This is a genomic window from Nocardioides convexus (genome assembly GCF_011090295.1).
The window spans coordinates 4696471-4741198 of record NZ_JAAMYA010000001.1 but is presented as its reverse complement, the minus strand read 5'-3'; the positions used below and the strand labels follow the sequence as shown (position 1 = coordinate 4741198).

60 protein-coding genes, 1 tRNA gene and 5 pseudogenes (1 of these 66 cut by a window edge) are annotated in these 44728 nt (G+C 72.4%); 18 read left to right on the top strand and 48 right to left on the bottom strand.

What is annotated here, in order from left to right:
- Nucleotides 1-303 precede the first annotated feature (303 nt).
- Nucleotides 304-1578, bottom strand: a pseudogene (gene tyrS, locus G5V59_RS35030) (tyrosine--tRNA ligase).
- A gap of 130 nt (nucleotides 1579-1708) precedes the next feature.
- Between tyrS and G5V59_RS35025 the strand changes: the two are divergent.
- The 3 genes from G5V59_RS35025 to G5V59_RS35015 are packed head-to-tail and all read left to right on the top strand — an operon-like array spanning nucleotide 1709 to nucleotide 3983.
- A complete protein-coding gene (locus G5V59_RS35025; protein ID WP_278260388.1) occupies nucleotides 1709-2197 on the top strand; it encodes a hypothetical protein in 489 nt (162 codons plus the stop codon).
- Entirely contained in the window at nucleotides 2194-3531 is a 1338-nt protein-coding gene (locus G5V59_RS35020) for a protein kinase (protein WP_278260252.1), read from the top strand. Before G5V59_RS35025 ends, G5V59_RS35020 begins: the two co-directional genes overlap by 4 nt.
- Complete coding sequence (locus tag G5V59_RS35015; RefSeq protein ID WP_278259532.1) at nucleotides 3465-3983, top strand: hypothetical protein; 519 nt, start codon at nucleotides 3465-3467, stop codon at nucleotides 3981-3983. The genes G5V59_RS35020 and G5V59_RS35015 overlap by 67 nt, the downstream gene beginning before the upstream one ends.
- Here the strand turns inward: G5V59_RS35015 and G5V59_RS35010 are convergent.
- Nucleotides 3952-4860: a DNA adenine methylase gene (locus G5V59_RS35010; protein WP_278259531.1), complete on the bottom strand. Its 909-nt coding sequence runs from the start codon at nucleotides 4858-4860 to the stop codon at nucleotides 3952-3954. The genes G5V59_RS35015 and G5V59_RS35010 overlap by 32 nt on opposite strands.
- Nucleotides 4861-5141: 281 nt before the next feature.
- Here G5V59_RS35010 and G5V59_RS35005 point away from each other — a divergent pair, with 281 nt between their 5' ends.
- From G5V59_RS35005 to G5V59_RS34985, 5 genes are all read left to right on the top strand, one after another.
- Nucleotides 5142-5345: a hypothetical protein gene (locus G5V59_RS35005; protein WP_278259530.1), complete on the top strand. Its 204-nt coding sequence runs from the start codon at nucleotides 5142-5144 to the stop codon at nucleotides 5343-5345.
- A 44-nt stretch (nucleotides 5346-5389) separates the two neighbouring features.
- Nucleotides 5390-5821, top strand: a complete 432-nt coding sequence (locus G5V59_RS35000) for a hypothetical protein (protein ID WP_278259529.1) — start codon at nucleotides 5390-5392, stop codon at nucleotides 5819-5821.
- Nucleotides 5822-6106: 285 nt separating this feature from the next.
- The gene (locus G5V59_RS34995) at nucleotides 6107-6721 is read left to right on the top strand and encodes a DUF72 domain-containing protein (RefSeq protein WP_278259528.1); all 615 of its coding nucleotides are present in this window, start codon (nucleotides 6107-6109) and stop codon (nucleotides 6719-6721) included.
- 41 nt (nucleotides 6722-6762) lie between these two features.
- Complete coding sequence (locus tag G5V59_RS34990; protein WP_278259527.1) at nucleotides 6763-7716, top strand: PIG-L deacetylase family protein; 954 nt, start codon at nucleotides 6763-6765, stop codon at nucleotides 7714-7716.
- 36 nt (nucleotides 7717-7752) lie between these two features.
- Nucleotides 7753-8046, top strand: coding sequence for a hypothetical protein (locus G5V59_RS34985; protein ID WP_278259526.1), 294 nt, complete (start codon nucleotides 7753-7755; stop codon nucleotides 8044-8046).
- Here G5V59_RS34985 and G5V59_RS34980 read toward each other — a convergent pair.
- Both G5V59_RS34980 and G5V59_RS34975 read right to left on the bottom strand, forming a co-directional pair.
- Nucleotides 8044-8117, bottom strand: a tRNA-Met gene (locus G5V59_RS34980). The two genes, G5V59_RS34985 and G5V59_RS34980, sit on opposite strands and share 3 nt — an antisense overlap.
- 30 nt (nucleotides 8118-8147) lie before the next feature.
- Nucleotides 8148-8351: a hypothetical protein gene (locus G5V59_RS34975; protein ID WP_278259525.1), complete on the bottom strand. Its 204-nt coding sequence runs from the start codon at nucleotides 8349-8351 to the stop codon at nucleotides 8148-8150.
- A 234-nt stretch (nucleotides 8352-8585) separates the two neighbouring features.
- On the opposite strand from G5V59_RS34975, the gene G5V59_RS34970 reads away from it, so the two are divergent.
- The 4 genes and pseudogenes from G5V59_RS34970 (at nucleotide 8586) to G5V59_RS34955 (ending at nucleotide 10442) form a co-directional block, all read left to right on the top strand.
- Nucleotides 8586-9014: a metalloregulator ArsR/SmtB family transcription factor gene (locus tag G5V59_RS34970; protein ID WP_341351103.1), complete on the top strand. Its 429-nt coding sequence runs from the start codon at nucleotides 8586-8588 to the stop codon at nucleotides 9012-9014.
- A 49-nt stretch (nucleotides 9015-9063) separates the two neighbouring features.
- Nucleotides 9064-9396, top strand: a pseudogene (locus tag G5V59_RS34965) (aquaporin); the annotation flags it as partial.
- Between the two features lie 280 nt (nucleotides 9397-9676).
- Entirely contained in the window at nucleotides 9677-10081 is a 405-nt protein-coding gene (locus G5V59_RS34960; protein ID WP_278260250.1) for an arsenate reductase ArsC, read from the top strand.
- A 25-nt stretch (nucleotides 10082-10106) separates the two neighbouring features.
- Entirely contained in the window at nucleotides 10107-10442 is a 336-nt protein-coding gene (locus G5V59_RS34955) for a YnfA family protein (RefSeq protein WP_278259524.1), read from the top strand.
- On the opposite strand, the gene G5V59_RS34950 is transcribed toward G5V59_RS34955, so the two are convergent.
- From G5V59_RS34950 to G5V59_RS34870, 17 genes and pseudogenes are all read right to left on the bottom strand, one after another.
- Complete coding sequence (locus tag G5V59_RS34950) at nucleotides 10417-10677, bottom strand: hypothetical protein (protein WP_278259523.1); 261 nt, start codon at nucleotides 10675-10677, stop codon at nucleotides 10417-10419. The two genes, G5V59_RS34955 and G5V59_RS34950, sit on opposite strands and share 26 nt — an antisense overlap.
- Entirely contained in the window at nucleotides 10674-11003 is a 330-nt protein-coding gene (locus G5V59_RS34945) for a phosphotransferase (RefSeq protein WP_278259522.1), read from the bottom strand. Before G5V59_RS34945 ends, G5V59_RS34950 begins: the two co-directional genes overlap by 4 nt.
- A 2-nt stretch (nucleotides 11004-11005) precedes the next feature.
- The gene (locus tag G5V59_RS34940) at nucleotides 11006-11410 is read right to left on the bottom strand and encodes a hypothetical protein (RefSeq protein ID WP_278259521.1); all 405 of its coding nucleotides are present in this window, start codon (nucleotides 11408-11410) and stop codon (nucleotides 11006-11008) included.
- Between the two features lie 52 nt (nucleotides 11411-11462).
- The gene (locus G5V59_RS34935; protein ID WP_278259520.1) at nucleotides 11463-11777 is read right to left on the bottom strand and encodes a hypothetical protein; all 315 of its coding nucleotides are present in this window, start codon (nucleotides 11775-11777) and stop codon (nucleotides 11463-11465) included.
- 36 nt (nucleotides 11778-11813) lie between these two features.
- Nucleotides 11814-13175 (bottom strand): HlyD family efflux transporter periplasmic adaptor subunit, encoded by a 1362-nt coding sequence (locus G5V59_RS34930; protein WP_278259519.1) that lies wholly within the window; start codon nucleotides 13173-13175, stop codon nucleotides 11814-11816.
- On the bottom strand, nucleotides 13163-13972 hold the full coding sequence (locus G5V59_RS34925) for a DUF5666 domain-containing protein (protein ID WP_278260249.1): 810 nt from the start codon (nucleotides 13970-13972) through the stop codon (nucleotides 13163-13165). The genes G5V59_RS34930 and G5V59_RS34925 overlap by 13 nt, the downstream gene beginning before the upstream one ends.
- A 20-nt stretch (nucleotides 13973-13992) precedes the next feature.
- Entirely contained in the window at nucleotides 13993-14664 is a 672-nt protein-coding gene (locus tag G5V59_RS34920) for an FtsX-like permease family protein (protein ID WP_341351366.1), read from the bottom strand.
- Nucleotides 14665-14782: 118 nt separating this feature from the next.
- A pseudogene (locus G5V59_RS34915) lies at nucleotides 14783-15118 on the bottom strand (ABC transporter permease); the annotation flags it as partial.
- 99 nt (nucleotides 15119-15217) lie between these two features.
- Nucleotides 15218-15904 (bottom strand): annotated as a pseudogene (locus G5V59_RS34910) (ABC transporter ATP-binding protein).
- A 15-nt stretch (nucleotides 15905-15919) separates the two neighbouring features.
- Nucleotides 15920-16699 carry an HlyD family efflux transporter periplasmic adaptor subunit gene (locus G5V59_RS34905; protein WP_278259518.1) on the bottom strand — a complete coding sequence of 260 codons (780 nt, stop codon included), beginning with the start codon at nucleotides 16697-16699 and terminating at the stop codon, nucleotides 15920-15922.
- Nucleotides 16700-16861: 162 nt separating this feature from the next.
- Complete coding sequence (locus G5V59_RS34900) at nucleotides 16862-17086, bottom strand: hypothetical protein (protein ID WP_278259517.1); 225 nt, start codon at nucleotides 17084-17086, stop codon at nucleotides 16862-16864.
- A 116-nt stretch (nucleotides 17087-17202) separates the two neighbouring features.
- A complete protein-coding gene (locus tag G5V59_RS34895; RefSeq protein WP_278259516.1) occupies nucleotides 17203-17493 on the bottom strand; it encodes an ATP-binding protein in 291 nt (96 codons plus the stop codon).
- Nucleotides 17494-17514: 21 nt separating this feature from the next.
- A complete protein-coding gene (locus tag G5V59_RS34890) occupies nucleotides 17515-18639 on the bottom strand; it encodes a hypothetical protein (protein WP_278259515.1) in 1125 nt (374 codons plus the stop codon).
- Nucleotides 18639-19358: pseudogene (locus G5V59_RS34885) on the bottom strand (response regulator transcription factor). The gene G5V59_RS34890 and the pseudogene G5V59_RS34885 overlap by 1 nt, the downstream one beginning before the upstream one ends.
- A gap of 512 nt (nucleotides 19359-19870) precedes the next feature.
- Entirely contained in the window at nucleotides 19871-20500 is a 630-nt protein-coding gene (locus tag G5V59_RS34880; RefSeq protein WP_278259514.1) for a sulfatase/phosphatase domain-containing protein, read from the bottom strand.
- Complete coding sequence (locus tag G5V59_RS34875; RefSeq protein ID WP_278259513.1) at nucleotides 20487-20801, bottom strand: hypothetical protein; 315 nt, start codon at nucleotides 20799-20801, stop codon at nucleotides 20487-20489. Before G5V59_RS34875 ends, G5V59_RS34880 begins: the two co-directional genes overlap by 14 nt.
- A 2-nt stretch (nucleotides 20802-20803) precedes the next feature.
- Complete coding sequence (locus tag G5V59_RS34870; protein WP_278259512.1) at nucleotides 20804-21583, bottom strand: hypothetical protein; 780 nt, start codon at nucleotides 21581-21583, stop codon at nucleotides 20804-20806.
- A gap of 213 nt (nucleotides 21584-21796) precedes the next feature.
- Between G5V59_RS34870 and G5V59_RS34865 the strand changes: the two genes are divergently transcribed.
- The 4 genes from G5V59_RS34865 to G5V59_RS34850 all read left to right on the top strand — a co-directional run bounded on the left by G5V59_RS34865 (nucleotide 21797) and on the right by G5V59_RS34850 (nucleotide 23879).
- The gene (locus G5V59_RS34865) at nucleotides 21797-22021 is read left to right on the top strand and encodes a hypothetical protein (protein WP_278259511.1); all 225 of its coding nucleotides are present in this window, start codon (nucleotides 21797-21799) and stop codon (nucleotides 22019-22021) included.
- Between the two features lie 109 nt (nucleotides 22022-22130).
- Nucleotides 22131-22535, top strand: coding sequence for a hypothetical protein (locus tag G5V59_RS34860; protein WP_278259510.1), 405 nt, complete (start codon nucleotides 22131-22133; stop codon nucleotides 22533-22535).
- Nucleotides 22532-22735: a hypothetical protein gene (locus G5V59_RS34855; RefSeq protein WP_278259509.1), complete on the top strand. Its 204-nt coding sequence runs from the start codon at nucleotides 22532-22534 to the stop codon at nucleotides 22733-22735. The genes G5V59_RS34860 and G5V59_RS34855 overlap by 4 nt, the downstream gene beginning before the upstream one ends.
- 256 nt (nucleotides 22736-22991) lie before the next feature.
- Nucleotides 22992-23879 carry a hypothetical protein gene (locus tag G5V59_RS34850; RefSeq protein WP_278259508.1) on the top strand — a complete coding sequence of 296 codons (888 nt, stop codon included), beginning with the start codon at nucleotides 22992-22994 and terminating at the stop codon, nucleotides 23877-23879.
- On the opposite strand, the gene G5V59_RS34845 is transcribed toward G5V59_RS34850, so the two are convergent.
- The 5 genes from G5V59_RS34845 to G5V59_RS34825 all read right to left on the bottom strand — a co-directional run bounded on the left by G5V59_RS34845 (nucleotide 23819) and on the right by G5V59_RS34825 (nucleotide 26786).
- Nucleotides 23819-24043: a hypothetical protein gene (locus tag G5V59_RS34845; RefSeq protein WP_278259507.1), complete on the bottom strand. Its 225-nt coding sequence runs from the start codon at nucleotides 24041-24043 to the stop codon at nucleotides 23819-23821. The genes G5V59_RS34850 and G5V59_RS34845 overlap by 61 nt on opposite strands.
- 161 nt (nucleotides 24044-24204) lie before the next feature.
- Complete coding sequence (locus G5V59_RS34840) at nucleotides 24205-24744, bottom strand: hypothetical protein (RefSeq protein WP_278259506.1); 540 nt, start codon at nucleotides 24742-24744, stop codon at nucleotides 24205-24207.
- 62 nt (nucleotides 24745-24806) lie between these two features.
- Entirely contained in the window at nucleotides 24807-25058 is a 252-nt protein-coding gene (locus G5V59_RS34835; protein WP_278259505.1) for a hypothetical protein, read from the bottom strand.
- Nucleotides 25055-25822: a hypothetical protein gene (locus G5V59_RS34830; protein WP_278259504.1), complete on the bottom strand. Its 768-nt coding sequence runs from the start codon at nucleotides 25820-25822 to the stop codon at nucleotides 25055-25057. The genes G5V59_RS34835 and G5V59_RS34830 overlap by 4 nt, the downstream gene beginning before the upstream one ends.
- A gap of 52 nt (nucleotides 25823-25874) precedes the next feature.
- Nucleotides 25875-26786 (bottom strand): hypothetical protein, encoded by a 912-nt coding sequence (locus G5V59_RS34825; protein WP_278259503.1) that lies wholly within the window; start codon nucleotides 26784-26786, stop codon nucleotides 25875-25877.
- Nucleotides 26787-27283: 497 nt separating this feature from the next.
- On the opposite strand from G5V59_RS34825, the gene G5V59_RS34820 reads away from it, so the two are divergent.
- On the top strand, nucleotides 27284-27478 hold the full coding sequence (locus G5V59_RS34820) for a hypothetical protein (protein WP_278259502.1): 195 nt from the start codon (nucleotides 27284-27286) through the stop codon (nucleotides 27476-27478).
- An 84-nt stretch (nucleotides 27479-27562) separates the two neighbouring features.
- On the opposite strand, the gene G5V59_RS34815 is transcribed toward G5V59_RS34820, so the two are convergent.
- From G5V59_RS34815 to G5V59_RS34780, 8 genes are all read right to left on the bottom strand, one after another.
- A complete protein-coding gene (locus tag G5V59_RS34815; RefSeq protein ID WP_278259501.1) occupies nucleotides 27563-27847 on the bottom strand; it encodes a hypothetical protein in 285 nt (94 codons plus the stop codon).
- A 638-nt stretch (nucleotides 27848-28485) separates the two neighbouring features.
- The gene (locus tag G5V59_RS34810; RefSeq protein ID WP_278259500.1) at nucleotides 28486-29355 is read right to left on the bottom strand and encodes a hypothetical protein; all 870 of its coding nucleotides are present in this window, start codon (nucleotides 29353-29355) and stop codon (nucleotides 28486-28488) included.
- Nucleotides 29356-29424: 69 nt separating this feature from the next.
- Nucleotides 29425-29973, bottom strand: coding sequence for a hypothetical protein (locus G5V59_RS34805; RefSeq protein ID WP_278259499.1), 549 nt, complete (start codon nucleotides 29971-29973; stop codon nucleotides 29425-29427).
- 91 nt (nucleotides 29974-30064) lie between these two features.
- Nucleotides 30065-30196 (bottom strand): hypothetical protein, encoded by a 132-nt coding sequence (locus tag G5V59_RS34800; protein WP_278259498.1) that lies wholly within the window; start codon nucleotides 30194-30196, stop codon nucleotides 30065-30067.
- The gene (locus G5V59_RS34795) at nucleotides 30193-30768 is read right to left on the bottom strand and encodes a hypothetical protein (RefSeq protein WP_278259497.1); all 576 of its coding nucleotides are present in this window, start codon (nucleotides 30766-30768) and stop codon (nucleotides 30193-30195) included. The genes G5V59_RS34800 and G5V59_RS34795 overlap by 4 nt, the downstream gene beginning before the upstream one ends.
- Nucleotides 30759-31460, bottom strand: coding sequence for a hypothetical protein (locus tag G5V59_RS34790; protein WP_278259496.1), 702 nt, complete (start codon nucleotides 31458-31460; stop codon nucleotides 30759-30761). Before G5V59_RS34790 ends, G5V59_RS34795 begins: the two co-directional genes overlap by 10 nt.
- A 334-nt stretch (nucleotides 31461-31794) precedes the next feature.
- On the bottom strand, nucleotides 31795-33915 hold the full coding sequence (locus tag G5V59_RS34785) for an N-acetylmuramoyl-L-alanine amidase (RefSeq protein ID WP_278259495.1): 2121 nt from the start codon (nucleotides 33913-33915) through the stop codon (nucleotides 31795-31797).
- A 122-nt stretch (nucleotides 33916-34037) separates the two neighbouring features.
- Nucleotides 34038-34247, bottom strand: a complete 210-nt coding sequence (locus tag G5V59_RS34780; RefSeq protein ID WP_278259494.1) for a hypothetical protein — start codon at nucleotides 34245-34247, stop codon at nucleotides 34038-34040.
- Between G5V59_RS34780 and G5V59_RS34775 the strand changes: the two genes are divergently transcribed.
- Nucleotides 34228-34485 carry a hypothetical protein gene (locus G5V59_RS34775; protein ID WP_278259493.1) on the top strand — a complete coding sequence of 86 codons (258 nt, stop codon included), beginning with the start codon at nucleotides 34228-34230 and terminating at the stop codon, nucleotides 34483-34485. The genes G5V59_RS34780 and G5V59_RS34775 overlap by 20 nt on opposite strands.
- 54 nt (nucleotides 34486-34539) lie before the next feature.
- Here the strand turns inward: G5V59_RS34775 and G5V59_RS34770 are convergent, their stop codons facing one another.
- The 14 genes from G5V59_RS34770 to G5V59_RS34705 form a co-directional block, all read right to left on the bottom strand.
- A complete protein-coding gene (locus tag G5V59_RS34770) occupies nucleotides 34540-35682 on the bottom strand; it encodes a hypothetical protein (RefSeq protein ID WP_278259492.1) in 1143 nt (380 codons plus the stop codon).
- Nucleotides 35682-36434, bottom strand: coding sequence for a hypothetical protein (locus G5V59_RS34765; RefSeq protein ID WP_278259491.1), 753 nt, complete (start codon nucleotides 36432-36434; stop codon nucleotides 35682-35684). The genes G5V59_RS34770 and G5V59_RS34765 overlap by 1 nt, the downstream gene beginning before the upstream one ends.
- Nucleotides 36407-37258, bottom strand: a complete 852-nt coding sequence (locus tag G5V59_RS34760; protein ID WP_278259490.1) for a baseplate J/gp47 family protein — start codon at nucleotides 37256-37258, stop codon at nucleotides 36407-36409. The genes G5V59_RS34765 and G5V59_RS34760 overlap by 28 nt, the downstream gene beginning before the upstream one ends.
- Nucleotides 37255-37557, bottom strand: a complete 303-nt coding sequence (locus G5V59_RS34755) for a hypothetical protein (protein ID WP_278259489.1) — start codon at nucleotides 37555-37557, stop codon at nucleotides 37255-37257. Before G5V59_RS34755 ends, G5V59_RS34760 begins: the two co-directional genes overlap by 4 nt.
- Before the next feature lie 240 nt (nucleotides 37558-37797).
- The gene (locus G5V59_RS34750; RefSeq protein ID WP_278259488.1) at nucleotides 37798-38037 is read right to left on the bottom strand and encodes a hypothetical protein; all 240 of its coding nucleotides are present in this window, start codon (nucleotides 38035-38037) and stop codon (nucleotides 37798-37800) included.
- Nucleotides 38038-38163: 126 nt separating this feature from the next.
- Entirely contained in the window at nucleotides 38164-39684 is a 1521-nt protein-coding gene (locus G5V59_RS34745; protein ID WP_278259487.1) for a hypothetical protein, read from the bottom strand.
- Nucleotides 39621-40298 carry a hypothetical protein gene (locus G5V59_RS34740; protein ID WP_278259486.1) on the bottom strand — a complete coding sequence of 226 codons (678 nt, stop codon included), beginning with the start codon at nucleotides 40296-40298 and terminating at the stop codon, nucleotides 39621-39623. Before G5V59_RS34740 ends, G5V59_RS34745 begins: the two co-directional genes overlap by 64 nt.
- The gene (locus G5V59_RS34735) at nucleotides 40295-41221 is read right to left on the bottom strand and encodes a hypothetical protein (RefSeq protein ID WP_278259485.1); all 927 of its coding nucleotides are present in this window, start codon (nucleotides 41219-41221) and stop codon (nucleotides 40295-40297) included. Before G5V59_RS34735 ends, G5V59_RS34740 begins: the two co-directional genes overlap by 4 nt.
- A gap of 432 nt (nucleotides 41222-41653) precedes the next feature.
- Nucleotides 41654-42388, bottom strand: a complete 735-nt coding sequence (locus tag G5V59_RS34730) for a tape measure protein (RefSeq protein ID WP_278259484.1) — start codon at nucleotides 42386-42388, stop codon at nucleotides 41654-41656.
- A gap of 3 nt (nucleotides 42389-42391) precedes the next feature.
- Complete coding sequence (locus G5V59_RS34725; RefSeq protein WP_278259483.1) at nucleotides 42392-43165, bottom strand: hypothetical protein; 774 nt, start codon at nucleotides 43163-43165, stop codon at nucleotides 42392-42394.
- On the bottom strand, nucleotides 43165-43326 hold the full coding sequence (locus tag G5V59_RS34720) for a hypothetical protein (RefSeq protein WP_278259482.1): 162 nt from the start codon (nucleotides 43324-43326) through the stop codon (nucleotides 43165-43167). Before G5V59_RS34720 ends, G5V59_RS34725 begins: the two co-directional genes overlap by 1 nt.
- Before the next feature lie 52 nt (nucleotides 43327-43378).
- Nucleotides 43379-43876 carry a hypothetical protein gene (locus G5V59_RS34715; RefSeq protein ID WP_278259481.1) on the bottom strand — a complete coding sequence of 166 codons (498 nt, stop codon included), beginning with the start codon at nucleotides 43874-43876 and terminating at the stop codon, nucleotides 43379-43381.
- Between the two features lie 17 nt (nucleotides 43877-43893).
- Nucleotides 43894-44688: a hypothetical protein gene (locus G5V59_RS34710; RefSeq protein WP_278259480.1), complete on the bottom strand. Its 795-nt coding sequence runs from the start codon at nucleotides 44686-44688 to the stop codon at nucleotides 43894-43896.
- Between the two features lie 8 nt (nucleotides 44689-44696).
- On the bottom strand, nucleotides 44697-44728 hold the final stretch of the coding sequence (locus G5V59_RS34705; RefSeq protein WP_278259479.1) for a hypothetical protein. Its footprint extends 217 nt past the window's final position; only the last 32 of its 249 coding nucleotides appear in the window; its start codon lies beyond the right edge, outside the window — the gene reads right to left on this strand; it ends in the stop codon at nucleotides 44697-44699.

Sequence of the window (44728 nt, the reverse complement as noted above, 5' to 3'; positions counted from 1 at the left end):
CACGCTTCGAAGTTCTCCGTTGCCGGATCTTCTTCGAGTCGATGTGCGCTGCGAAACCTTAGTCGCTCGTCCTGGTCCGTGCCAAACCTGCAAGGCTTGCTTTTCCGACCAGCACTCGAACCTTGGTCCGAAGTTTGTGGTCGCGGGGCCGGAAGCCCTCCGGCTGACCGCCGTCTTGCTTCCCGCCGCACCCGGCGACACAGAGAACATTACGCACACTCCCCCAGAAGCACAAATCGGAACGACGTGACCCGGGCCACACCGTTCCGATCGTGCTTCTCAGCGCCTCGATCCACGCCTGGATCAGCGCACGCGGACCCCCGCGAAGCGCTTCTTGCCGCGCCGCAGCACCAGCCACGAGGAGGCGATCAGGTCCTCGGCAGCGGGCACGTGCGCGGGGTCGTCGACGCGCACGTTGTTGACGTAGGCGCCCCCCTCGCTGACAGTGCGCCGCGCCTCCCCCTTCGACGCGGCGAGACCGGTCAAGGTCAGCGAACTCGACGATGTCCGGGATGCCGGCGGAGCCGTCGACGTCGTATGCCCCCGCCTCACCGAGCGCCGCCTCGACGGTCGCGGCCGACAGCGCGGTCACGTCTCCCCCGCCGAAGAGGGCCTGGGCAGCGGCCTTGGCGTTCTCGGTCTCGGCGGCACCGTGGACCAGTGTCGTCACCTCGTCGGCGAGCACCTTCTGCGCCTCCCGGAGGAAGGGCTTCTCCGCGTGCCGCGCCTCCAGCGCCTCGATCTCCTCACGCGGGAGGAAGGTGAAGACGCGGAGCAAGCTCGCCGACCTTCTCGTCCTCGACGTTGAGCCAGAACTGGTGGAAGGCGTACGGCGCCATCCGGTCCGGGTCGAGCCAGAGCGCCCCGCCCTCGGTCTTGCCGTACTTGGTGCCGTCGGCCTTGGTGATCAGCGGCGTGGCGAAGGCGTGCGCGTGGCCACCCTCGGCGCGGCGGATCAGGCTCGACTCCGCCGGTGAGGTTGCCCCACTGGTCGGAGCCGCCGAACTGCAGCGTGACGCCGTGCTGTCGGAAGAGGGTGAGGAAGTCCATCGACTGCAGCAGGACGTAGGAGAACTCGGTGTAGGCTGATGCCGGACTCCAGGCGGCGCCTCACGGTCTCGCGCGCCAGCATCCGGTTGACCGGGAAGTGCTTGCCGATGTCGCGCAGGAAGTCGATGACCGACAGGCCCTCGGTCCAGTCGTAGTTGTTGACCATCGTCGCGGCGTTCTCGCCCTCGAACGACAGGAAGGGCTCGATCTGGCCGCGCACCCGGGCCAGCCACTCCTGGACCGTGTCGAGGGAGTTCAGCGTGCGCTCGCCCGAGTCGCGCGGGTCCCCGATCATGCCGGTCGCGCCCCCACGAGGGCGTACGGCGTGTGGCCGGCCCGCTGCAGGCGCATGGCGGTCACGATCTGCACGAGGTTGCCCATGTGCAGGCTCGGCGCGGTCGGGTCGAAGCCGACATAGAACCGGACACTGCCCTCCGAGAGCGCCGCGCGCAGGGCGTCGCGGTCGGTGGACTCGGCCAGGAGGCCGCGCCACGCGAGGTCGTCGAGGAGGGTGGGGTCGACGGACACGTCGTACCTTTCGGTTCAGGTGGTGCTGGGACTTTCCCGCGTCCAAGAGTGCCGCATCGATCACACCCACGAGCAATGGGTTCACCGTGGGCGACGCGGGTACCTTGCAAGAACCATGAACGAGCGATCAGTGGCGGGCCGGTACGCGCTCCAGCGCACCATCGGCCAGGGGGCGAGCGGGGCCGTGTGGCTCGCGCACGACACGGTGCTGGACCGCCCCGTCGCGGTCAAGCGCACCGTGGCGACCACCGGGCCCGACCAGCAGGGCGTGCGTGCGGAGCGCGAGGCCAAGCCTGGCCGCGCAGGTCGGTCACCCTCACGTCGTCGCGGTCTACGACCTGGTCACCGACGCCGAGGGCACCTGGCTCGTCATGGAGCACGTCGACGGCCCGCCGCTGTCGGCGGTCGTGCGCGAGGCGGGACCGCTCTCGGCCGACGAGGCCGCGCGGCTGCTCGCACCGGTGGCGGACGCCCTCGCACAGGCGCACGCCCTGGGCATCGTGCACCGCGACATCAAGCCCTCGAACATCCTCGCGCCCGGCGACGGCGGAGCGAAGCTCACCGACTTCGGCATCGCCCGCAGGCTCCGACGACGCCACGCTCACCCGCACCGGTCTGATCACCGGCTCCCCTGCATACCTCGCCCCCGAGGTGGCCACCGGCGAGCAGGCCACGCCCGCCAGCGACGTGTGGGCGCTCGGAGCCACGCTCGTGCACCTGCTGACCGGCCGCCCGCCCTACCACCGCGACGACGCCGACAACGGCCCGCTGGCGGTGGTCTACCGGATCGTGCACGAGGACCCGCCCGTCGTACCGGGTGCGGAGTGGCTGGCCCCGCTGCTGGCCGCGACGATGGCGCGCGACCCGGCGCAGCGGCCCACCATGGCGGCGGTGCGCGACCAGGCTCGAGCCTCGCGCGGCGGGCTCGCCGAGCAGACCATGGCGATGGCGCCGATGCCCCCGCCGCCACCTCCGCCGCCTGCGCCCCGGGCCCGGCGCCCGTTCCCGGTGCGCGTGGTCGCGGCTGCCGCCGGCACTGCGGCCGCCCTCGCCGTCGCCACCGTCGCCGTGCTCGCGCTGCAGGGCCGGGACGACGGGACCGGCGACCGCGCGGCCGCGACCCGCACTCCCGCGACGAGCGCCACCACGCCCGCCGCTGCCGACAAGGCGCCGACCGCCGCGGACCTGCAGACCTTCGCCGAGAACTACGTGCGCACCGCGAGCACCGACCCGGACGCGGGCTTCACGATGCTGACGCCGGCCTACCAGCGCACCAGCACGGAGTACGCCGACTTCTGGGGCCAGATGAGCAAGCCCAAGATCCTCGCCATCAGCGCCGACCCCGCCGCCATGACGGTGACCTACACCTACAGCTACCGCTTCGCGAAGCAGGGCAAGCGCACCGAGACGGTCACCCTGCACCTGGTCCGCGAGGACGGAAAGCCTGCTCATCTCCGGGGCCGGGGACGCTTCTTAGGGCTACCTTGGCCGGGTGAGCGCGTACGACGCCCGGCTCGCGGACCGGGTCCGCACCCGGGGCGTCCTGTCCCCCGACGACGCGGCGCGGCTGCTGCTCCCGGTCGCGGAGGAGCTCGCCGCGCTGCACACGCGCGGCCAGGCGCACGGAGCACTGTCCCCCACGGGGATTCGGGTCGACGCCGAGGGCCGCGCCCACCTGGTCGACGCAGCGGGAGTCGCGTCGTCGGCCGACGCGCAGGCCGACGACGTCCGGGCGCTGGGCGCGGTGCTGAACTTCGTCACGACCGGCTCGGCGGCGCCGAGCCGCGGCACCGGCTGGCTCGCACCGCTCACCGAGTCTGGCCCTGCGGACCGACCCGCGGGAGCGACCGACGATGGCGGAGAGCGCGGACTACCTGCGCGCCCGGGTGTCGCCGCCGCCCCGTGCCCGGCGCCCCTCCGGCGCGGTGCTGGCGATCGCCGGGGCCGCGGTGATCGCCGGTCTGGGCCTGCTGGGGGCGGCCCTGCTCTTCACCGGCTCCGACGAGCCCGAGCGCTCGCCGCGCGCCGAGGAGCCCCGGACCAGCGAGACACCCACGACCGAGGAGCAGCCTCGCGCGACCCGGTCGGCGGAGCCGGTGACCGCGGCGGACCTGGAGCGCTTCGCGCGGGACTACGTGCGGACCGCCAGCGACGACCCGGGGCGCGGCTTCGCGCTGCTGACCCGCGACTACCAGCAGCAGAGCCCGCGCTACCGCGAGGTGTGGACGGCGATCGACGACCCGGAGATCCTGCGGGTGACGCCCGACCCGGAGGCGATGTCGGTGGTTTACACCTACCGCTACTCCCTGCCCGGCGGCGTACGGCGCACCGAGGACATCACGCTGCGCCTGGTGCGGCGCGGCGAGCGGCTGCTCATCGCAGGCGCATCGGCTCGCCGGCCGTAGCCCCGGTCCCCGCCGCGGCCGCGGCCTCCACCCGGTCCGGGTCACCGGCCACGAAGACGTACTCCACGTTGCGCAGCCGGCCGACCTCGCCGACCCGCTGCCCGGTGGGGCCGTGGATGCCGATCTGCGCGCCGACGTACCGCTTGCGGTCGAAGGCGAGGACGGCGACCTCGCGGTGCCCGGCATCGCGCAGGGATGCGGTCATCTCCTCGGCGCTGATCCAGGACTCGTCGTTGTAGGACACCACCACGACCTCCGCGCGCAGCCGGGCGAGCACGTCCGCGAGCGCGCCCGGCATCGTGCGGCGGCTGTTGAAGACGCTGCGCCGCTCGCGCACGTCCACCCGCTTGCAGGCGATGCCGTAGTGCTCGGGGGCGTCCCAGCGGACCAGGGTCTCCCAGATGTGGTAGTTCGCGAAGTACCGGTGCTGGTTGTACGGCGGGTCGACGTAGGCCAGGTCGACGGGCGGGAGCGCCTCCACGGTGGCGAGCACGTCGCCGGTCACGGTGGCCCCCGGGCCCGGGAGCAGGCTCCGGGCGGCGCAGGTCGAGTCTCGCCGTAGGAGCGCGGCGCCCACTCCTTGAGGTAGGCCATCTGCACGCCGGTCGTGGAGTCCACCCGGTCGGCGGCGAGCATCAGGCTGGTCAGCAGCAGCGCGCGCAGCGGACTGTCCGGCGGGTGCTCGCGCTCGATCGCGTCGCGGATCGCGTCGACCCGCATCCCGTTGCGGGGCTGGAAGAACCGGGCCCGCTCGCAGAACGTCTCGGTGAAGTAGCCACGCCGGCCGGGCAGCGCGGCAAGCCGCGCCAGGCTCGGCGTCGAGGGCCGCGAGGTCGACCGTGCCGGCGTCCGTGGTGACGTAGCACTCGCCCAGCACGGCGGAGTACGACGCGAGGTCGGCCGCCGTGACGAACAGCCCGCGCCGCTTGAGCTCCCTGCGCCACGCGCGTGGTCCCGGTGAACAGGTCCACCGCCGTGCGAGCGCCCGCCGCGACCGCGATCTCCCCCAGCGCCGGCACCAGGGTGCGCTTGGAGCCGAGGTACTTGATCACGGAGGGCAGCGTACGGGTGGCATAGGCCACATCGCGGCAGGACAGGTGTGGACGCACCGAGGCGGGGAAACAAGGCTTCGACCCAGTCATCCCGGGAGAGGAACCCATGTCCGTCAAGGCTCGCCCTGCCCACCGCCCTCCTCGCCGTTCTCGCGCTCAGCGCCTGCAACGACGACGAGACGACCGCCTCGGACGACCCGACCTCGGAGGCGACCACCTCGGACTCGGCGACCGAGACCCCCACCGAGGAGACCTCCGAAGCCACCGAGTCGGCCAGCACCGAGACCGAGGGCACCGCCCCCGCCGGTGACGTGACCGCTCCCGGCACCGAGCCTGAAGATCGGCCAGAAGGCCGTGCTGCCGCTGACCTACGGTACCGACGGCACCGCGACGGTCGAGGTGACCGTGACCGGCATCAAGCAGGGCACCAGCGCCGACCTGGCGGCCGCGAAGGTCAAGAAGGCCGCGGACTACACGCCGTTCTACATCAACCTCGAGATGAAGATCCTCTCCACCGGCCCGAACGGCTTCGGCGGCTACACCGGCGGCAGCGACTTCGACGGCCTCACCGGTGAGACCAAGGCCGGCAGCCTGATCGTCATGGGCGACTTCGCGCCGTGCGACAACGACGGCTTCGAGTACGACGCGAAGGCCGGCGACACCGCGACGACCTGCGTCCCCGCCCTGGCCACCAAGGGCTCGGTCGTCGACGGCGTCCAGTTCAGCGGTGGCGCGGACGACGCCGGCTACGACCAGTTCGAGGGCAAGCCCGTCGTCTGGCGCTGATCCCTCGTCACACCGCCCCGGCCGGCCCGCGTGAGCCCGGCCGGGGTGGTGTGCTTTCAGCCCTCGCGGGCACCGCCCGGCCATGGGCACCCTCCGTGTCGGCACCTCGGGCTGGTCCTACGCCGCGTGGCACGGCGACTTCTACCCGGCGGACCTCGCTCGTCGCCGCGAGCCTGGAGTACCTCTCGCGCCGGGTGACCTCGGTGGAGGTCAACGGCTCGTTCTACTCGCTGCAGCGGCCCTCCTCGTACCGGAGCCTGGCGGGAGGCGACGCCCGAGGACTTCGTGCTCGCCGTCAAGGGTGGGCGCTTCATCACCCACCTCAAGCGCCTGCGCGACGTGGAGGCGCCGCTCGCGAACTTCTTCGCCTCCGGGGTGCTCGCCCTCGGCCCGAAGGCCTGGGACCGGTGCTGTGGCAGGCTCCCCGAGACGCTGCGGTACGACGCCGCGCTGATGCGCGACTTCTACGACCTCCTGCCGCGCACCCACGCCGAGGCGGCCGCACTGGCCGGCCGGCACGACGAACGGCTGGCCGAGGACCGGGTCGTGACGTCGTCCGAGGTGGAGGGCGTGGTGCGGCACGTGCTGGAGTTCCGGGACCCCGGCTTCTGCACCGACGCGGCGCTGGAGCAGATGCGCGAGCACGGCATCGGCTGCGTCGTCGCCGACACCGGCGGGAAGTGGCCCGAGGTCGATGCGGTGACCAGCGACGTGGTCCACGTGCGGCTGCACGGCTCCCCCCGCCTCTACCACTCCGGCTACTCGGCGCGCGCCCTGGACCGGTGGGCCGAGCGGTGCCGGGTGTGGGCCCGGGAGGCGGACGTGTTCGTCTACTTCGACAACGACGCCGAGGGACACGCGCCGCACGACGCGGTGCGCCTGCTGGAACGGGTGTCCTGAGCCGGGTCCCGTCGCCGATCGGGGTCTGACATCCTCGGAGCATGACCACGCCGGAGCAGCCGGAGCCGCTGGAGCCGCTCACCGAGGACTGGGAGCGGGCGCTGTGCATCGTCGCCCACCCCGACGACATGGAGTTCGGCGCCGCCGCCGCGGTCGCCCGATGGACCGGGCAGGGCAAGAGCGTCGGCTACTGCATGGTGACCAGCGGCGAGGCGGGCATCGACGGTCTCTCCCCCGACGAGTGCCGCAGCGTGCGCGAGGCGGAGCAGGTCGCCTCCGCCCGTGTCGTCGGTGTCTCGACGGTGGAGTTCCTCGGGCTGCCCGACGGGGTCCTGGAGTACGGCGTCGCCCTGCGCCGAGTCCTCGCCGAGGTTGTCCGGCGGCACCGTCCCGAGATCGTCGTCACCGGCAACTTCCGCGACACCTGGGGCGGGCGCAACCTCAACCAGGCCGACCACATCGCCGTCGGTCGGGCGGTCGTGGACGCCGTCCGCGACGCGGGGAACCGGTGGGTCTTCGCCGAGCAGGCTCGTGGACGGGCTGGAGCCCTGGGGCGGCGTACGGGAGGTGTGGGCGTTCGGCTCCCCCGAGTCCACCCACGCCGTCGACACCACCGCCACGTTCGACGCCGGCGTGGCGTCGCTGGAGGCGCACGCGGCGTACATCGACGGGCTGGGGTGGGAGAACTGGGACCCGCGGGAGTTCCTGGAGGGGATGGCGCGCGGCACCGGGTCACGGCTCGGCGTCACCTTCGCAGCGCCGTTCGAGGTGTTCCCGATGGGGTGGGGCGAGTAGTGCTCAGCCGAGCGGGAGCGCCCGGACCTGTGACCAGCCTGCCCGGCCGGTCCGTGCCGACCCACAGGGCCGCGCCGGCGACCTCCGCGGTGAAGGGCAGCAACGGACGCACGGCCTCCTCGGCGCGCAGCAGGTCGGCGTGCGGGTGGTCGTGCCCGACCGTGAGGTGCGGGACGACCTCGTCGTACCGGCCGTCGTAGGGGCGGTGTCGCGGGAACGCCGCAGTGACCGCCTCGGTGAGCGCGTGGAAGACCTCGGCCGGGCGCGGTGCCAGCCACAGCACGTCCGTGCCGAACCAGTCCGTCCCGTCGAAGGCGACCGTGGCCCGCGGCACCGTCGCCACGGCCGCCGCGAGCCGCTCGAGGGTGGCCTCGTCGAGAGCCGCCGGCGGCGCGAACGGGAAGACCACCGTGACGTGCGCGGGCACGCCCCAGGTCGCCGCCCGGTCCAGGCGGGCGCGGTGCGCGCCCACCACCGGCTCCGCCGCGGGGACGGGCACGATGACGGCCGAGTGCGTCGCGTCCATGTAGGGCGGGTGGGGCTCGAACCCACGACCCAAGGATTATGAGTCCTCTGCTCTGACCGACTGGTCTACCGCCCCCTGTGGGCGCCCACCCTAGTGCGAACGTTCCTACGCCGTGCAGCAGGCGCTGCCGGCCCCGCGCGAGGCGTCGGGGGCCGGGCTGTCGGCGAGGACGGTGTAGACCTCCCAGCGCTCGCCGTCGGGCGTGCCCTCCACCCAGAACTTGTCCTGGACGGCGTAGCAGCAGGTGGTGCCGCGCTCGTCCGCCGAGCCCAGGCCGGCGCCCGACAACCGGGTCTGGATCACGTCCACCCCGGCGGTGTCCTCGACCTCGATACCGAGGTGGTTGAGCGAGCCGCCGCGTCCGGGGCTCTCGATCAGGACCAGGCTTGAGCGGCGGCTCGGCGATGGCGAAGTTCGCGTAGCCCGGACGGACCTTGGCGGGCGAGGTGCCGAACAGCCGGCTGTAGAACGCGATCGAGGTGTCGAGGTCCTCGACGTCGAGGGCGAGCTGGAGACGGGACATGGAGAGGCTCCTAGATATCGATGAATGTCAATGTCTTGACCTCTACGTTGCACCGGGATATCGATGGCTGTCAACATAGACACATGCCGAAGTCCTTGCCGGTGCTCACGCCCACGGAGACGGTCGCCTGCTGCTCCCCGCTGACCCAGGAGCCGCTGTCGCGCGAACGGGCCGAGCGCATCGCACCCCTGCTCAAGGCGCTGGCCGACCCGGTGCGGCTCCGGCTGCTGTCCCTGGTCGCCTCGCACGCGGACGGCGAGGCCTGCGTCTGCGACCTGAACGACGCCTTCGACCTCTCCCAGCCCACGATCAGCCACCACCTGAAGGTTCTCCACGAGGTCGGCCTGCTCGATCGCACCAAGCGAGGCGTCTGGGTCTACTACGCGATCCGCCGCGAGGCCCTGGCCGACCTCGGAACCCTGATCGGCGGCGTCGCCGGTGACCGGTGAGCTCGCTCGCCGGGCCGCCGCCGGTTCGGTCGGCACGGCGTTCCTGGTCATGGCGGTCGTCGGCTCCGGGATCGCGGCAGCGCGCCTCTCCCCCGGCGACACGGGGCTCCAGACCATGGAGAACAGCCTGGTCACCGGGGCCGCCCTGGTGGCGTTGATCCTCGCGCTGCAGCCGGTCTCGGCGGCGTTCAACCCGGTCGTGACGCTCGTCGAGCGGGCGCTCGGGCTCGTCTCGACGACCACGGCCGCGGCACTCGTGGCCGCCCAGGTCGCCGGCGGCCTGGTCGGGGTCGTGATCGCGAACCTGATGTTCGACCCGGACGCCGTCTCGGTCTCCGGGACCGACCGCACCGGGGGCCACCTGTGGCTGGCCGAGGTGGTCGCCACCCTCGGCCTGGTCGTCATCATCTTCGGCAGCGTCCGCTCGGGTCGCGGCGACACGGTGGCGTACGCCGTCGCGGGCTACGTCACGGCGGCGTACTGGTTCACCAGGCTCCACGAGCTTCGCCAACCCCGCCGTCACCGTGGCCCGGATGTTCTCCGACACCTTCGCGGGCATCGCTCCGTCCTCCGTCCTCCCGTTCCTGCTCGCCCAGGCTCGCCGGCGGCCTGCTCGCTCTCGGCCTGGTCCGCCTGCTCTACCCCCTGCCCGAGGAGACCCCATGACCAAGCCGACCGTCCTGTTCGTCTGCGTGCACAACGCCGGCCGCTCCCAGATGGCCGCGGGCTACCTGCGCCACCTCGCCGGCGACCGCATCGAGGTGCTGTCCGCGGGCTCGGAGCCGGCCGACGCGATCAACCCGGTCGCCGTGGAGGCGATGCGCGAGGAGGGCGTCGACATCACCACCGCCACCCCGAAGGTGCTGACCACGGAGGCGGTCCAGGAGTCCGACGTGGTCATCACCATGGGGTGCGGGGACGCCTGCCCGTTCTTCCCCGGCAAGCGCTACGAGGACTGGCGGCTCGACGACCCCGCCGGACAGGACATCGATGCCGTCCGGCCGATCCGGGACGAGATCAAGCAGCGGGTCACCGCCCTGGTCGCGGACCTGGTCGGCACTGCCTGAGCCGCGTCTCTGGGAGGATCACCCCATGGACACGCTGCGCTCGATCACGCTCTTCGTCGCCGCGGCGATCGCGGAGATCGGCGGCGCCTGGCTCGTCTGGCAGGGCGTGCGCGAGCACCGCGGCTGGCTGTGGATCGGAGCCGGGGTGGTCGCGCTCGGGGCCTACGGCTTCGTGGCGACGCTGCAGCCGGATGCCCACTTCGGCCGGATCCTGGCGGCGTACGGCGGCGTGTTCGTGGCGGGCTCGCTGCTGTGGGGCATGGTGGCGGACGGCTTCCGCCCGGATCGGTACGACGTGATCGGCGCCCTGGTCTGCCTGGTCGGTGTCGCCGTGATCATGTACGCGCCGCGCTCGGCGTAGCGCCGACGGGCGGGCCCTCGAGCAGCAGCGCGAGGTAGTGGGCGGGGACCCAGCCGTACTCCTCGCGCTCGGCCTCGGTCATCGACGCCACGCAGCGCCGCCAGGACTCGATCCGGGCGAGCCGGCCGAGCCTGGAGAGCGGCGGGCAGAGCGGCGCGCAGTGCGGGCAGCGGCGCCAGGTCGCTCCACGCCTCCAGCCCGGCGTCCGCGATCCGCCGCAGCCGCGGGTCGTCATCGGGCGCGTGGAGTCTCGCGCTGGGCGGTGACGAGCGGCATCAGCAGGTTCCCGAGCGGGTCGGCGACGAGGGCGTCGCCGAAGTCGAAGAAGCGCAGCGTCCCGTCGAGCGGGACGACGTTGCCGGCGTGCAGGTCGTTGTGGACCAGGGTCGGTGGGAGGCCGAGGTCCTCGACCTCGTCGGCCCAGCGGTCGATGGTGGGCAGCAGCCGCTCGAGACGGCGCGCGGTGGCGGGGGCGAGTCGCCGCGGGTCGCCGGGTGGGAGCGCGGCGAGACGGCCGACCGCGTCGGCGACGTAGGTCGAGGCGTCGCAGGGCGTGAGCACGGTCAGCGGCGTCGCGAGGCCGGTGGTGACGAGGCGGCGCTGCAGGGCAGCCGACTCCGCGACCACGCGGCACCAGGTGGCGACGTCGCCGGAGCGCCCGAGGTCGGCGAGCGTCGGCCCGAGATCGGCGGTGAGCAGCAGGTCCCGCGCGGGATCGGCGGCCAGGACCGGGACGAGCCTGGTCGGGAGCCAGGGTGGCGAACTCGGCGACGAGACGGGCCTCGTGCGCCTGGCCCGGGCAGTTCTGCTTGACGTACGACGTCCCGGATCCCGCGCGCACCCGCCACACCGCCGACCAGGGCTGCCGCCCGGCCGGCTCGATCGTGGCGGGCTCCCCCACGGCGGCGGTGACGAACTCGCGGAGGCCGGCGAGGAACTCCTCGCCGGACCAGACCGCGCTCGTCCACGTACCCACCCTCGCAGGGTGACCCACCGGAGCGCCCCCGCGCCAGGGGTTTGTCAGCCGCGCATCCGCAAGCCCGCGGGCGGCGTACCGCCGCCGGGGAAGCCGCCTCCCCCGAAGCCACCCGTCCCCTGCTGGCTGCCGTCGCCGGACGGCAGGTCCGCGTCGAGGTCGGCGAGCACCACCTCGTCGCCCTTCGCGAGCCCGTCGGTGACCTCGATGACGGTGGCACCGACGATCCCGGTGCTGACCCGGACCCGCTGCGCGGTGCCGTCCTTCACGACGCTCACCGTGCCGTCGCTGATCGCGGACGCGGGCACCACCACGACGTCCCGCGCGGAGCCGACGACGGCGGTGACGGTCGCCGGCATGCCGTCGGCGAGCCTGGAGGTCGCGCTGGTCCAGCGTCATCTCCACCGTGTACGTCGGCTCGGAGGCTCCCCGTGGCGCCGGAGGAGGTCCCCGAGGTGCTGGTCGCGACGTGCTCGACCCGGCTGACGGCTCCTGGGAGGGGCTCCGTCGCACCGGCCGGGGTGACCTCGACGTCGAGGCCGGGCCCCAGCCTGCGCGGCCTGCGCGGCGCTCACCTCCGCGGAGACCGTGGTCAGCCCGGGCGCGACGACGGTCGCGACGGTGTCCCCGGCGGAGACCGCGGCACCCTGCGCGACCGCGAGCGAGACCACCGTCCCATCGGCGGGCGCGCGGACCACGGCCCCGGCGAGCTCGGCCTTCGCCGAGGCGGTTCCGGCCGCGGAGCGGTCGATGGAGGCCTGGTCCTGGGCGAGGGTGGCCGCGGTGACGCTCTGGCCGCCGCCCTGGGCCGAGCCGGCGGTCGAGGCGGCCGGGGCCGATGCCGCGGGCGTGGAGGAGGCGGACTGGCCCTGGCTGCCCTGGCTGCCCTGGCTGCCCTGGCTGCTCGGGCTGCTTTGGGTGCTCTGGGTGCTCTGGGCCGAGCCGAGGGCCTTCGTCAGCGTGCCGCCGAGCGTGGTCAGCGCCTTCTGCAAGGCGGTCTGCGCCTGGCCCGCGGCGGTCTGTGCGGACTGCACGGCGGTGAGCGCGTCGGTGCACGCCTGGCTGAGGACCGCGCTGGTGGCGGCGCCGGTGGTGGGCGCGTCCGTCGTACCGTCCGTGGGGGTGGTGGTCGCCGTCGGCTCGCCGGGGGTCGTGACCGGGTCGGCGCACGCGGCCTGCTGGCCCGACAGCGCCTTCTCCGCGGCCGAGAGGGCCGTGCTGGCCGCGGTCTGGGCCTTCACCACGGCGTCCTGCTGCGAGGCCAGCCTGCGGGTTCGCGGCCTGCTTCTGCGGCGTGGTCGTCGGGCTCGTGGTGGTCGTGCCGGTCTTCGCCCGCGAGGTGGTGGTCGCCGGAGTGCTCGTCGTGGCGGTGCTGACAGCGGTGGTCTGGGCGTCCCGGTCCTCGGCGAGCCTGGGCCTTCGCCGCGGCCAGGCTCGCGCTCGCCTTGTCGACGGCGGCCCGCAGCGAGGCCCGGTCCAGGACCGCGACCACGTCGCCCTCCTCGACCTGACCGCCCTGGGCCACCCTCACCGCGGCGACGGTGCCGCTCGTGCCGAAGGCCGACCCGAGCCTGCCACTCGGGGCGATCGTGCCGGACACGGTGAGCTCCTGCTCGACCGAGCCGACCTCGGCGCGGACCGTGCGGTAGGCTGGGGCCGTCGTCGCCCACGGCGCCGTACGCCGCCACCCCGCTCCCCGCGAGTGCCAGCACCGCGAGCGGCAGCGCGACCCTGCGCGACCGGATCAGCGCACGCACTGGCCGTCCTCCGCATCGCTGACCTGGATGGTCGAGGCCGTCACCGCGCCGGTGTCGTCGGCGTCGCCCTGGACCCGCACGCAGCGGCCCTGGGTGAGCGCCTTCGAGGTCGATGCCACCTGCCGGGTGTACGTCGTGGAGGAGCCCACCGTCACGGTGACGTCACCGTTCGGGCCCTCCACCACGAACCTCCCGTCGGACACCGACGTCACCTCGCCCACGGTGCCGAACCCGCCGGGCCGGCCACCGCGACCCGCCGCGTCGGACGGCAGGTCGCTGGGGCGGTCCGTGGGCATCCCGGAGGGACGCTGGCCGTTGCCCGTGTCGCCGGGGCCGCCGCCGGGGCCGCCGCCGAAGCCGCCGGCGCAGCCGTCCGAGGTCGCGGCCGACACCGCGACGGAGGACGCGGTGACGGCGCTCGGAGCGGCGTCGGTGCCGGCCGAGGCGGAGCCGCTGTCCGCCGTACGGACCACGACACAGGCGCCGGTGGTGACGTCGGCGAGCGTGGCCGCGGCCTGGTCGGTGACCTTGGTGGAGCCGTTGAAGGTGACCGCCACCTGTCCGGTCATCTGGTTCTGGACCTGCAGGGTGCTGCCGTCCACGGCGGCGATCAGGCCGGAGGTGCCGGGCATCCCGCCGCCACCGGGACCGCCGCTGCCGGGAGCGGCAGCCGACGAGCCGGACGCCGCGGGTGCACTGTCGGTGGCGTCGTCGGAACCGCAGCCCGCGAGCAGCGCGGCGAGTGCGAGCCCGCAGGTGGCGGCGCCTACCGGCCGGGTCAAGGTGGCGAGGTTCATGGAGCTCTCCTTCGGGTGCGTCACTCGCTGCGGAGTGCGTCGATCGGGGTGAGTCGGGCGGCGCGGCCGGCGGGGTAGACCCCGAAGCCGACGCCGAGGGCGAGCGAGGTGGCGAGGGCGGCGAGGGTCGCCAGCGCCGAGATCGCGACGGTCTGGTCGATGAAGTGGGGCAGCACCTGGGCACCGGCCACGCCGACCAGGACGCCGACGATGCCGCCGGTGAGGCCGAGCAGGGACGCCTCGACGAGGAACTGCCGGCGGATCACCCGCGGCGCGGCGCCGAGCGCCTTGCGCAGGCCGATCTCGCGGATCCGCTCGGTCACCGAGACGAGCATGATGTTCATGACCCCGATCCCGCCGACGAGCAGCGAGATCCCCGCGACCCCGCCGAGCAGGACGGTGAACGTCCGGTTGGTCTCGTTGGCCGTCTCCACCAGCGAGTCCTGCGTGGCGATGGAGAAGTCGGCGTCGGCGGTCGTCACGTCGTGGCGGTTCGCGAGCAGCGCCTGCACCTCCTGGTACGCCGCCGCGAGGGTCGCCTCGCTGCGTGCCTCGACGTAGATCGTGGAGACCGTGCCGGCGGTGCTGCCCGTCAGCCGGCTCGCCGTCCCGACGGGTACGACGGCCTGGTCGTCCTCGCTCGTCCCGCTGGAAGAGGCACCGGAGGAGGTCAGCACGCCGATCACCGTCAGCCGGGTGCCGTCGACCGTGACCTGCTGGCCGACCGGGCTCTGCCGGCCGAACAGACTCGGACGCGGTGTCCGCGCCGATCACGGTCACGGGGGCGCCCTGCTCGGCCTCGGTGCCGGTGAAGAACCGGCCCGCGGACAGGTCGCGGCTGCGGACGTCGAGCCAGGCGGTCGTCGTACCGACCAGCGAAGTGGTCCAGTTGGTGCTGCCGTTGACGAGCGAGACCGAGGACGAGGTCGTCGGCGCCACCGCTGCGGCGTCCGGGACGACGGAGGCGTCGGCGATGGCATTCGCGTCGGCGAAGGTCAGTGTCGAGGCGGAGCCGAAGCCCCCACGCTGACCGGTGCCGTCGGTGCTGCTGCCGGGCGAGACGATGAGCAGGTTCGAGCCGAGGGCGTCGATCTGGTCCTCGACCTCCTTCTGCGCGCCCTGCCCGAGACCGACGGTGAGGATCACCGACGAGATGCCGATGACGATGCCGAGCACGGTGAGGGAGGACCGCAGCCGGTGCGCCCGGATCGCGGCGAGGCCCGAGCGGACCGTCTCCCACCAGGCTCATCGGGCACCCACCGCAGCGGTCGGGCGGTCCTCGGTGATGAGACCGTCGTCGATGACCAGGTTCCGCTCGGCGCGAGCCGCCACGTCGGGCTCGTGGGTGATCAGCACGATGGTGCGCCCGGCGGCGTGCAGGCTCGTCGAAGAGGCCGAGCACGTCACTGGTGGAGCGCGAGTCCAGGTTGCCCGTGGGCTCGTCGGCGAGCAGCAGCGCGGGCTCGGTGACCAGCGCCCGGGCCACCGCGACGCGCTGCTGCTGACCACCGGACAAGCTCGCCGGGACGGTGGTCCAGCCGGTCCGCGAGGCCCACCCTCGCCAGGGCCGCGGCGGCGCGGTCACGGCGCTCGGATCGGCTCACGCCGGCGTACACGAGCGGGAGCTCGACGTTGCGCAGCGCGGTCATCGAGGCCAGCAGGTGGAACTGCTGGAACACGAAGCCGATCCGGCGGTTGCGGATCGCGGCGAGCGCGGACTCGTCCAGCCTGCGAGGTGTCGTCGCCGGCGAGGACGTAGCGGCCCTCGGTGGGGAGGTCGAGGCAGCCGAGCAGGTTCATCAGGGTCGACTTCCCCGAGCCGGACGGTCCGATCACGGCGACGTACTCCCCCGGGCGGACGGTGACGTCGATCCCGCGCAGCGCCTCGAACTCGACCGTGCCGGAGCGGTAGGTCTTGCGGACCCCCTCCAGGCTCGATGATCGCACTCACTGGCCGCCACCGAAGCCCGGCGGGGTGCCGCCGCCGGGGAAGCCCCCGCCGTTCTGCATCCGCTCCTGCATCCGTTGCTGCATGTCCTGGTTGCCGCCGCCCCCGGGGCCGGAGAAGCCGGGCACCTTCACGACGTCGCCCTCGGCCAGCCCGGAGGTCACCTCGGTGACCATCCCGGATGCCTCGCCGGTCGCGACCACGGTCTTCGTGGTCGCGCCGGTCGCGGCGTCGGTGACCTTGTCGACGTACGTCGTGTCGCCGTCGGTCTGCAGCGCCCGGCTGTCGACCGTCAGCACGTCGGCACGCTGGCTGGTCACGATCGCCAGGTCCGCGGAGGTCCCGGCGAAGAGGTCCTCGCGGGTCCCGGTCACCTCGACCGTCACCGGGAAGGCGGCGGCACCGGAGGAGTCGGTCTCGGCGACCAGGCCCACCTCGGAGACCGTGCCGTAGACGGTCTCGTCGATGCCGCTGACCGTGATCTCGGCCTGCATGCCCTTCTTCACCTTCTCGACGTCGCTGCTGGAGACCGTCGCGTCCACCACGAAGTGGCCCGTGGCGACGACCGTGATCGAGCCGCTGGAGGTGCCGGACGAGGTGTCGGTCCCCGACCCGCTGGGCTGGCTCGTGCCGCCGGTCGAGCCCGAACCCGACCCGGACCCGGCCTTGTCGCCGACCGCCAGGCCCACGTCGGTGACGGTGCCGGTGATCGTGGAGCGCAGCACGGCGCCGTCCACCGCCTGCTGGGCCTCGGTGAGGCTCGACTCCGCGGCGAGCACGGACGCGTCGTCCGCGGCCTCCTGCTCGTCCGAGGCGCCGTCGGAGAGGTGCTCGGAGCGCGCGGTCCGCGCGGCGGTGAGCGAGCTTCTGCGCCGCGTCCAGGCTCGGCCTGGAGCACGTCGTCGTCGACGGCGGCCAGCCGCTGGCCCTTCCTCACGGTGTCACCGGGCTCGACGTACACGTGGGTCACGGTGCCGCTCACGTCGAAGGACAGACTCGTCCGTCGTCCGTGCGGCGACCGTGCCGCTCGCGGTGACGCTCTGCTTGAGCGTCTGCTTCGAGACCGTGGCCGTCGTGGAGGCAGCCGCGGCGGGCTCGTCGCCCCGCAGCAGCAGCCACGCGCCGCTGGCCGCCGAGAGCAGCACGAGGGCGGAGAGGACGAGCACCAGGCGCCGCGGGCGTCGTACCCGGGAGAGCAAACTTTGTGGATCACGGACCCGACCCTGTCGGCCCGGACTGTGCCGTCCGTCTGGCTGCCCTATGAGACTGCCTGTGAGGGCGTTCAGCGCGGCAGCCGCACCCGTACGACGGTGTCGCCGGGCACGCTCGCCAGCGAGACCGTGCCCCCGTGGGCCGCGACGATCGCCTGCACCAGTGCGAGGCCGAGGCCGATCCCGTCGGAGCGGTGCCGCGCGGCGTCGCCGCGGGTGAACCGCTCGAACGCGGTGCCGACCAGGTCCGGCGGGAAGCCCGGTCCGTCGTCGCGCACGTCGAAGCCGTCGGGGTGCACGGTGACGGTCACGGTCGTGCCGGCGGGGGTGTACTTGCGGGCGTTGGCGAGCAGGTTCGTCACCACCGGTGGAGGCGGTGCCCGTCACCGGTGACCTCGATCGGCTCGCCGTCGTCGGGCAGCGCGATCTGCCAGCGGTGCGCCGGATCGACCACCCGGGCGTCGTCCACGGCCTCGAGCAGCAGACGGGTCAGGTCGACCGGCTCCTCCGCGAGCGGCCGGCCGGCGTCGAGGCGCGCGAGCAGCAGCAGGTCCTCGACGAGCGCGGTCATCCGCACCGCCTCCTCCTGCACCTTCGCCAGCGCCACCGCCGCGGTCTCCGGGTCGCCCTGGCGCCGGGCCAGGCTCGGTGTAGCCGGCGATCGTCGTCAGCGGGGTGCGCAGGCTCGTGCGAGGCGTCGGCCACGAACTGGCGCACCTGCTGCTCGCTGCGGTGCCGCGCGGACAGCGAGGACTCCACGTGGGCGAGCAGGCTGGTTGAGCGCCAGGCCCACCTGGCCGGCCTCGGTGCGGGGATCGGTGAGCCGCTCGGGCACCCGCTCGGTGACCCCGATCTCCCCGGACTCCAGGGGCAGGCTCGGCGACCGCGTGCGCGGTGGCGGCCACCTCGGTGAGCGGCCTCAGGCTGCCGTCGTACGACGGCCGTGCCGGCCACCGCCGCGGCCAGGATCCCGAGCAGCGCCAGCGCCGCCTCCCACCGCAGGAGCGAGGCGGCGGCGTCGTCCACGTCCTCGGTGGGCAGGCCGACCACGACGGTCGCACCCTGCTGGCTCTGCGCCGACACGATGCGGTAGCTCGCCGAGCCCCGGCAGGCTCGACCGTGCGCGGCGTGCCGCGGGCGCCCCGCTTCAGTGCGGTGGCCGCGTCGCTGGAGAGAGTCGGGTCGGCCTGGTCGTTCCGGCCTGAGATCACCCAGCCGTAGGCCCGGTCGTCGGTGTAGAGCAGCGTGACGAGGCCGATCTCACCGAAGCGGAAGCGGACGTCCGGCACCTCGCCGCCCGACGGGACCTCGGGAAGGCCGGTCCCGCGCGGGCCCGGGCCCTCGGCGCGGTGCAGGGCGTCGGTGAGGTCCCCGTCCAGGCGGTCCATCTGGTAGGACCGCATTGCCAGCGTCGTCACCGCGCCGATCAGCACGATCACCACGGCGACCAGGGCCACCGCGGTGACCACCAGCCGTGAGGTGAGCGAGCGCGGGACGAGGTGCCGCATCAGCCCGCCGGCTTCAGCACGTAGCCCGCGCCGCGCATCGTGTGGATCATCGGCTCCCGGCCGGCGTCGATCTTCTTGCGCAGGTAGGAGATGTAGAGACCGACCACGTTCGCCTGCCCGCCGAAGTCGTAGTTCCAGACCCGGTCGAGAATCTGGGCCTTGCTCAGCACCCGCCGCGGGTTGCGCATGAGGTAGCGCAGCAGGCTCGTACTCGGTGGCGGTCAGGTTGATCTCCTCCCCCCGCCCGGGTGACCTCGTGGCTGTCCTCGTCGAGGACCAGGTCGCCGACCACCAGGGTGGAGCGGCTCTGCTCGACGGCGGTGCCCGCCCGTCGTACCAGGGCCCGGAGGCGGGCGACCAGGCTCCTCCAGCGAGAACGGCTTCGTGACGTAGTCGTCGCCGCCCGCCGTCAGGCCGGCGACCCGGTCCTCGACGGCGTCGCGCGCGGTCAGGAAGAGCACCGGCACGCTCGGGTCGTCGGCCCGGATCCGGCGCAGCACCTCCATCCCGTCGTAGTCGGGGAGCATCATGTCGAGGACGACCACGTCCGGCCCCTGCCCGCGAACGGCGGCGACGGCCTCGCCACCGGTGTGCGCGGTCTCGACGGCCCAGCCCTCGTAGCGCAACGCCATGGCGACGAGACCGGCGATGTTCACCTCGTCGTCGACCACCAGGGCGCGCAGGGGGGTTCCGTCGGGGCGGGTGGCGGTCTCGGTCATGGCTTCACACTCTGCCACCATCCTGTGCCCTTGCTGTGTGCTGCTTGTGCACACGGATAGGACTTCCATCGCTGGGCCACAGGCTCCGCACAGTCGCGCACGGCAGGCTCTGCGTCCATGAGCGAGAACCAGAACCCCGCGCCGGGCTCGCCCGCGGACCCGGCCGGCCCCGCCGCCGAGGACGCACCCCCTGCCCCGCCGGCAGCGACGGCCGCCCCCGCCGCCCCGCTGCCGGCGGCCGGGCCCGTCCCCACCAAGGTGCGCTGGCGCGAGCGCGCCTTCCACCTGCGCGCCGTGCTCGCCGTCGGGCTCGCGAGCCTGGTCGTGGGTGCCGGCGCCGGGGTCGGCACGACGCTGCTCGTCGACGGTCATGGCGACGGCCCGGGCCGGCACTGGATGGACCACGGCCGCGGCCCGGGTGGCGGCTTCCCCGGGCCGGGCGGCCGCGACGGCGGCCCCGGGTTCCGCCAGCAGGCCCCGCCCCAGCAGGACGCGCCCCAGCAGCAGGCTCCTCAGCAGCAGCCGAGCCAGGGCTCCTCGAGCCTGAGCCTACCAGCCGTACGCCGCGTCGAAGCCCCGCCAGTAGGCATCGGTGTCCCGCGCGTTCTGCGCCGGGCCGGCCAGCGAACTCGGGAGGCATCTTCGGGACGCACTCCCGGCCCTTGCAGTCCTTGACCCGCAGCCACAGGTCGTCGAGCACCTTGCGCACGGCGGCGTACCGCGGGTCGTCGGCGACGCTGTCGTCCTCGCGCGCGTCGGTGGTCAGGTCGTAGAGACTCGGCCTGCCCGCCGCGGTAGCGGGTGAAGGAGTAGCGGCTCGTCCGGATGCCGATCGTCGTACGGAGGTCGGTGAACAGGGGGTCGCGGCCCCGGGCGGTGAAGACCGCCTCCGTGACGATCGGCGTGGTCCAGCCCTGGTCGCCGTCGACGAGGGTCTTCACCCGGCTGGAGCCGTCGGCCAGGACCGGCGCCTTGGCGTCGCCGAGGTCGAGGATGGTGGCGGTCAGGTCGACCGTGCTGATCGGGTCGTACCGCTTCTGGGCGGTGCGCAGGCCGGGCCCGGTGATCAGCATCGGCACCCGCAGCGACGGCTCGTGCGCACGGACCTTGGTCATCCCGAGACCGTGCTCACCGATGATCATCCCGTTGTCGGAGGTGAAGGCGAAGACGGTGTTGTCCCACTCCCCCGAGCGCTGCAGGCTCCGCGACCAGGCGGGCGATGTTGCGGTCCATGACGTAGACCGCCTCCGCGCGCCGGCGGGTGGCGTAGAGCAGTGCGGCCTTCGCCTCGTCGCCCTCGGGCTGGTAGCGCTGCTGCAGCGCGGTCGGCTTGTCGCTGACGTCGGTCTCGACCGGCTCCCCGGTCTTCGCGATGCCGGACGCGCGGGTGATCCGCTTGTCGAACTTGCCCCGCACCCAGTCCGGTACGGCGGGCGTGACCACGCTCAGGCTCGTGCCCGTTCTCGTCCTTGACCACGACCGGCTCGTCGGGGGCGTTCGGCGTGCCGTGGTGGGGTGCGACGTAGTTGACGTACATGAAGAACGGCTTCGGCTGCTTCGCGAACCGCTTCGCCATCGCGACGGAGAAGTCGCCGATCACGTCGCTCTGGTAGACGCCGCGGTAGCGGTTGTCGATCTGGCCGTTCACGTTGAACGGGGTGTCCATGTAGTCGTAGGTGTTGCCGTGGATGTCGGAGTCGCCCGGCGGCTCGACCGCGGCACGCCAGTCGTCCCAGCCGTTGGGGACGTAGCGGGCCGACGGCTCGTCGGTCACCTTGGAGCGGGCCAGCCCGTAGCGGTTGAGGTACTTGCCGATGAAGCCGGTGCGGTAGCCCGCGTCGTGCATCGAGGTGGCGATGGTGCGCGAGTCGTCGAAGGCGCCGTAGCCGTAGGGCGGGTCGTGCCACCACACGTGGTGGTTGTGGGCGTACTGCCCCAGCAGGAACGACGCCCGGGCCGGGCAGCACAGCGGGAACGGCGAGAAGGAGTTCTCGAAGGTCACCCCGTGCTCGGCGATCGACTTTGCGCAGGTTGGGCGCGAAGGCGAGGTCGTCGGTGCGCATGTCGTCGGACATCACGAGCACGACGTTCGGCCGCTTCGGCAGCGTCGTCGGCTGGGTCCGGCCGTCGGTGGCGACCGCCGTCGGCACCGGACCGGAGAACGCCGGCTCCGGCGGCTTGGACCGGGGCTCGGACCGCCCGGCATGGACCACCAGCACCAGCACGAGGCAGGCCACCGCCCCGATGGCGACAACCGCTCCCCACGCTCTCCCCACGGACGCGCGCATCCAGACTTCCTCCCCGACGACGAAGCGACACCCTACGGTCGGGGAGACGCTCCTGCCGTCATTTCGGTTGCTTCCGAGCGCGCTGTGAGGGAAATCCTTGCGCCCTCACCAGAGAAGGCTGGGCAGGGGTGCACTGTCTAGACTTGCCGGGTGCGGATCCTCGGGGGGTGGGCGGTACGACGCTCGGTGCGCGCGCTCGTGCGCGAGGCCGGCATGGAGCCATTGCGGCTGGAGCACGCCGACGACGGGCTGACCGTGCACGTGCGGCTCGGCCCGGGCCCGCAGGACCCGGTCGGGCTGTTCCGCGCGGTCGGCGCCCGGCACCCCGGCCTGCGGCTGCGGGTCGTCACGGAGACGACGAAGCCCCGCCGGTGAGGACCGACGGGGCTGGGTGGCTCCCCCGATTGGACTCGAACCAATAACCCTGCGCTTTCCAGTAACCCCAGGTCAGAGGCCTGTCGCCACCGCCGCGACGGCCTGCATCGTGGTCGACCTCGACGCCGAGCGGCGCCGTCGGCGCAGGCTCCCGCGCCGCGCTCGCGGCGGTGCCGAGGAGTGCGTCGTGAGCACCGCGACGAGCCTCACCGGCACTCTGTGCCGGGCCTGCGGCACCATCGACCCGCGCACCGAGGACCTCGAGGCCAACGGCACGCAGTGCGCCCGCTGCGGCTCCGTCCTGTGGCGGCGCCTGGATCCGGTGCACGTCGACCTGTGCACCGACGACGGCCGGCCCTACGGGGTGGTGTGCGGCCCCTTCCCGCTCGTCTCGGGGCCTGGGCTGCCGGACGCCGCGAGCGACTGGTTCGCCGTCGGCGAAGCGACGCTGCACGTCGAGGTGATCGACGACCTCATCGCCGCCCTGCAGCGCATCAAGGAGGCTGTGCGGTGATGTTCCCCGTCGTCGGCCTGGTGGAAGACGCAGACGGCAGCGGCTGCGAGTTCGCGCTGTGCCGGAAGCCGGCCGACTACCGTGTGTCGCTGCCGCAGCAGGAGCCGACGCAGGTGTGCTCGGTGCACGTGACGCCGGTGGTGACCTGGGGCTGGTCGGGCGAGGACGACTTCCCCGTGATCGAGCGGCTCGCCGGGTAGACAAAATCCGGGCTGCGACGAAGGTCACGTCGTGCCTAGAATTGTCGCGCGGCTGGAAGTGGTCGCGCTCCGGGATGCTCCCGACACCTGTTACCACCCGCCCCGCGGCCTCCCCCTGCCGCCGGGCGCCTGATCCCGGAAAGGCGGGACCATGGTCGTGATGTCCGACCTCGCTCTGGCGCAACCCCTCGGGAGCCAGCAAGGTTCCGGCATGTCGATCTCGGACGCTGTTGACAGCGCCACGGGGAAGACCAGCGTGGCGGTCGCATGGGCGCCAGCGCTGCGCCGCTTCCAGACGTGGCAGCGCGCGGGCACCTACTCCCCCGGGACGGTCCGGCTGTACGCCTACCGCCTCGGCGACCTGGCCGACGCCTTCCCAACGCCGGCGTCGGTCACGACCGAGCACCTCGAGGCGATCCTGGCCGAGCACCAGGAGTGGGCGCCCAGCACGAAGAAGAGCGTGCGCGGCGCCTGGTCGTGCTTCTTCTCGTGGGCCTACCGGACCGGCGTCGTACCGGTGAACCCGGTGCTCGCGCTGCCCAGGATGAACGTCCCGACCACCCTGCCGCGGCCCGCACCCGAGCGGGTCGTGCGGGGCGCGCTCGACGGCGCTGATCGCCGCCTCGAGTCGATGCTGATGCTTGCCGCCTTCGGAGGCCTGCGAGCGTGCGAGATCGCGCGGGTGCACCGCGACCACCTCGTCGAGGACCTCGTCGGGCACTCGCTGCACGTGCTCGGCAAGGGCCGCAAGGAGAGGTTCGTCCCGGTCGCCGGAGATCTCCTCGAGCGGCTTCTCGAGGTCAAGGGGTGGGCGTTCCCCAACCCCCGGACGGGCAACCACATCACGCCGGGCTACGTCAGGCTTCCTGCTCTCGAAGGGCCTTCCGGAGAAGTGGACGGCCCACACGCTGCGGCACCGCTACGCGACGTCGGTGTACGCCGGCACCGGGGACCTGTTCGCCCTCATGGGTCTGCTCGGGCACTCGCGGCCCGAGACGACGATGCGGTACACCAAGGTGCCCGGGGTGCGGGTGCGGGCGGCCGCGGCCGCGGCTTCCAGCCTCGCGGCGTAGAGCGCCGGGGTCACACCGGGACCGGGACGCCGCCGGGGTCCGTGTCGTCGCTCGGCGGCTCCTCGATGTGAGACACGAGGGTCGGCAGCGGCACGGCGAACTTGGCCTGCAGCGAGGACAGGAAGCCGGACTGCTCACCGACGGATGTGCCGGCGGGGAATCCGATGCGGAAGCCCGTTCCGCCGACCATCTGCTCAATGGTCACCGGGCCGATGCCGGTCTCGCCTGTGACCACGGCTGCGTGGTACTCCAAGTTCTCGAGCTGACCCTTTGGCGCTTCTCACCCGTGACCGCCAGGTAGGGCAACCACGTCGCGAGTGCGTCGTCACGGCCGGCGTCTGTCAACCCGCGGTGCAGCACGAGGTTCCGTAGGTTGCCGGAGCCTGAGAAGGTCGTTCAGGCTTCGACGAGAAGTCGGCGTCGGCTTCCTGGCGTAGGGCGCGGACGTGGGTCAGGATCTCTTCGACGACCTCCTCTAGGCCGCGTGCCGGCGGCGCCGCGCTGCCGGTGTCCGCGGGGATCGCCTGCAGCGCGTCGTCGAGCCTGTGGCCAGAAGGTGTCGAACTTGCGCTCGACGATGGCCTTGTCCATCCCGAGCGCGTGCCCGATCGAGGTCACCATCTTCTTCACTCCGGCGGCGTCGAGCACGGCGGCCTGGAACTGCGTGAGCGGCCCGGTGAGGTCGGAGATCCGGAGGTCGACCAGCATCGGCATGACGTACTGGACGGCGTCATCGATGACCTTGCTGAGCGCACCGGCCTCGAACGTGATCCAAGGCGCGTGCTGGTTGGCAGCGGTCACGATGATGACACCGAACCGCGCCCCGGCCAGTTCGTCCTCGATGCGCTGCAGGGGCCGCGTTCCACCGAGGATGTCGGACTGCGACATGAACGGCTCGGCTGCGTCGAAGACGTCGTCGAGCCAGGTTCGCAGCACCTCGGCGATGGCGCGCGAGTGTGGCCCGGACCAGGCTGATGAAGATCTTCACGACGCCGACCTTAGTCAGAACAGGGTCGGTCCGTCCTGCCTGGACTCGACCAGCAGGTCCGGATGCAGCGTCGCGAGTCGGTTCTCGGCCTCCCTGGCGAGCCTGCAGCGCGGTCTCGTGGTCCACCTGCATCCGGCGCACCGCGACCGGCCCGATGGCCGCGGCGTGCGCCGCGGTGAGCAGACTCGAGCTCCCGGCCCAGGCGTTCGTACTCGGCGCGCCACCAGCGGGCCTCGGCCTGCAGGTCCTCGGCGCGGGTCACTCGTCGACCACGGCGTCAGCGATCGCGTCGGCGGCGTCGTCCGCGGCCGCGGCGTAGAAGCTCATCGTCGTGGCCACCGAGGCGTGGCCCATGAGACCGGCGAGCGCCTTCGGGTCCTTCGTGCGCTGGTAGGCCAGCGAGCCGTAGCGGTGCCGCAGGCTTGTGGTACGTCGCATCGACGCCGGCGGCACGGATGGCGGCGTTGACCTTCCGGCCGAGCGTGTCGGGCGCCCAGGCTTGCTCAGTGCCGGTGACGACGTTGCCGCCGTGGTCGGGCAGCAGGCTCCTCGATCAGGCGGGTGGAGAACTTCACGAGCCGGGTCTTGCGGCCCTTCCCAAGGACGCGCGCGACCCGGGTGTCGGGGTCGATGTCGGACCAGGCTGAGCCGGGCGGCTTCCTCGCGCCGGAGGCCGGCCCACACGGCGAGGTACATCGCCCGGCGCATCGGGCCGTCGTCCTTGACGTGGGCGATGATGAGGTCCCACTCGCGACGGGTGACAGGTCGGGGCGCGCCGGCGCCGGCCTTCGGGGTCGAGATCCGGACGGTGGGGTTGTCGGTGCGGCGCTCCCAGACCTGGCACCAGGTGTAGAAGGCTGCGCAGGACGGCGAGGCTCGTTGGCGCGCGAGGAGTCCTTGAGGTGCTGCCGGCCGTCCCACCAGGCCTCGAGGTCCTCGCGGCTGATCGTGCCCGGGGTGCCGACGGCACGAAGCACCGTTCGCCGGCGCTTGATGGTGTTCCTCGGCGTCCGCTCTCTCTCGCACCAGTCGAGGTAGTCGCTGGCGATGGGGTCGGTCAGCGGTTCGGCGTGGCGCGTCATCGGCGGCGACCGCTGCGGCGCGAGAGGTGGCGGGTCTGGTGCTCGAGGAGGGCGATGGGCGGCGCCGGGTGCGCGCCGACGGGGCAGGTCGCGAAGTGGGTCATGCCGGCGTACTCAAGCGGACGGTCGATGTTCTCTCCCTTGTGGAGGGCGCGGGCGAGCAGGCGGCCGCGGGCGACGGGCTGGGTAATCGCGATGCGGCCGGCGAGGTCCTCGCGCGGGTCGAAGGGCTGCAGGCTTTGTTGCCCGGGCCGTTGGGGCCGGCGACGGTGGTCGCCCACACGATCGGCCTTCCGCACCCGTGGCAGGTGCTGCGCGCGATCGGCGCGGCCGGGAGACTCACGGAGGCCGTCTCCGGGCGTCGACGACGCCGCCGGCCGCTCGGGCGCGGCTTCGGCCTGGGGCTCGAGCTCGGCGGCGAGCGGGTCGCTCGGGCCGGGGTCGACGGAGCCGGCCGGGCCGTAGTCGGTGTCGTCGAGGTCCCAGAGTCGATCGCTGTCGACGTCGTACACCTGGTCGACCTGGCAGTCGGCGCAGCGGAAGGCGAAGAGGCGCAGGCTGGTCCCGGGCGCCGTGCTGGTGCACGACGCCGGCGTTGACCAGGCTGGCCCTCGAGCGAACCGCAGGCGCGGCAGGCGAGACTCGTCGAGGGGGAGGTGGTAGTCGAGCGATGTCCGGTCGCTCTCCCAGCCTCGCCAGGTCACCGGGTGGCCGTCCCAGGTGACCGGGAGATCGTGGAGGCGCCCGGGCGGCCGGATCACCGCACGCCGCCGATCAACCGGTCGGTCAGTCTGCTGGATCTCCCGGAAGGCCTCGGCCAGGTCGACCGGCACCGCGCGCCCGCCGACCTCCACCCAGCCGAGGTCGGTGCTGACGCCGTAGGCTTGTAGATCCGCCGGAGCGCCCACTTCTCGCAGATGTAGGTGACGCGCTTGCGGTGGATGCCGAGTCGGCGTCCGGCGTCGCGCGGCAACTGGCCGGCGACCACCGCGCGCCAGAGGGCGTGCTCGTCGGGCTTCGCGCCGGCGGACGGGCCGCGGGCGCCTCGGGTGGTCACTGCGTGGTGAACATGGGTCCATCGTGGCGCCCGGGCGCGACGGTCCCCAGTGCGCCGCGCCGTGCGGATACGGATAACTACCGTTATCCGTCTGTTTCGACCGGCCGCCGTCTAGGGTCGCGGCCATGAGGAAGACCTTGCTCGCCGGCGCGCTGATGACCGCTCTGGCCGTGACCGGCTGCTCGAGCTCGAGCGACGACGGAGGCGACGACCCCAAGACGAAGACGCCGGCCCCGACCTCAGAGGCCGCCGAGCCGACCACCGAGGCGGCCGCGCCGATCACGGCGCAGCAAACTCGCGAAGTGGGAGAAGGACAACGGGATCGCCAGCAGCGATTGGGCCGGCCTGGTGACCGACGTCGTACCGACCGACCTCTGGCTCGAGGTGCGTACCAAGATCGCGAACGACGGCGACGCCGAGGCTGCCGCCCAACCGATCTGCGGTGGCTACTCGACGATCGCCTTCGACTACCCGAAGGTCGACGTCGTGCGCGTCGTGGCCAGCGACGGCACCCGCATCGCCATGTGCGGCCCGGGCGCCTGACGGCACCGGTACGACGAGAGCCGCCCCCGCCCAGCCTCCGTCGGGAGGCGAGGCGGGGGCGGGCGGGACGCCGCACGGCTACTCTCAGCGCACGGTCACGCTCCCGGCGTGCAGGGTGACGCTCTCGTCGCCGTCGACGAGGCGCACGAAGACGTCGTGGAGCCCGGGGGCCGGCATGTTGTCGGTGCTCACGAGGAGCGTGGCGATCCGCTTGGGGCCCGGGATGCCGGACCAGGTCGCGGGGTGCCACGGGCCAGCGTCGTCGAAGCCGATGAGGACCTCCTGGTCGACGAGGTCGGTCTTGTTGGCGACGCGGACCTCGAGGAGGTCGGTGTCGCCGCGGCGCAGGGTTCGGCGGTCGCTGGCCATGGGTACCTCGATTCGGGCTGTTCGCAGTTGTGGGAGCAGGTCGGCGCCTCGTGCAGGCTGGCAGGGTCTCGGCGCGGCGTCGTGTCGGTACGACGCCGGCGGCGGTATTGACGAAGGGGTTGTCTCGCGGTGCGCCGTCTCGGGCCATCCCGGTCGCGGCGAGCAGCAGGCTGGCGGTTGCCGCCGCCTGGCTGGTCGCGCCGGCGACGGCCCACAGGCTGAGGGTGCCGGCGCCGCCAGCCGACGGAGGAACTCCTGCGGTCGCTGTCGCGGTGAGAGCCGCGATAGCCAACCCGGATGGCCGCACCGTCGCGCCTCCCGCCGCCGTCAGGGTGAGCGCGGTGATCCCCGCGGCCGCCGCGGTGGCGGAGGCGCCCGCCGCGACGTTGACGCCGGCGGCCCCAGCGGTCCCGCGGCCGGCGTCGCCGGCGGCTGACAGCGCGACCACAGCATCGCCGGCGGAGACGGCCCGAGCACCTCCGGAGGCGGCGACGTCGACGGACGCACCCGCAGACCCACCGGCGCGCGGTCCTGCGGTGCCGAGGACGTCGACCGCGGCGTTGCCAGCCGAGGAGGCCTGTGGAACGGCTGCCGCCTGCAGGAGGACGATCGCACCTCCGTCGCCCGGGGCGGCGGACTCACCGGAGGCGCCGACCACGACGGTCGCGCTTCCGGCGCCGACGCCGCGGGCGGGAGCGCTGGCGGTGAGCTCGAGGAGGGCCGCCGCGGCGGGGGTCGCGCGCCCGGCGCCCGACGCCGAGATGGTGGTGCTCGCGGCGCCGCCTGCGCCAGCAGCGCCCGCGGCGGTGGCGTTGAGCGTGACCGCGCCGGCTGCTGAGCCTCGGCCGGCCGCGGCCGCGGCTGCGGTGAGGGTGACTGAGGCCGACGCGGACGCGGTCGCCGGCGCGGAGTTGATGACGACGTGCACGCCGGCGTACCCGTTGCTCGAGGAAGACGTCCAGGTCTTCGTACCTGTCGCGCCGGTGCCGATGGCCTGCGTGGCGTAGGCGGCCGCGCTGTTCGCCCCCGCGGAGTCGTCGGCCCCGAGCGCCATGCCCGCGGGCGGGGTGCTCGACGGCGCGATGTTGCCGTCCTTGAGCAGCACGCTGACCAGGAGGCCGCCCCGTGTCGCGGTGACGGAAGGGACGGCGGCCGTCGTACCGGACCCGAGGACCGCGGCGTGCACGTCGATGGGCGTGCTGGGGTCTGCATCGGCGATCCGCAGGAGGATCACCGAGAAGGTGGAGGCGTTGAAGCCGGCGCGCACGAAGGTGTAGGCTCGCCGGTTCCGAAGAGCCGGCGGTCTTGGTAAGCACCCAGGCGTTCGCTCCCGAGATCTGGGTGCTGGTGAAGCCGCTGCAGGAGACCCCGCTGGGTGTGCCGCCGAAGGTGGTGGCGATCGCGACGAGGAGATCTCCTGCAGCGGTTCCGGCCGGGCGGTTCGCGACCGCGTTGGGGTTGAGGGTGGCGATGTCGCCGACGGTGTACGACTGGACGTTGACGACCACCGGCGCCCCCTCAGCCTCAGGTGGCGGAGACCGTCAGGGCGCCCGCGGCCACCGTGATTGTCGCCGCGGTCACCCCGGACGCGAGAGCGCCGCCGATGCCGTAGGTGCCGGCGGCGGAGGCGGAGCCTGGTGCCGAAGTGGGTCACCTGGGTGGTGCCGTTGGTCGTGAACGTCATCGACGCGCTGTTGGTCTTGGTCCCACCCGAGGCCGCGTTCCACGTGCAGGCCTGGCGGGCGTACCCGCCGCCGGCGAGACTCGTTGGCGCCGGTCGAGCCGGGGGCGGCCGAGTTGAGCGTGACGAAGTCCATCGTCTTGACCGTGCCGTTGGCCATGCCGTCGAGAGCCTGGTTGGCGGCCGTGGTGCCGATGTTGGGCATGTCAGGCTCTCCTGCTCGAGCCTGGTGCGCGACGACGACGTCGGCGTCCTTGACGTACTCGAAGTCGCCGTCGACGTCGGGGTGTCCGTTGGCGGCGTACTCCCGGGCGATCAGGTCGGCGACCTCGGCGGCCTGCTCGGGGGTGTCGACGATGGCGACCTGCGGGCTGACGTCGACCTTGGTGCCGTCGGCCAGGGCGACTTGGCCCGCGATCGGGCCGGTGAGGACGGCGTGGGTCATGCGGTTCTCCTTCGGGTGGGTGGTTGGTCCCGAGACGCTGGTGGGAGGACGCTCAGGTCCAGACGAGGCCGGGCCGGCGCGGGAGCCTGGTTCAGGCTCGTGCAGCACGGCGTTGGTGACGAGGCTCCTCGAAGGCGTCGTTGCCGTGGGCGTTCGCGCCGTCGTAGTTGGAGATGTGCAGGGCGCGGTCGTAGCCGTAGTCGGCGATGTCGACAGCGATCACGGACTGGTCGGCCGGCCAGCGGCCGACCTCGGCGTCGATGAGGTCGTTGTAGAGCCTGGGTCTTGGCCCAGGAGGCTCCCGTGGCCGCGTTGGCGGTGTAGTACGCCTCCGGCAGGTGCACCTCCTTCATGAGCACCGTCGTCAGGGGGGTGAGCGACTCGACGAGCAGGCAGTCGTTCATCAGCATCTTGTTCGCCCCGGAGCCTGGTCACGACGACCTCGTGCCACCCGGCCGGGAGAGTGCCGAGGTCGACGGCGAGGTTGCCAAACCGGAGGTCGAGCCATCCGAATCGGTGCTGGTCGGACGTCGTGCCGACGATCGGGGAGCCACCGTCGATGACGATGGAGTAGCCCGCGCCCCCTGTGCCGCCGAAGGGCGCTCCTCCGGCGACGTACTCGGCGTCGTCGACGCCGACCGTGCACCAGTGGATCCGCCTGGGCTGGGGCAGGTTGAACACCCAGGAGATGGCGTCGCCGGCGGTGGTGGTCTTCACTCCCAGGCCGGCCGACAGAGCAGTGTTGCTGGCCGACGACCAGGTGCCGATGTGGACCGGGCTGAACGTCAGCAGCACCGTGCCCGAGCTGGTGGCGGCGACGTCGACCTGGCTCGTCCTGTTGGAGGAGAGCCTTGAAGCCGCCGAAGCCGCCGTTGATCATCTCGCCGACGTAGGTGCCGGCCGGGATGCCGGGACCCTGCACCTGCATCCCGCGGTACCACGGGGAGGCGATGTTGTTCGTGACGAGGGGGGAACCGCTGGTGAGGGTGTAGGCTGACGTTCGAGGCGGCCTCGATGCGCATCTCAGGCCGGGACAGGGCGGTGAACGCGTGCAGGCCGTTGACGGCTGAGGCACGGGCCTTCGCCGGGGTGCTGTTGCGGTCGCTGCGCCCGTCGTACAGGGCGTTGTTGCCGAAGGGCCAGTGCACGAGTACGGCGCCCTGGTTGTCCTTGTTGACGAAGGTCGACGGGCCGACGGACGGCGACCACTCGTTCTCCGCCCCGCCCTGGCGGGAGGTGGTCGCGATGGTGCCGAACGCGATCGCCGCTGTGTCGGTGACCTGGAAGCCGCCCACAGAGGCGTTGAAGTAGAAGCCGGACCCCATGCGGCGGCGCAGCCGGTTGAAGTGGATCCGCTGTGCCGTGACGCCGACGCCGCGGGACGGGCCGTACTGGAAGATGGCCCGTCCTTCGATGATCTCGTTCGGCAGGACGTCCTCGAGCAGCATGGTGACCTTGTTGCCGACCTGGTCGACCTCGGTGCCCACCGTGGCGATGGCTGCGGTGACGGTGTCGGGTCTGGTCGCCGACGGTCGCCTCGACCTGGTCGCCGACGCGGGCATCGAGTCTGGTCCCGGGTAGAGGACGGACCGCTGAGTAGCGTGGCGACGAAGTCGTCCGAGGCGAGGGTCTCCCCGGTGTGCCCGGAGAGGATCCGGGTTCGGCGATCGCCGCCGGCGTCGGCCCACATCTCCCCGATGCCGTCGGGCCCCTCGAAGAGAGGGATGCCGCCGTCGGTGTCCGTCGTGACCGTGTCGGCCGGGTCGCCGTCGACGAGGAGGTCGGTGTAGCGCCCGCCGCCGGTCGCGGCGTCCCAGAAGGTCACCTGCGCACGCTGGGCGCGCAGGCTGCCGGCGGTACCGATGCCGAAGACGTAGTCGGCGGCGGTGCCACCGAAGCGGGCTCGAGCCACGTCACTCCCCCTCGGTGCCGTCGAGGGCGGTGTCGCCGTAGATCAGGCCGCGCTCGTCGGCGTTGGCCTGGTAGTCGTCGGGGATGCCCGACGACAGGATCGACAGGTACGACGCGCCGCCGGCGAGCAGCGGGGAGGCCAGCGAGATGCCGACGGTGACGAGCGTCGGGATGAGCCTGCACTTCGCCGGTGACGACGCCGAGCACGACGGACGCGGACAGCCCGGTGGTCAGGGTGGCGGCGTAGGCCTGCGCGGTGGTGCGGATGAAGCCGCGCTTCGCGGCGGTCCTGGTGCGGGCGGGGACGATGCTCATGCTGCAGGCTCCGATCGAGTAGGCGACGGCGGGGTGGTCCCCCTCGTAGGCGTCGCTGGTGGTGGCGCGGACCTTCGGGACCGGGCGCTTGGCCGCGGCCGGCACGGGCCGGGTCGCGGGGCGCCAGAGGGCGTAGTCGAGGGGCTCGCCGGTGGTGATGATCTGCGCGCCGATCGCGGTCGCGGTGCCGCGGATGGAGTACGGGAGGCGGACGCTGGCGAAGCCTGGTTGAGGTCGCCGGCGATGAGGAGGTCGTAGCCGGTGGAGACCGCGGCGTAGTGGCGCAGCATCTTCGAGCAGTCGACCCAGGCCTTGACGTTGCGCGGCCGCGTCGGGCCCCAGGGCATGTGCGGGGCGATGAACATCGACGGGCGGCCGTCCTCGACCCAGCGGAACCAGGGGAACGCGCGGCCGGGGATCGCCTTGCCCTTCGGGCCCCACCAGACGGTGTCGACGTCGATCAGGCCGTGGCGGGTGATCCCGCTGCCGTGCTTGGCGAGGATCATCGTCGAGGCGCCGACGTCGCCCTTGCCGGTGTAGATGGAGTACTTCATGTCGCCGGCGTACTCGCGGATGACGTCGCGGTTGCCGCCGGTCTCGAGGATGGCGCCGAACCGGCGGCCGTTCATGACGGCCTCGGAACCGGCACCGAACGTGGGCCGGTCGCCGACCTTGGCGTTCCAGACGGCGAAGTCGGCGGCCGCGAGCCTTGGGGTAGTTCGGGCCGCCGGCGGCCGCCTTCTTGATGGCGTCGATCTGCTGGCGCACGAGGGCGAGGAACTGGTCCCAGGGGAAGTCGCGCGGGTCGGTGTGGGTGGTGCGGCCGAAGGCGCGTCGGCTGTCGTCGTGTCCGTAGATGCCGTGCTTGCCCTTGGCCCTGAGCCTGGGCGACGGTGGGCCGGATGGGCTGGATCTTGTAGGCGAGGCACAGGCTGCGCGACGTCGCGCGCGGCGCCGCGGATGATGGCCTGGGAGTCGGCGTCCTTCCAGCGGGACGCAGCGCCGATCTGCTCGTCGCACAGGCTCGTAGCCGATGGTGTCCTGGTTCGAGCCGCAGTGGTAGGCGACGGTGTGGTCGCCGACGCACTGGAACGTGACCTTCGGGTCGCGCACGTAGTGGGCGGACGTGACCGGGCTGTTGGGCCCGGCCCACCACTTCGCGATCGCCTCCGCCGTGCCGGGGTTGTCCGGGGAGACGGTGGCGTGGATGACGATCGCGCGGGGGGTCTGGCGGCCGCCCTTGTGACGGGCCGCGATCATCTTGGGTGCGGGCGCGGGGTAGTTCACGGGGTTCCTCCTGGGGTGGGGTTGCGGGGTACGCACACCGGGTTGGGGACGGGGGCGCCGGCGACCGGTGCGCTGGTGCCGTCGGTGAAGATCGAGACGAGCCTGGCCGTCGACGCACTCGAGGTGGTCGAGGCTGCGGCCGGGTGCGCCGTCCTTGCCGTCGACGCCGTCGACGCCGTCGCGGCCGTCCTTGCCGGGCGCGCCGTCCTTGCCGTTCTGGCCGTCGCGGCCGGCTGCACCATCGGCGCCGGTGTCTCCGTCGGCACCGTCGGCACCGTCGGCACCGTCGGCACCGTCGGCACCGTCACGGCCGGCCTTGCCGGGGCGGCCGTCCCTGCCGTCGACGCCGTCCCTGCCGTCGCGACCGGCGGCACCCACCGGCCCCACAGGACCTGCTGGGCCGGCGGCGGGTGTCGGCGGATCGGGCACTGCCTTGAGTTCTGTCGACGTAGTCGCAGGCGACGGGGTCACCGGCCGAGCACGCCGATCGCATGTAGTTCAGCGCCGAGTCCGCGGTGACCTTCTGCTCCTGCGCGTTCCGCTGAGCCGCGTCACGCTCGCCTTCGAGCCTGGGCCGCGACGAGCCAGCCGATCACCATGCCGACCACGGCACCGGCGAAGGCGAGGCCGATGCCCCACCCGATGCGACGGCGGCGCTGGTCGACCGTCGTCACGGGAGGTCCTCGGGCAGGACGCCGCGCTCGACGAGCATCTCGCGAGACTCGGACGAGGCGGGCGAACATGACGTTGCTGCTGCGCATGTTGGTCTCCTGGTTCTCTCGGAGCCTGGGTGTTGGCCTCGACGGCGTCGGCGCGCGCCTCGTCGAGGTCCTGCTCGAGGCGGCGCTTCTCGGCTGCGTGGTCGTCGCGCTCCTGGTCCCGCTGCGCGACGGCGTCCTCGACTCGCTGCTCGCGGCCCTTGCGGTACTCCCGTGCGGCGTATCCGAGCGCGGCCGCGATGAAGGCGAGGAACGCGAGCGGCCCGAGGACGATGTCTGAGCCGAGGATGCTTGGGTCAGGTGCCATGCCCGGCCCCGCGAGGGAAGGGGCGGGTCAAGGCGGCCAGGGTGGCGTGCCACAGGAACGCGCCGGTGGGCAGCACGAACGACGACCACCCGCCGACGCCGAGGCTCGCGGATCGCCTGCGCCACGGTGACCGCGATGCACAGGCTGCAGGGCCGCCATGACCACGTGGGCGATCCAGATCAGGAAGTGCCGGCGGAGGGCGTAGGAGGTCACAACGGCCGCCGCGGCGGCCATGATCCCCATCCCCCAGGCGCGAAGGTCGCCGAGCGCGTTGAGCACGACGAGCGATTGGGCGACGTCGCCGTTGACGGCATAGTCGAGCCCGCGGACGAAGGACAGGACCGCGAAGAGCACGACGAGCGCGACGAGGACCTGCGGCGGGATCGACGGCGGCTGGTACCGCGCGAGCCGCGTCACTGCGGACCCGTCCAGCGGACGGAGAGCGCCGTCTCGTAGGGCGGTTCGGCGAGAGGACGCGTGGAGTCGTTGCTGTGGAAGACCGTGAGGCCGATTCGGTTGCCGGCGGCACAGGGGGATCTCCGTCGATCCGGACATCGTGGTGACGCCGCCCTCTCGGGCGTTGTCGCCGCGAGCGACGACGACCGACCCGTAGGTCGAACCGGTCACGGAGACGTGCATGATCCCGGCGTTGCTGGTGGTCTCGAGGGACGCCTGGGCGTGCACCTCGTAGATGCCTGCGACCGGCACGGTGAGTCCGCCGGTCGATGCGGTGACGCCGCCGCGAAGGTAGGTGGTCTGGTTGAAGGAGATGCCGGTCGACTGCAGATTGGGAAGGTTCTGGGCGGTCGTCTTTCGCATGCGGCCTGCTGGAACTGCAGCCGCGAGGGTGGGCACCTGGCCGACGGTGGCGGCGTCGGTCGCCGCCACGCCGTTCTCGAGGCCGACGATGCGCCCGTCGGTCATCCGGGGAAGGCGGCGCCACTGGGTGCCGTCGTCGTGCCAGATCGAGCCGTCGGCGAGCACGTTGCACAGGAGCCCGGGCACGCCGGCGGCGGGCATGTCGGCGAGGTAGTTGACCTGGATGTAGAGCGCGCCGACCGCTGCGATTCGGTCGGCGAGGGCCTTCAAGTCGGCCGGGACGTTGTTGGCCTGGCCGCTGCCGGGCTTGGGGTACGGGAACCCGCCTCGGGAGGTGGTCTCGATCGGCATCAGGGGATGGTTCCTTCCTCGGGCGTGTGGGCGAAGAGGGCGTCGTAGGTCGGGAACTCCACTGCGAGGCTCCTCGTAGGTGCCGTGTTCGGCCGCGAGGTGGTCGTAGGCTCGAGCCGCCGACCTCGAACACCAGCACGATCCCGACCGGCTTCTGTGGGGCCGCCGCGGCCGCGAGGTCGGCCAGAGTCGCGTCGCCGAGGTCGCCGCTCTGCACGCGAATCCGGACGCGCCAGGGCGATCCGTCGCGTTCGTAGATGTCGACCCTTCGGGAGCCTTGGAGGCGGGAGGAGATCGCGGCGGCGAGCGCGGCGGTGGTGCCGCGACGCCAGTGCGCGCGGTGCTGGATGAACTCTCGCGCGCTCTCCTGATCGAGGTCGGCCGGGACGTCGGTGCCGGTGGCCTTCCCGAGCCATCGCGGGTCGGGCGTCGTTGCGAGGTCGAAGGCGCCGGCCCAACCGCGAGCGGTCTCGCTGAGGTGGGCGTTCGCGAAGCTCGACCGGGTCGGTGTACGCCTGGACCAGGTCGGGCAGCGCTTCGCCGGCGCGGTCGCGGAAGGCCTGGCCGAGTGCCTCGAGGACGCGCAGGGCAACGAGCGCCGGCGTGAGGCTCGGACCTGGGATCACGTGATGCTCCCGGCGATCGTCGACGGGGTGGTCGGGTGCGTGATCGGCGCCGGGAGAGCCTGCGGGCCCGGGGATCGTGATGTCGCCGGTGCTTCCGTTCACCTCGAGGTTGGAAAGGTAGGCCACGCCGTCGACGCCGCCGGCGACGCGGGCGAGACTCGAGGTACCGGACGGTGGTGGTGTCGACCCAGGACTGAGGGTCGTCGGCAGTTGCTCCCCAAGCGAGGAGCCAGTCGGCGATCGCGTTGTTGATCGAGGCCTGGAGGATGACGCCGTCGGCACCGGACTCCGCGACGGCGGTGTAGGTGATGCTGAGGGCGGTGTAGGTCGGTTCCGCGACGTGCAGCACGAAGTTGACCTCCCGGGCCTCTTCGAGCACGGCCTGCACCTGCGCGGCTACGGTCGGGTCGACCGGCATGCCGTCGATGCCGATCGGGAAGACCGTGGCAGTCCGCTCCTGAGGGGTGCCAGGCGTCGAGGGGTCGAAGAGGTCGACGCCGAGGGCCCGCTCGACGCCGGGGACGCTGCGCGCGAGCGCCGCGAGGTCGGCGGCCCTGACGCCGCCAGGGCGGAGGGTGCCGAGGTAGGCTGGTGAGTCGCTCGAGGTACTGCTCGAGGCTCTCGGGCTCGACGCCGCCCGACGACGAGGTGGTGGCGGTCGCGGCGAGCACGAGGCTTGTCGCCGTGACCACGACGAGGGTGCCTGCGGGGACTCCGTTGCCGTCGGAGCCGGCCTCGGCTGCGTGCATCGTGACGTCCAGCGTGGTCGTCCCGGGAGAGACCACGATTGCGTCGGCGAGCTCGAAGGCGACGTCGGTGCCGTCGCCGTTGACGCCGACGACTGTGAATCCGTCCGGGACGGTGTCGCCGAGGGAGGTGTTGACGGCCAGGCTCGACGACGATGCTTGCCGCGGTGCCGGTGAACGCCGGGAAGCCGAAGACGGTCTCACCCATGCCTGCGACCGCCAGCCTGCAGGACCTCGGCCGTGGTCTGGTTGAGGATCGCGATCTCGCGACCGACCTCCTCGGCCAGCGCTACCTCCGGGGCACCCTCGGTGGCTTCCCAGCCGACGAGCCTGGAGGCCGGGCCGTCGAGGATCGTCGCGGTGACCTCGTCGGGGTCGGTGGAGATCTCGGGCGGGTCCCAGGGCATGGTCAGTCCCCCTCGGTGTCGGCGACAGGTTCGAGCCCGTCGGGTCCGGTGCTGTCGGCGTGGATCTGCAAGCTGCGCGAGGGCGCCGGCGGCCATCTGCTCGGCGTCGGTGAGGTCTGCGCGGGGTTCCCAGGTCGTGATGCGCTCGACGACGTCGCTGATGTCGAGCCTGGCCGAATAGGGGGTCGGGCAGGCCGTAGTCGGGAACGGAGCGGCGTTCGCCGGGGCGGGTGTTCAGGAGGAGGGCGGCCGACTGTGCGATGTCTTCGGCGCTGTCCTGGTCGACGGTGGCGAGTGCGCCGCTGGCGGTGACCCGGATCGGGAGCGCGAGGTGCTTCACGACTCCCCCATCTGGTCGACGGCGGCGATCCACGGCCGTTCGTTGGTGAAGAGCACCAGCACGACGTCGCCAACTTCGAGGCCAGCCGGCCCCCGGCACGGCCCGATGGGCACGCGCTGGTCCCCGTCGAGGACGGCGACCCAGGCGCCGCCGTCGAGGCGGACTACTCGTGCGGTGACGGGCTCGTCGGGGGTCGATGGGGGCTTGCCGAACAGGGTGTCGAGTCCGAGGCTCATAGCCAGATCGCTCCTCCGGTCCAGGTGCGGGTGTTGGCTCCTCCGAAGACGCCACATCCGTACGCCGAGCCCATTGCCTCGACGGTGTGCTGCCCGTCTCCGAGGCTGATGGCCACGTGGTCGTACTCACCGACGCCGATCCGGAAGAGCAGTGCGCCTCGGGTATGGAGCGCGTCTCGCACTCCGATCGTCTTTCCGCGCGACACGCAGGTCTGCCACTGCGACCGCGAGGGCTTCCCGAGGGTGTTGCCGCCGGCCCGCGTGGCTTCCTGCACGAGCCCTGAGCAGTCGTAGCCGCTGGGCCCGCTGCCGCCCCACACGTAGGGCTTGCCCCTCTGCCTGAGCGCGAAGTTGACCATCCGCTCGCGGGCGGCGTTGCCCGATCGGCCGCCGCCGTCCTTGCCACCACGGCCGGGGACGTAGTCGTTGTCGCCTCGATCCCGTTTGCCGCTGCGGCCCTTGGTGTCGCGCTTGGGCTTGGGCTCGGCGAGCGCGTGAGTGCCGCGGATCAGGTCGACGTCGGCGCGGGGGCTGGTGAGCCTTGCGGTTGACTCCGGAGACGACCCACAGGCCGTTGGCGGGGCCGACGTCGCCGAGCAGCGCGGGGTGGCCGGGGAGGACGGAGAAGAGCCTTGGCGTCGACGACTGCCTTGGCCGTCGATGCGCGCTTCCCGACGTCGAGGTCGAAGTCGAGCGACTGCACGCCGGCGACGCCTTCGCGCATCGGGATCGGTGACACGCGGGTGGTGAGCCAGTCGTCCCCGCCGACGATGAGTTCGCTTGCCGTTGGAGAACCGGCGCCAGCGGATGGGCTCGGCGATGTCGGATCCGAGGATCTCCCACGAGTTGGTCTTCTTCCCACCCGCTGACCGCTTGAGCGCCGTGCGGACCTTGGGCCTGGGGGTGGGGTCGACCAGGTAGGGGACGCCGGCCTCGCGGGCGAGCCGGATAGCGAACTGCCGGCGGGTGACGGTGCCGGCCGGGACGGACAGAGGCTTGGTGCGCCGGCGAAGCGCTGCGACGATCGCGTCCTCGAAGGTGAGGGTCAGGTTGTGACCGGACTTGCTGAGGGCGACGAGCTCGAAGTGGACGCCGGCGACGGCGGCCCAGGAGCGCTCGTTGAGGTAGGGGTACCGCAGGAGGCTTGCGCTGGTGGTCGGCGACGGTGAGCTTGAGGGTGGAGGCGCCGTCCGTGGTCAGCGAGAGCTCGGGCGGGCCGACGAGCGCCTGGACGATGTCGAGCGTCTGGCCGCGGCGGCGACCAGCGTTGACGAGCTCGAGCTCATCGAGCACCGAGAGCGGGTCGAAGGTCACTTCTTGCTCTTCTTGGTCGACTTCGTCGCCTTGGTCGCCTTGGTCCGCTGCCTGGCGCGCGCTGCAGGGCCAGGGGTGAGACTCGGCGCCGTGTAGCGCTCGAGCCTGCAGGCTGAACTCCTGGTAGACGCGCCGCGTGGACCGGTGACCGTTCGTCCCGGCTGCGGGTCCCATGAGGTAGGTCCCCCAGGTGATGCCCTGGATGACCCATCGGTCGGAGGTCGGCACGCGGGCGAGCCCGGCGACCATCAGGACGGGGGGCTCCTGGGTCAGGCGGTGCGGTTTCCCCCAGGACTCGATGATCTGGCAGTAGCCGTCGACGGCGGTGTGCACGCCGACACCAGGCTGCGTCGATTCCCGACACCACAAGCGGGATGGTGAGCGTCCGCGTCGGCGTGCCTGTCCACCCGAGGACGGGCGTGCGCCGCGGTCGGTCGAGGACCTCCCAGCCGCCGACGCCGCCGGAGATCTCCTCGTCGTCGGTGAGGTCGAAGGTGAGCCCGCGCAGGGCCGGCTTCGTAGGGGTGATCGTGACGGGGTTGACCAGGCGTCGGGTCATGCTCGTGCGCTCTTGTCCTCGATGTCGTCGACGACCGTCTCGGCGAGGACCTTGCCGTCGACCACCAGCCTGGATGACCGTGGGGCCTCCGGGGTGGCTCCGGCCGACGCGGACGTCCGTGTCCGGCCCGAGGACGCCGGCCTCGACCTCGGAGGGCGTGAGGGTGCTTGGCATCGCCGGAGGGCTGACGCTCGGCACCCGCGGGTGCACGTAGCCGTCGGTCGTCGGGGTGAAGAGGCTCCCAGGCGTGGCGGGGCCCGCGGTCGCCGACGATGTACGACTCGCCCGCCTCGACCGGACCGCCTCGTGCGAGACGAGGGATCGGGTTGTCGGGTAGGTCGATGCTCACCGGGCCCTTGCCGATGCTATTGGGGATCGCGTCGTTCATCTTGTTGATGCCGCCGTTGATGAGGTCCTTGATGCCCGACCAGATGTCACCGGCGAGCCCGGCGGCGGACTTGCCGAAGGCTGCGGAGGCCTCGCATCAGACCCTCGACGAGTGCTCGCCCTGCGCCGGCGAACTTGCCCGCGACGCCGGCGATGCGCCCCGGGAGTGACGTGATCTGGCCGACGAGCCAGGCTGGCGCCGGAGGCCGCGGCCGCCTTCATGCGGCTCCACTGCGAGATCACGAGGCCGACGGGGCTGAACCGGAAGAAGGCGGTCTTCATGAACTGCAGCCCTCGGCCGACGGCGTTCTTGGTGCCCTCGATCGCGCCGGAGACGAAGGACTTGATCCGGTCGAAGTTGCGGATGACGAGCGCCACGATGAGGCCGAGCGGGCCGAGGATGATCGTGAGGAGGAGCGGCCAGTTGCGCTTGACGAAGCCGACGACCCAGCCGACTCCGGCGCCGATGGCCTTGAAGGCGACGTCGACGCCGACCCTGAACCAGGCGATCTTCTTGTAGGCCAACACCGCGGCGCCGATGAGGAGGCCGATGCCGATCACGACGAGCATCAGCGGGTTGGCGGACATCGCCGCGTTCAGGAGCCACTGCGCTGCAGCCCAGGCCTTGCTCGCCACCGCCGCTGCCTTCTCTGCGGCCGTCTTCGCGATCGTCGCGACGCGGGCGCGGGTGTTCGCGATGACGCCGGCGTTGGTGGCGGCCGTGTTGGTCGCGGTGGCGGCCGCCGACGCCGCGGTGGCGCCGCGGTTGGTGACCACGGCGGCAGAGTTGGCCTTGAGGGCGCGGGTGTGGGCGATCGTGGCCGCGGTCTCGGCGATCTTCATCGGGACCGCGAGGATTGCGAGCGCGTTGGCGGCGGCCTGGGCGGCCTTGTAGGCGACGAAGCCGGCGACCAGGTAGGGCATGGCCTTCGCGAGTCTCGTCGACGTGGTCGGCGAGGAACCCGATGACGACGGCGAAGACACTGACGGTGTCGGAGGCGCCCTGGCTGAGCGCGTCCCCGAAGGCGGACCAGTCGATGGTGGCGAGGGCCGAGCCGACCTTGGAGAAGGCGGACCCGACCCGAGACAGCCCCTCGCCGCTGGCGCCCTTGACCTCGTCGAGGATGCCCCGCACGCCGCCGGCCTTATAGGCGTCGATCATCTTCTGCAGCCAGGTGACGAACGACTGGACACCGGCGCGCAGCCGGGGCATGGCCTTGGTGGCGAGGTCGGACGCGCCGATCACGAGGTCCTTGACCATGGGGAGTGCCGGCTGGATCGCCTTAGCGAGCCCCATCGAGACGGTGTCCTTGAGGGTCGACCAGACGCCGGAGAGGCTGCGCGACTGCGCCTCCATCATCCCGTTGAACTTCTCGAGCCCCTGTCCGGTCCGGAGCGCCTTGAGGATGCCCTGGACAGCGTCTGCGCCGAGACTCGCCGTCCTGGATCGCCTTCGCGATCTGACTGCGGCTCTTGCCCAGCGCCCGGGTCAGCAGGTCGTAGACCGGGATGCCGGCGTCGCGCAGGCTGGTTGAGGTCCTCCGCGCTGACCTTCTGCGCGGCGATCATCTGCTGCAGAGCGACGGTGGCCCGCTTGATGCCTTCGGACCCCGTGCCCATGCCAGCGGTCGCGTTGCCGAGGCTCCGCATGATCGGCACGACGTTCTTCGCCCGCACACCGACGGAGATCAGGGACGAGGCAGCGGTCTGCAGGTCCGGGAACTCGAACGGCGTCTCGGCGGCGAACCGCTGGAGGCTGGCGAGGAAGGCCTGGGCCCGCTTGCCAGAGCCAAGCATGGTGGTGAAGCCGATCCGGGCCTGCTCCATGCCAGCGGCCGTCTTGAGTCCGAGCGCGCCGGCGGCGACCGTGAGTGCACCGACGACCTTGACCGTGAAGCCGACCCCACGGCTGACGGCACCGAGCGCCCCGCGGAGACCAGCGAAACGCCGGCCGGAGGACTCTGCCTTCCGGCCGGCGTTGTCGGCGGCGTTGCCGACGTCGTCGAGGCCACCCTCGACCTCCTGCAGGCCGGCGGCGGTCTCGCGGCGATCCTTGAGCGAGAGTCGGAGGCCCACCTCTTCCTCAGCCACGAATCACCCCCTCGGGATGTCGGTCAGCCCTTCAGCGCGCGCGCGAGCCACCTGGTGATGAAGCGCGCGGTGAGGCCGGCCGTCTTGGTCGAGATCGCGTCGACGAACCACTTGTCGCGGTCGGCCTGGATCTTGGTCGCTCTCTCGAGCGCGACGGCGTAGATCGCGGCGTCGTCCGAGCCGAGCGCCAGGAAGCGGAGCGGGTCGAGACCGAGGCTTGCTGCGACCGCGGCCGTCTCGACGGCCGGGTCGCCCCTCAGTTTCCCTGGTACTCCCGCTCGAGGTCCTCGGTGGAGTAGCCGGACCACTCGGCGAGCCTTGCCGGCGGTGGCGAGGATGTCGCCGTCGGTGTGGAACAGCGCCTTGACGGCGTCCGAGGCGTTGTTGACGCGCTCGCCGAGCAAGCTGGCCGAGCCTGTCGTCGAAGCGCGGCCAGTCGCCGTCGAGGTCCTCGATGTCGACCGACGAACTCGCGGCCGCCGACGACCTGGAAGATGCCGATGCAGGCGTCCGCCGGAGGACCGCGTTGGCAGTGACCGCGGTGCTGGGGTCCTTGGACTTCTCGGCGCGCTTGTTCGCGACCGTGATCTGCCCCTGGGTCAGGGGCCGGTAGCGCACGTAGATCGGCGGGTCGTACCGCGGTACGGCGAAGTCGACGGTGAGCTCCTCGCGGACCTTGGCGCGCCGGTCGCGCAGGCTCGTCAGGTGCGAGGTCACCGCCGCAGCGGACTGCTCGCCCGGCTGCTCGTCGATGCCGGGCGTGATCTCGTCGCCCATCACGTGGCGTCCGCCGTGACCATGCCGGTCTCGAGCATCCGGGGGTCGTTGGAGTCGGAGTCGACCTCGCCGGTGTTCACGGTCTTGAGCACCCCGGTGAAGATCTTCGGCGTACCCCAGGCGGCGCCGTCGGTGCCGAGCGGCTGCTCGGTGACGACCATCTGGCCGAGACCGCACCGGCGCTCGAGCCACTTCGAAAGGTCGTGGTCGCGCTCACGCTCGTACCCGCGGGAGACGGTGAGGTCGGCGGGGGTGGCGAAGGCTGGGGTAGGTCTGGGTGCGACCGCCGCCCACCTTCCGCTTCTGGACGTCGGCCTCGACCTCACCGCCGGAGCGCGTGTCGAAGACGCCGATCGGTCGACCGTCGACGGTGACGGTGACGAGGTACTGGGACTGGGTGCTCATGCGGTGACTCCTTCGGCGACGGAGGTCGTCACGTCGATGACGACCTTCTCGGTGTGCGGGCTCAGGGACGCGGCGACGGCGGCGTGGAGCTCGCCGGCGGCGATCGTCGTCGGGGTGTTGACGCCGGCGACGTCGACGTCGAACGCGTCTTCGGCGGTGTCGCCGAACAGGGCGTTGCTGCGCCACAGCGGGTTGAGGTAGCCGCGGAGGCCACCCTCGACCTCGGCGAAGAGGTGGCCGTGGGGGTCGAGCCTGCCGGAAGAGGAACTGCTCGCTGAGCGCCCGGATGCCGGCGGTGGTCTGCATGGCCATGCGGCCGCAGTTCAGCCTGCCGGAAGGTGGGCTCGTCGGAGAGCGACACCCAGCCGTAGAGCCTGGACGACGTTGTTGATGGTCCGGAACACCGAGACGCCGGCGTCGTGGAGCGTGTCGTGCTCGGCGTCGGTGAAGGCCGTCGAGATCGCGACGGCTCCGGCGACGAAGCCCGCGCCGCGTCCCTGGCTGCCGGCCGGCGCGTTGTTGGCGTGCCCGGCGGCGGCGTCGCCCCGGGCGACCAGGCCGGCAGTGACCACCGAGCCGGGGATGTCTCGGGTGGTGCCGGCGGGACCCGTCACGGTGGGCCAGCCGGCGAGGATCGTCGCGCGCTCGGAACCGGGCGCAGCCGCGAGCCCGGCCGCCGTGGTGGCGATCGCCGTGGCGGTGGCGTCGCCGGCGACGTCGAGGAGCACGCAGCGGGTGAAGAGGTCCGCGTGGTCGAGGAGCGCGGCGTGCGCCGCCGCGGTGGAGACTCCGGGGATGAAGACCTGGCCGGGCCCGAAGCCCGCACCGATCTTGCTCAGGGCGGTGGTCCACTCGGCCTCGGTGACCGCGCTCGCGTCGGCGGCGGCCGCGCGGAGGACCCACACGCTGGGCGCCCCCTGGTTGAGACAGTCACCGACCCAGGTCGCCTGGGTCTCGGGGACGGCCGCGGCCAGCGCGTCCGCCTTGGAGTAGCACTGGATGGGGTCGCTGGGCCCGGTGGCACCGGCGTACACCAGGAAGGCGACGCCGGTGTCGGTGGGGGTACCTCGGCGCTGGAGCGCCGCTGCCACGTTGACGACGATCTGGGGTCGCGCCACGGTTCCTCCTACTGCTTGACCGACAGAGTCGGATGGGTGG

Excerpts from the sequence above, each read along its gene's own strand:
- G5V59_RS35005 (WP_278259530.1), top strand. The coding sequence starts at position 5,142 with ATGTCCGTCAAGGCTCGCCCTGCCCACCGCCCTCCTCGCCGTTCTCGC.
- G5V59_RS34990 (WP_278259527.1), top strand. The coding sequence starts at position 6,763 with ATGACCACGCCGGAGCAGCCGGAGCCGCTGGAGCCGCTCACCGAGGAC.
- G5V59_RS34970 (WP_341351103.1), top strand. The coding sequence starts at position 8,586 with ATGAATGTCAATGTCTTGACCTCTACGTTGCACCGGGATATCGATGGC.
- G5V59_RS34960 (WP_278260250.1), top strand. The coding sequence starts at position 9,677 with ATGACCAAGCCGACCGTCCTGTTCGTCTGCGTGCACAACGCCGGCCGC.
- G5V59_RS34955 (WP_278259524.1), top strand. The coding sequence starts at position 10,107 with ATGGACACGCTGCGCTCGATCACGCTCTTCGTCGCCGCGGCGATCGCG.
- G5V59_RS34950 (WP_278259523.1), bottom strand. The coding sequence starts at position 10,677 with ATGACGACCCGCGGCTGCGGCGGATCGCGGACGCCGGGCTGGAGGCGT.
- G5V59_RS34935 (WP_278259520.1), bottom strand. The coding sequence starts at position 11,777 with ATGCCGGCGACCGTCACCGCCGTCGTCGGCTCCGCGCGGGACGTCGTG.
- G5V59_RS34925 (WP_278260249.1), bottom strand. The coding sequence starts at position 13,972 with ATGAACCTCGCCACCTTGACCCGGCCGGTAGGCGCCGCCACCTGCGGG.
- G5V59_RS34890 (WP_278259515.1), bottom strand. The coding sequence starts at position 18,639 with ATGCGGCACCTCGTCCCGCGCTCGCTCACCTCACGGCTGGTGGTCACC.
- G5V59_RS34880 (WP_278259514.1), bottom strand. The coding sequence starts at position 20,500 with ATGATCATCGGTGAGCACGGTCTCGGGATGACCAAGGTCCGTGCGCAC.
- G5V59_RS34815 (WP_278259501.1), bottom strand. The coding sequence starts at position 27,847 with ATGGCCAGCGACCGCCGAACCCTGCGCCGCGGCGACACCGACCTCCTC.
- G5V59_RS34805 (WP_278259499.1), bottom strand. The coding sequence starts at position 29,973 with ATGACCCACGCCGTCCTCACCGGCCCGATCGCGGGCCAAGTCGCCCTG.
- G5V59_RS34775 (WP_278259493.1), top strand. The coding sequence starts at position 34,228 with ATGACGTTGCTGCTGCGCATGTTGGTCTCCTGGTTCTCTCGGAGCCTG.
- G5V59_RS34780 (WP_278259494.1), bottom strand. The coding sequence starts at position 34,247 with ATGCGCAGCAGCAACGTCATGTTCGCCCGCCTCGTCCGAGTCTCGCGA.
- G5V59_RS34770 (WP_278259492.1), bottom strand. The coding sequence starts at position 35,682 with ATGCCGATCGAGACCACCTCCCGAGGCGGGTTCCCGTACCCCAAGCCC.
- G5V59_RS34755 (WP_278259489.1), bottom strand. The coding sequence starts at position 37,557 with ATGGCCGCCGGCGCCCTCGCGCAGCTTGCAGATCCACGCCGACAGCAC.
- G5V59_RS34750 (WP_278259488.1), bottom strand. The coding sequence starts at position 38,037 with ATGAGCCTCGGACTCGACACCCTGTTCGGCAAGCCCCCATCGACCCCC.
- G5V59_RS34740 (WP_278259486.1), bottom strand. The coding sequence starts at position 40,298 with ATGAACGACGCGATCCCCAATAGCATCGGCAAGGGCCCGGTGAGCATC.
- G5V59_RS34735 (WP_278259485.1), bottom strand. The coding sequence starts at position 41,221 with ATGCCCTACCTGGTCGCCGGCTTCGTCGCCTACAAGGCCGCCCAGGCC.
- G5V59_RS34725 (WP_278259483.1), bottom strand. The coding sequence starts at position 43,165 with ATGGGCGACGAGATCACGCCCGGCATCGACGAGCAGCCGGGCGAGCAG.
- G5V59_RS34720 (WP_278259482.1), bottom strand. The coding sequence starts at position 43,326 with ATGGTCGTCACCGAGCAGCCGCTCGGCACCGACGGCGCCGCCTGGGGT.
- G5V59_RS34715 (WP_278259481.1), bottom strand. The coding sequence starts at position 43,876 with ATGCAGACCACCGCCGGCATCCGGGCGCTCAGCGAGCAGTTCCTCTTC.